The 55,306-nt window shown below is 68.5% G+C and carries 58 protein-coding genes and 2 tRNA genes; 19 read left to right on the top strand and 41 right to left on the bottom strand.

Features of this window, described 5'->3' with window-relative positions; translation table 11 throughout:
* Position 1 precedes the first annotated feature (1 nt).
* The 3 genes from ABTZ43_RS01475 to ABTZ43_RS01465 are packed head-to-tail and all read left to right on the top strand — an operon-like array spanning position 2 to position 3,176.
* Complete coding sequence (locus tag ABTZ43_RS01475) at positions 2–1,075, top strand: mechanosensitive ion channel family protein (protein ID WP_350537602.1); 1,074 nt, start codon at positions 2–4, stop codon at positions 1,073–1,075.
* Positions 1,030–1,521, top strand: a complete 492-nt coding sequence (locus ABTZ43_RS01470; protein WP_502885294.1) for a globin — start codon at positions 1,030–1,032, stop codon at positions 1,519–1,521. Before ABTZ43_RS01475 ends, ABTZ43_RS01470 begins: the two co-directional genes overlap by 46 nt.
* Complete coding sequence (locus tag ABTZ43_RS01465) at positions 1,518–3,176, top strand: FAD-binding dehydrogenase (protein WP_350537600.1); 1,659 nt, start codon at positions 1,518–1,520, stop codon at positions 3,174–3,176. Before ABTZ43_RS01470 ends, ABTZ43_RS01465 begins: the two co-directional genes overlap by 4 nt.
* Before the next feature lie 22 nt (positions 3,177–3,198).
* Here ABTZ43_RS01465 and ABTZ43_RS01460 read toward each other — a convergent pair whose 3' ends face one another.
* A complete protein-coding gene (locus tag ABTZ43_RS01460) occupies positions 3,199–3,867 on the bottom strand; it encodes a DUF8185 domain-containing protein (protein ID WP_350537599.1) in 669 nt (222 codons plus the stop codon).
* 51 nt (positions 3,868–3,918) lie between these two features.
* Here ABTZ43_RS01460 and ABTZ43_RS01455 point away from each other — a divergent pair, with 51 nt between their 5' ends.
* Positions 3,919–4,806, top strand: a complete 888-nt coding sequence (locus tag ABTZ43_RS01455; protein WP_350537598.1) for an acyl-CoA thioesterase — start codon at positions 3,919–3,921, stop codon at positions 4,804–4,806.
* Positions 4,807–4,821: 15 nt separating this feature from the next.
* Here the strand turns inward: ABTZ43_RS01455 and ABTZ43_RS01450 are convergent, their stop codons facing one another.
* From ABTZ43_RS01450 to ABTZ43_RS01435, 4 genes are all read right to left on the bottom strand, one after another.
* Positions 4,822–5,310: an acyl-CoA thioesterase gene (locus tag ABTZ43_RS01450; RefSeq protein ID WP_056417286.1), complete on the bottom strand. Its 489-nt coding sequence runs from the start codon at positions 5,308–5,310 to the stop codon at positions 4,822–4,824.
* A gap of 7 nt (positions 5,311–5,317) precedes the next feature.
* A complete protein-coding gene (gene ettA, locus ABTZ43_RS01445) occupies positions 5,318–6,997 on the bottom strand; it encodes an energy-dependent translational throttle protein EttA (protein WP_056417283.1) in 1,680 nt (559 codons plus the stop codon).
* Positions 6,998–7,092: 95 nt separating this feature from the next.
* The gene (locus ABTZ43_RS01440; RefSeq protein WP_350537597.1) at positions 7,093–7,590 is read right to left on the bottom strand and encodes a DUF6993 domain-containing protein; all 498 of its coding nucleotides are present in this window, start codon (positions 7,588–7,590) and stop codon (positions 7,093–7,095) included.
* Between the two features lie 44 nt (positions 7,591–7,634).
* Positions 7,635–8,168 (bottom strand): single-stranded DNA-binding protein, encoded by a 534-nt coding sequence (locus tag ABTZ43_RS01435; RefSeq protein WP_350537596.1) that lies wholly within the window; start codon positions 8,166–8,168, stop codon positions 7,635–7,637.
* A 204-nt stretch (positions 8,169–8,372) separates the two neighbouring features.
* Between ABTZ43_RS01435 and ABTZ43_RS01430 the strand changes: the two genes are divergently transcribed.
* Complete coding sequence (locus ABTZ43_RS01430; protein WP_350537595.1) at positions 8,373–8,642, top strand: hypothetical protein; 270 nt, start codon at positions 8,373–8,375, stop codon at positions 8,640–8,642.
* Positions 8,643–8,686: 44 nt separating this feature from the next.
* Here ABTZ43_RS01430 and ABTZ43_RS01425 read toward each other — a convergent pair.
* A tRNA-Arg gene (locus ABTZ43_RS01425) sits at positions 8,687–8,762 on the bottom strand.
* 59 nt (positions 8,763–8,821) lie between these two features.
* On the opposite strand from ABTZ43_RS01425, the gene orn reads away from it, so the two are divergent.
* The 6 genes from orn to ABTZ43_RS01395 all read left to right on the top strand — a co-directional run bounded on the left by orn (position 8,822) and on the right by ABTZ43_RS01395 (position 11,464).
* Entirely contained in the window at positions 8,822–9,448 is a 627-nt protein-coding gene (gene orn / locus ABTZ43_RS01420; RefSeq protein WP_056417275.1) for an oligoribonuclease, read from the top strand.
* Between the two features lie 36 nt (positions 9,449–9,484).
* Positions 9,485–9,560, top strand: a tRNA-His gene (locus tag ABTZ43_RS01415).
* A gap of 104 nt (positions 9,561–9,664) precedes the next feature.
* Positions 9,665–10,294, top strand: a complete 630-nt coding sequence (locus ABTZ43_RS01410) for a LysE family transporter (protein WP_350537594.1) — start codon at positions 9,665–9,667, stop codon at positions 10,292–10,294.
* A 44-nt stretch (positions 10,295–10,338) separates the two neighbouring features.
* Positions 10,339–10,686 (top strand): metallopeptidase family protein, encoded by a 348-nt coding sequence (locus ABTZ43_RS01405; RefSeq protein ID WP_253386035.1) that lies wholly within the window; start codon positions 10,339–10,341, stop codon positions 10,684–10,686.
* Entirely contained in the window at positions 10,683–10,976 is a 294-nt protein-coding gene (gene clpS, locus ABTZ43_RS01400) for an ATP-dependent Clp protease adapter ClpS (RefSeq protein WP_056419508.1), read from the top strand. The genes ABTZ43_RS01405 and clpS overlap by 4 nt, the downstream gene beginning before the upstream one ends.
* Positions 10,973–11,464, top strand: coding sequence for a DUF2017 family protein (locus ABTZ43_RS01395; RefSeq protein WP_149423101.1), 492 nt, complete (start codon positions 10,973–10,975; stop codon positions 11,462–11,464). The genes clpS and ABTZ43_RS01395 overlap by 4 nt, the downstream gene beginning before the upstream one ends.
* An 18-nt stretch (positions 11,465–11,482) precedes the next feature.
* Here the strand turns inward: ABTZ43_RS01395 and ABTZ43_RS01390 are convergent, their stop codons facing one another.
* From ABTZ43_RS01390 to gatC, 6 genes are read right to left on the bottom strand one after another with little or no spacing between them, the layout of a single operon-like run.
* A complete protein-coding gene (locus ABTZ43_RS01390) occupies positions 11,483–12,064 on the bottom strand; it encodes a nucleoside/nucleotide kinase family protein (protein WP_350537593.1) in 582 nt (193 codons plus the stop codon).
* Complete coding sequence (locus tag ABTZ43_RS01385) at positions 12,048–12,365, bottom strand: hypothetical protein (RefSeq protein WP_045255191.1); 318 nt, start codon at positions 12,363–12,365, stop codon at positions 12,048–12,050. Before ABTZ43_RS01385 ends, ABTZ43_RS01390 begins: the two co-directional genes overlap by 17 nt.
* 37 nt (positions 12,366–12,402) lie before the next feature.
* The gene (gene dinB, locus ABTZ43_RS01380) at positions 12,403–13,659 is read right to left on the bottom strand and encodes a DNA polymerase IV (RefSeq protein ID WP_350537592.1); all 1,257 of its coding nucleotides are present in this window, start codon (positions 13,657–13,659) and stop codon (positions 12,403–12,405) included.
* A 47-nt stretch (positions 13,660–13,706) separates the two neighbouring features.
* Entirely contained in the window at positions 13,707–15,221 is a 1,515-nt protein-coding gene (gene gatB / locus ABTZ43_RS01375) for an Asp-tRNA(Asn)/Glu-tRNA(Gln) amidotransferase subunit GatB (protein WP_350537591.1), read from the bottom strand.
* Positions 15,221–16,738 (bottom strand): Asp-tRNA(Asn)/Glu-tRNA(Gln) amidotransferase subunit GatA, encoded by a 1,518-nt coding sequence (gene gatA / locus ABTZ43_RS01370; protein ID WP_056417256.1) that lies wholly within the window; start codon positions 16,736–16,738, stop codon positions 15,221–15,223. The genes gatB and gatA overlap by 1 nt, the downstream gene beginning before the upstream one ends.
* On the bottom strand, positions 16,735–17,034 hold the full coding sequence (gene gatC / locus ABTZ43_RS01365) for an Asp-tRNA(Asn)/Glu-tRNA(Gln) amidotransferase subunit GatC (protein WP_056417254.1): 300 nt from the start codon (positions 17,032–17,034) through the stop codon (positions 16,735–16,737). Before gatC ends, gatA begins: the two co-directional genes overlap by 4 nt.
* 68 nt (positions 17,035–17,102) lie before the next feature.
* On the opposite strand from gatC, the gene ABTZ43_RS01360 reads away from it, so the two are divergent.
* Together ABTZ43_RS01360 and ABTZ43_RS01355 are read left to right on the top strand one after the other, a co-directional pair.
* On the top strand, positions 17,103–18,800 hold the full coding sequence (locus tag ABTZ43_RS01360; protein ID WP_350537590.1) for a long-chain-fatty-acid--CoA ligase: 1,698 nt from the start codon (positions 17,103–17,105) through the stop codon (positions 18,798–18,800).
* A gap of 47 nt (positions 18,801–18,847) precedes the next feature.
* Positions 18,848–20,692: a DEAD/DEAH box helicase gene (locus ABTZ43_RS01355; protein ID WP_350537589.1), complete on the top strand. Its 1,845-nt coding sequence runs from the start codon at positions 18,848–18,850 to the stop codon at positions 20,690–20,692.
* Positions 20,693–20,741: 49 nt separating this feature from the next.
* Here the strand turns inward: ABTZ43_RS01355 and ABTZ43_RS01350 are convergent, their stop codons facing one another.
* The 4 genes from ABTZ43_RS01350 to ABTZ43_RS01335 are packed head-to-tail and all read right to left on the bottom strand — an operon-like array spanning position 20,742 to position 25,840.
* A complete protein-coding gene (locus ABTZ43_RS01350) occupies positions 20,742–21,203 on the bottom strand; it encodes a hypothetical protein (protein WP_253386027.1) in 462 nt (153 codons plus the stop codon).
* Positions 21,200–23,515 (bottom strand): NAD-dependent DNA ligase LigA, encoded by a 2,316-nt coding sequence (gene ligA, locus ABTZ43_RS01345; RefSeq protein ID WP_350537588.1) that lies wholly within the window; start codon positions 23,513–23,515, stop codon positions 21,200–21,202. Before ligA ends, ABTZ43_RS01350 begins: the two co-directional genes overlap by 4 nt.
* 42 nt (positions 23,516–23,557) lie before the next feature.
* Positions 23,558–24,655: a tRNA 2-thiouridine(34) synthase MnmA gene (gene mnmA / locus ABTZ43_RS01340; RefSeq protein WP_149423107.1), complete on the bottom strand. Its 1,098-nt coding sequence runs from the start codon at positions 24,653–24,655 to the stop codon at positions 23,558–23,560.
* Between the two features lie 9 nt (positions 24,656–24,664).
* A complete protein-coding gene (locus tag ABTZ43_RS01335; protein ID WP_350537587.1) occupies positions 24,665–25,840 on the bottom strand; it encodes a cysteine desulfurase family protein in 1,176 nt (391 codons plus the stop codon).
* Between the two features lie 94 nt (positions 25,841–25,934).
* Here ABTZ43_RS01335 and glgX point away from each other — a divergent pair, with 94 nt between their 5' ends.
* The 3 genes from glgX to glgB all read left to right on the top strand — a co-directional run bounded on the left by glgX (position 25,935) and on the right by glgB (position 32,348).
* Complete coding sequence (glgX, locus tag ABTZ43_RS01330) at positions 25,935–28,007, top strand: glycogen debranching protein GlgX (RefSeq protein WP_350537586.1); 2,073 nt, start codon at positions 25,935–25,937, stop codon at positions 28,005–28,007.
* Between the two features lie 64 nt (positions 28,008–28,071).
* Complete coding sequence (locus ABTZ43_RS01325; RefSeq protein WP_350537585.1) at positions 28,072–30,147, top strand: alpha-1,4-glucan--maltose-1-phosphate maltosyltransferase; 2,076 nt, start codon at positions 28,072–28,074, stop codon at positions 30,145–30,147.
* Positions 30,144–32,348 carry a 1,4-alpha-glucan branching protein GlgB gene (gene glgB, locus ABTZ43_RS01320; RefSeq protein ID WP_350537584.1) on the top strand — a complete coding sequence of 735 codons (2,205 nt, stop codon included), beginning with the start codon at positions 30,144–30,146 and terminating at the stop codon, positions 32,346–32,348. Before ABTZ43_RS01325 ends, glgB begins: the two co-directional genes overlap by 4 nt.
* Positions 32,349–32,409: 61 nt before the next feature.
* Here the strand turns inward: glgB and ABTZ43_RS01315 are convergent, their stop codons facing one another.
* Both ABTZ43_RS01315 and ABTZ43_RS01310 read right to left on the bottom strand, forming a co-directional pair.
* Positions 32,410–33,333: a tetratricopeptide repeat protein gene (locus ABTZ43_RS01315; protein WP_350537626.1), complete on the bottom strand. Its 924-nt coding sequence runs from the start codon at positions 33,331–33,333 to the stop codon at positions 32,410–32,412.
* A 5-nt stretch (positions 33,334–33,338) separates the two neighbouring features.
* The gene (locus ABTZ43_RS01310) at positions 33,339–35,429 is read right to left on the bottom strand and encodes a DUF8094 domain-containing protein (RefSeq protein ID WP_350537583.1); all 2,091 of its coding nucleotides are present in this window, start codon (positions 35,427–35,429) and stop codon (positions 33,339–33,341) included.
* 181 nt (positions 35,430–35,610) lie between these two features.
* On the opposite strand from ABTZ43_RS01310, the gene ABTZ43_RS01305 reads away from it, so the two are divergent.
* On the top strand, positions 35,611–36,672 hold the full coding sequence (locus ABTZ43_RS01305) for an AI-2E family transporter (RefSeq protein ID WP_149423111.1): 1,062 nt from the start codon (positions 35,611–35,613) through the stop codon (positions 36,670–36,672).
* Here the strand turns inward: ABTZ43_RS01305 and ABTZ43_RS01300 are convergent.
* The 9 genes from ABTZ43_RS01300 to rpsB form a co-directional block, all read right to left on the bottom strand.
* Positions 36,669–37,388, bottom strand: a complete 720-nt coding sequence (locus tag ABTZ43_RS01300; protein ID WP_056417216.1) for an alpha/beta hydrolase — start codon at positions 37,386–37,388, stop codon at positions 36,669–36,671. The two genes, ABTZ43_RS01305 and ABTZ43_RS01300, sit on opposite strands and share 4 nt — an antisense overlap.
* Complete coding sequence (locus ABTZ43_RS01295; RefSeq protein ID WP_149423112.1) at positions 37,385–37,672, bottom strand: Rv1322 family protein; 288 nt, start codon at positions 37,670–37,672, stop codon at positions 37,385–37,387. Before ABTZ43_RS01295 ends, ABTZ43_RS01300 begins: the two co-directional genes overlap by 4 nt.
* 9 nt (positions 37,673–37,681) lie before the next feature.
* Positions 37,682–38,362: an aggregation-promoting factor C-terminal-like domain-containing protein gene (locus ABTZ43_RS01290; protein ID WP_253386018.1), complete on the bottom strand. Its 681-nt coding sequence runs from the start codon at positions 38,360–38,362 to the stop codon at positions 37,682–37,684.
* Positions 38,363–38,410: 48 nt separating this feature from the next.
* Positions 38,411–38,995 carry a DivIVA domain-containing protein gene (locus ABTZ43_RS01285; RefSeq protein ID WP_056417210.1) on the bottom strand — a complete coding sequence of 195 codons (585 nt, stop codon included), beginning with the start codon at positions 38,993–38,995 and terminating at the stop codon, positions 38,411–38,413.
* On the bottom strand, positions 38,995–40,149 hold the full coding sequence (locus ABTZ43_RS01280; protein WP_056417207.1) for a phosphatidate cytidylyltransferase: 1,155 nt from the start codon (positions 40,147–40,149) through the stop codon (positions 38,995–38,997). Before ABTZ43_RS01280 ends, ABTZ43_RS01285 begins: the two co-directional genes overlap by 1 nt.
* A gap of 5 nt (positions 40,150–40,154) precedes the next feature.
* Entirely contained in the window at positions 40,155–40,709 is a 555-nt protein-coding gene (frr, locus tag ABTZ43_RS01275) for a ribosome recycling factor (protein WP_056417204.1), read from the bottom strand.
* A 66-nt stretch (positions 40,710–40,775) separates the two neighbouring features.
* Complete coding sequence (gene pyrH / locus ABTZ43_RS01270) at positions 40,776–41,492, bottom strand: UMP kinase (protein WP_045255213.1); 717 nt, start codon at positions 41,490–41,492, stop codon at positions 40,776–40,778.
* Positions 41,493–41,583: 91 nt separating this feature from the next.
* Complete coding sequence (tsf, locus tag ABTZ43_RS01265) at positions 41,584–42,411, bottom strand: translation elongation factor Ts (RefSeq protein WP_056417202.1); 828 nt, start codon at positions 42,409–42,411, stop codon at positions 41,584–41,586.
* 42 nt (positions 42,412–42,453) lie between these two features.
* Entirely contained in the window at positions 42,454–43,395 is a 942-nt protein-coding gene (gene rpsB, locus ABTZ43_RS01260; protein ID WP_056417199.1) for a 30S ribosomal protein S2, read from the bottom strand.
* Between the two features lie 309 nt (positions 43,396–43,704).
* Here rpsB and ABTZ43_RS01255 point away from each other — a divergent pair, with 309 nt between their 5' ends.
* Positions 43,705–44,277: a murein hydrolase activator EnvC family protein gene (locus ABTZ43_RS01255; protein ID WP_350537582.1), complete on the top strand. Its 573-nt coding sequence runs from the start codon at positions 43,705–43,707 to the stop codon at positions 44,275–44,277.
* 10 nt (positions 44,278–44,287) lie between these two features.
* Here the strand turns inward: ABTZ43_RS01255 and ABTZ43_RS01250 are convergent, their stop codons facing one another.
* The 9 genes from ABTZ43_RS01250 to ABTZ43_RS01210 form a co-directional block, all read right to left on the bottom strand.
* Entirely contained in the window at positions 44,288–45,190 is a 903-nt protein-coding gene (locus ABTZ43_RS01250; RefSeq protein ID WP_350537581.1) for a tyrosine recombinase XerC, read from the bottom strand.
* A 104-nt stretch (positions 45,191–45,294) separates the two neighbouring features.
* Positions 45,295–46,479, bottom strand: a complete 1,185-nt coding sequence (dprA, locus tag ABTZ43_RS01245) for a DNA-processing protein DprA (protein ID WP_350537580.1) — start codon at positions 46,477–46,479, stop codon at positions 45,295–45,297.
* A complete protein-coding gene (locus ABTZ43_RS01240; RefSeq protein ID WP_350537579.1) occupies positions 46,476–48,005 on the bottom strand; it encodes a YifB family Mg chelatase-like AAA ATPase in 1,530 nt (509 codons plus the stop codon). Before ABTZ43_RS01240 ends, dprA begins: the two co-directional genes overlap by 4 nt.
* The gene (locus ABTZ43_RS01235) at positions 48,002–48,361 is read right to left on the bottom strand and encodes a YraN family protein (protein WP_056419491.1); all 360 of its coding nucleotides are present in this window, start codon (positions 48,359–48,361) and stop codon (positions 48,002–48,004) included. Before ABTZ43_RS01235 ends, ABTZ43_RS01240 begins: the two co-directional genes overlap by 4 nt.
* A 102-nt stretch (positions 48,362–48,463) precedes the next feature.
* Positions 48,464–48,790, bottom strand: coding sequence for a DUF2469 family protein (locus ABTZ43_RS01230; RefSeq protein ID WP_056419488.1), 327 nt, complete (start codon positions 48,788–48,790; stop codon positions 48,464–48,466).
* A 47-nt stretch (positions 48,791–48,837) separates the two neighbouring features.
* Positions 48,838–49,497, bottom strand: a complete 660-nt coding sequence (rnhB, locus tag ABTZ43_RS01225) for a ribonuclease HII (protein WP_056417169.1) — start codon at positions 49,495–49,497, stop codon at positions 48,838–48,840.
* Positions 49,494–50,228: a signal peptidase I gene (gene lepB / locus ABTZ43_RS01220; RefSeq protein ID WP_056417166.1), complete on the bottom strand. Its 735-nt coding sequence runs from the start codon at positions 50,226–50,228 to the stop codon at positions 49,494–49,496. The genes rnhB and lepB overlap by 4 nt, the downstream gene beginning before the upstream one ends.
* A 117-nt stretch (positions 50,229–50,345) precedes the next feature.
* Positions 50,346–50,693 (bottom strand): 50S ribosomal protein L19, encoded by a 348-nt coding sequence (gene rplS, locus ABTZ43_RS01215; RefSeq protein WP_056419484.1) that lies wholly within the window; start codon positions 50,691–50,693, stop codon positions 50,346–50,348.
* A 189-nt stretch (positions 50,694–50,882) separates the two neighbouring features.
* Positions 50,883–51,371 carry a hypothetical protein gene (locus ABTZ43_RS01210; RefSeq protein WP_056417164.1) on the bottom strand — a complete coding sequence of 163 codons (489 nt, stop codon included), beginning with the start codon at positions 51,369–51,371 and terminating at the stop codon, positions 50,883–50,885.
* Positions 51,372–51,510: 139 nt separating this feature from the next.
* On the opposite strand from ABTZ43_RS01210, the gene map reads away from it, so the two are divergent.
* Entirely contained in the window at positions 51,511–52,293 is a 783-nt protein-coding gene (gene map, locus ABTZ43_RS01205; protein WP_056419480.1) for a type I methionyl aminopeptidase, read from the top strand.
* Between the two features lie 16 nt (positions 52,294–52,309).
* Here the strand turns inward: map and ABTZ43_RS01200 are convergent, their stop codons facing one another.
* The 5 genes from ABTZ43_RS01200 to rpsP are packed head-to-tail and all read right to left on the bottom strand — an operon-like array spanning position 52,310 to position 55,079.
* Positions 52,310–53,047 (bottom strand): class I SAM-dependent methyltransferase, encoded by a 738-nt coding sequence (locus tag ABTZ43_RS01200; protein WP_350537578.1) that lies wholly within the window; start codon positions 53,045–53,047, stop codon positions 52,310–52,312.
* Between the two features lie 35 nt (positions 53,048–53,082).
* Positions 53,083–53,793: a tRNA (guanosine(37)-N1)-methyltransferase TrmD gene (trmD, locus tag ABTZ43_RS01195; RefSeq protein ID WP_056417158.1), complete on the bottom strand. Its 711-nt coding sequence runs from the start codon at positions 53,791–53,793 to the stop codon at positions 53,083–53,085.
* 19 nt (positions 53,794–53,812) lie between these two features.
* Positions 53,813–54,424 carry a ribosome maturation factor RimM gene (rimM, locus tag ABTZ43_RS01190; protein WP_253386010.1) on the bottom strand — a complete coding sequence of 204 codons (612 nt, stop codon included), beginning with the start codon at positions 54,422–54,424 and terminating at the stop codon, positions 53,813–53,815.
* On the bottom strand, positions 54,408–54,638 hold the full coding sequence (locus ABTZ43_RS01185; protein ID WP_045255226.1) for an RNA-binding protein: 231 nt from the start codon (positions 54,636–54,638) through the stop codon (positions 54,408–54,410). The genes rimM and ABTZ43_RS01185 overlap by 17 nt, the downstream gene beginning before the upstream one ends.
* A gap of 6 nt (positions 54,639–54,644) precedes the next feature.
* Positions 54,645–55,079: a 30S ribosomal protein S16 gene (gene rpsP / locus ABTZ43_RS01180; RefSeq protein WP_056417146.1), complete on the bottom strand. Its 435-nt coding sequence runs from the start codon at positions 55,077–55,079 to the stop codon at positions 54,645–54,647.
* Positions 55,080–55,306: the final 227 nt, after the last annotated feature.

Genomic DNA, 55,306 nt, shown 5'->3' with positions numbered 1-55,306 from the left:
GATGATGCAGCCATTCCAAGTCACCCCCGAACCCGCCCCCGCCGACCTGCCGAAGTGGTGGGTAAACACGCTCGATGTCCTCGGCGTCATCGGCGGCAAGGCCCTCAGCGTCGGCATCATCATCGTGGCGTGCGTGCTCATCGCACTCGTGCTGCGCGTGGTCATCCGCCGGGTGGTGCACCGCATCGTCGACACGGCCAAGACCAAGGCGGACGTCGACGACACGCAAGCACTGGAGCGCTCCCCGCTCGCCGATATGCGTCTCGTGCAGAGGACCCGCACGCTCGGCACCATCCTGCAGAACATCGTCAACGTGATGCTCGTGGTGATCGCACTGGTCCTCATCGTGAATGCGCTCGACAACAGCCTGCTCGGCTCGCTCACGCTGCTGACGGCCGCGGTCGGCGCCGGCCTGGGCTTCGGAGCGCAGAACATCGTCAAGGACGTGCTGAACGGCATCTTCATCGTGGCCGAGGACCAGATCGGCATCGGCGATGTCGTCGACCTCGGGCTCGCCTCGGGCGTCGTCGAGTACGTCAGCGTCCGGATCACCCAGGTGCGTGATGTCAACGGAACGCTCTGGTACGTCCGCAACGGCGAGGTGCTGCGCATCGGCAACATGTCTCAGGGATGGGCGCGGGCGATCATCGACCTCGGCGTCCCCGCAGACTCCGACCTCGACCAGGTCGAGAAGCTCATGCTCGAGACCGCGCAGGGTCTGGCCAAAGACCCGAAGTGGCGTACCCGCATCGTCGAGAAGCCCGAGCTGTGGGGCCTCGAGTCGATCGACGGCGATGCCCTGGTCGTGCGGCTCGTGATCAAGGCGCGCGCGAATGCGAAGGACGACGTCGCGCAGGAGCTGCGCAAGCGTCTGCGTACGACCATGCGCGAGCACGCGATCGACTTCCCCAGCATGACGACGGTCGTGCCGACCGGGCTCGACGGTGCGCGCCGGGTGCGCGGGGCCAATCCCCCCAGGACGCGGCCCAATGCCGTCACGGGCGTGCCCGTCATCCCGGATCGCGGCATCTGGCGGCGCAAGAAGACGAACGACGACGGGAGTCCCCAGAAGTGACCTTCTACGACGAGGTGGGCGGTCGAGAGACCTTCGCGAAGATCGTCGCGGTCTTCTACCGGGAGGTCGCCCAGGATCCGGTCCTCAAGCCGATGTACCCCGAAGACGACCTCGGGCCGGCGGAAGAGCGTCTGCTGATGTTCCTCGAGCAGTACTGGGGAGGGCCGACCACCTATGGCGAGACTCGGGGGCACCCCCGACTGCGGATGCGGCACATGCCGTTCCACGTCGACCCCGACGCCCGGGACCGGTGGCTTCGACACATGCGGACGGCTTTGGACGAGGCACAGTTGTCGCCCCTGCACGAATCGACGCTGTGGGACTATCTCGAGCGCGCGGCATATGCCATGGTGAACACATTCGAGCCGTCAGGCATCGGCGCTCCCGCCGAGGGACGATCCCCGCTCGAGACGAGATCACGTCAGGAATCAACGGAGAGCACATGACGACCACGCCCCAGTCCGCCGACGTCCTGGTCATCGGATGGGGGCTCGCCGGTCTCGTGGCCGCGAGCGAGGCGCTGGATGCCGGCCGTCGCGTGATCCTGGTCGATCAGGAGCCTCGGACGAACCTCGGCGGCCAGGCCTGGTGGTCCTTCGGTGGACTGTTCCTCATCGACTCCCCCGAGCAACGGCGCATGGGCATCCGCGACTCGCTGGCCCTCGCGACGCAGGACTGGCTGGGCACGGCGGCGTTCGACAGGCCCGAGGACGAGTGGCCGCGACGCTGGGCCGAGGCCTACCTCCAGTTCGCCGCCGGCGAGAAGCGGGCCTGGCTGCGCGAGCGGGGCGTGGGCTTCTTCCCGGTGGTCGGCTGGGCGGAGCGCGGCGGCTACGGGGCGCTCGGCCCCGGCAACTCGGTGCCGCGGTTCCACATCACCTGGGGCACCGGGCCCGGGATCGTCGCGCCCTTCGCCGCGGCGGTCGAGCAGGGCGAGCGCGAGGGACACCTCACGATCCTCCCCCGCCACCGCGTGACCGAGCTGGTCGTCACCGACGGAGCGGTCACGGGGGCCAGAGGGCAGATCCTCGAATCGACCCCGACCGCGCGGGGCGTCGAGAGCTCTCGGCGCTCGATCTCCGACTTCGAGATCAGCGCCGGGGCGACGATCGTGGCCTCAGGGGGCATCGGCGGGAACCACGACCTCGTGCGGGCCGCCTGGCCCGAGCGTCTGGGAACGCCTCCGACGCACATGCTGACCGGCGTGCCCGCCTACGTCGACGGTTCGATGCATGCGGTGTCGGAGGCCGCGGGAGCCCGGCTCATCAACGGCGACCGCATGTGGCACTACGTCGAGGGGATCACCAACTGGGATCCGGTGTGGCCGTCGCACGGCATCCGCATCCTTCCCGGTCCGTCGTCTCTGTGGCTCGATGCCACCGGCACCCGCCTGCCGGTGCCGCTGTTCCCCGGATTCGACACGCTGGGAACCCTCGCTCACCTGCGCGCGACCGGCCATGACCACTCCTGGTTCGTGACCTCGCGCCAGATCGTCGAGAAGGAGTTCGCGCTCTCCGGCAGCGAGCAGAATCCCGATCTCACCGGCAAAGACGTGGGACTGCTCCTGAAGTCGCGACTCGCGAAAGGTCCCACCGGCCCCGTGCAGGCGTTCTTGGACGAGGGCGAGGACTTCATCGTCGAGAACGATCTGGAATCGCTCCTCGAGCAGATGGCGACGCATCCAGGGGGCGAGTTCCTCGACATCGATCACGTCCGCCGCGAGGTCGTCGCCCGGGACCTCGAGATCGAGAACGACTTCACGAAGGATGCGCAGATCGGGATGCTGCGCTCGATGCGCGGGTATCGCGGAGATCGCCTCATCCGTACGGCGGCTCCGCATCGGCTGCAGGATCCCTCAGCCGGCCCACTCGTCGCCGTCAAGCTGCACGTGCTCACCCGGAAGTCGCTCGGCGGGATCACGACCGACCTGGACGGACGCGCCCTCGGGCTCGACGGCGAACCGATCGCCGGCCTCTTCGCCGCCGGAGAGGCCAGCGGCTTCGGTGGCGGCGGCGTTCACGGGTACCGGGCGCTCGAGGGGACTTTCCTCGGAGGATGCCTGTTCTCGGGCCGTCAGGCGGGTCGCGCGGCTTCGGCCTGAAGTGGGTGACCGCCTCGGTCGGTCACTCCGCTGCGCCCGTTCCGCGAACGGCCGTGAGTCCGGTCGCCACCGGACCGCGGGCGAGCACGTGGCCGCGGCGGAACGCGAGCCTGGTCCAGCGGCCGGAGCGCATGACGGGCACGTCCTCCTCGCCGGAGATGAACCCGAACGCATCGGCTGCGAACGCGACGCCGCGCGGCAGCCCGCCGAGATCCTCGTCCGGCTCACCCCAGATCGCGGCGCGGAGGGCGCGGACAGCCTCCTCCCCCGACCCCGGAGTCGCCCCGCGGGCGACGGCGCTGATGCCCCACTGAGCACGCTGGGCGATGACGGACGCGGCGAGGTTCGATTCCGCCTTCCACTGGCCGCGCGGCGGGGCGATCCCCGCCCAAGCCGGTGAGAGGCCCGTCTCCGGCAGGATGAGCGCGCGATCGTCCTGCTCGTCTGCCGTGAGCGATGCCACGACCACGTCGCACTCGAGTTCGGGATCCGCCTGCACGATGCGCATGGCGAGAACGGTCGGCGTCTGATCGAAAAGTCCGTGCGGCGACAGCGCTGCGCCGGTCAGGGCGAGAACGCCTCCGGCGGCCTGCAGTCGCACCCCCTCGTCGGAGATGCGCGTGGCTCGCCCGATGAAGGTCAGGACGTCCTTCGACGTCTCGGGATCGGCGAGGAGGAGCTGGTGCGGCACACCCTCTAAACTATCAAGGTCAGCGGCGGCAGCAGTCGCGGGAAGGACGCCATGACCCCGGACGCACACGCGATCAGCACCGTCGCACAGCTCCTGTCGGTGCTGGACCTCGATTCGACGCAGGCCCGCACGACCGAGGACATCTTCACCGGCTCGTCGCACCCGATGCCCTCGGGACGGATCTACGGCGGCCAGGTTCTCGCCCAGAGTCTTCTCGCTGCGGAGCGCACTCTGCCCGAGGACCGCGCGGTGCATTCGATGCACGGGTACTTCCTTCGACCGGGCGATGCGAGTCAGGGCATCACGATCGCCGTCGACCGGATCCACGACGGTCGTTCGTTCTCCACCCGCCGTTCTCAGGCGTACCAGAACGGTGTGCCGATCTTCTCGATGATCGCCTCGTTCCAGGACGCCGACCCCGGGGTCGAGCACGCCGCCCCGATGCCCGATGACGTGCCGGGGCCGGATACCCTGCGCCCCGACGAGGAGCGTGTCGAGGGACTGCCGGCGGGCGTGGCGCGGATGCTCAGCGACCGTGCGGCGGATGTACGACACATCGATTCGCCGCTGTTCCTGCCGAGCGACGACTCCCGTGTGCCGCAGCAGGGTGTCTGGATGCGCATGAAGGCTCCGCTCCCCGACGACCAGAGGATCCATCGCGCTGCACTGGCGTACCTGAGCGACATGACGATCCAGGAGTCCATCCTGCGCGCCCACGGGCTGTTCTGGGGACTTCCGGGGTTGAAGGTGGCGAGCCTCGATCACGCGATGTGGTGGCACCGCCCTGCCCGCGTCGACGAGTGGCTGCTGTATCTGCAGGAGTCCCCGAACTCCCGAGGCGGTCGAGGGCTCGCCCAGGGACGCATCTACACCGAGGCCGGCGAACTCGTCGCCTCCGTGGCGCAGGAGATCATGGTGAGGGTGCCGACGGCGGAGTGACGGCCACCCGCCGCATCAGCGGTGGGCGTACTCGATCGACGGTCCCACGAAGGGCTCCCAGGCCTCGCGCATCTCCGGGGTGAGCCGGGTCGGTCTCCCGGTGCCCGCGTCCACGAGAACGATCACGGCCGTCGAGCGCGCGTAGATGGTGCGCGGCTCGGATGCGGGGTCGTTGTGCACCTCATAGCAGACCTCCACGCTGGATCCGCCGAGCTTGCCGAACCACATCTGCACCTCGAGTGGTCGACGCTGGTATGGAACGGGCGCGAGGTACTCGATCTCCTGCCGGGCGATCAGGGTGAGCACACCCTCGTCGATTCCGGAGTCGAGGACGGCCGTCGACGGCGCCTGCTCACCGGGCCCCGCACGCCAGAACGCGCGCACGCGCGCCTCCTCGAGCAGTTTCAGCATCGAGGTGTTGTTGACGTGGTTGAACGCATCCAGATCCCCCCAGCGGAGATGGATCGGGATGTGCAGGCGGGGTCCCGGTGTCAGGTCGGTCATCGCTGACTCAGTCGCGAGTGAGCTTGCGGTGCGTGGAACGGTGCGGCTTGGCGGCATCCGGACCGAGGCGCTCGATCTTGTTCTCCTCGTAGGCTTCGAAGTTGCCCTCGAACCAGTACCACTTCGCGGGCTTCTCGTCGGTGCCTTCATAGGCGAGGATGTGCGTGGCGATGCGGTCGAGGAACCACCGGTCGTGCGTGATCACCACGGCGCAACCGGGGAATTCGAGAAGGGCGTTCTCGAGCGAACCCAGGGTCTCGACGTCCAGATCGTTGGTCGGCTCGTCGAGGAGCAGCAGGTTGCCACCCTCCTTGAGAGTCAGCGCGAGGTTCAGGCGGTTGCGCTCACCACCCGAGAGCACGCCCGCCTTCTTCTGCTGGTCCGGGCCCTTGAAGCCGAACTTCGACACGTACGCTCGCGAGGGGATCTCGGTCTTGCCGACCGTGATGTAGTCCAGTCCGTCGGAGACGACCTCCCACAGCGTCTTGTCGGGGTCGATGTTGGACCGCGACTGGTCGACGTAGCTGATCTTGACCGTCTCGCCGATCTTGAGGTCACCGGCGTCGAGGGGCTCGAGACCGACGATCGTCTTGAAGAGCGTGGTCTTGCCGACACCGTTCGGGCCGATGACGCCCACGATGCCGTTCGGCGGCAGGTTGAAGCTGAGCCCGTCGATGAGCATCCGGCCGTCGAAGCCCTTCTCGAGCTTCTTCGCGTCGATGACGATGCTGCCGAGACGAGGACCCGCCGGGATCGAGATCTCCTCGAAGTCCAGCTTTCTGGTCCGTTCGGCCTCGTTCGCCATCTCTTCGTAGCGGGCGAGACGAGCCTTCGACTTGGTCTGACGGCCCTTCGCGCTCGACCGGACCCACTCCAGCTCCTCCTTGAGGCGCTTGGCGAGCTTGGCGTCCTTCTTGCCCTGGATCTCGAGGCGCTCGCCCTTCTTCTCCAGGTAGGTCGAGTAGTTGCCCTCGTAGCCGATGAGGCGTCCGCGGTCGACCTCGGCGATCCACTCCGCGACGTGGTCGAGGAAGTACCGGTCGTGGGTGATGGCGATGACGGCGCCCTTGTAGGCCTGCAGGTGCTGTTCGAGCCACAGGACGCTCTCCGCGTCGAGGTGGTTCGTGGGCTCGTCGAGGAGCAGGAGGTCGGGCTTCTGCAGCAGCAGCTTCGCCAGGGCGACACGACGCTTCTCTCCACCGGACAGCGGCGCGATCGCAGCATCGGCCGGGGGCGTACGCAGAGCATCCATCGCCTGCTCGAGCTGAGAATCGAGGTCCCACCCGTCTGCAGAGTCGATCTCCTCCTGCAGCGTGCCCATCTCCGCGAGCAGAGCGTCGAAATCAGCATCGGGATCCGCCATCAGCATGGAGATCTCGTTGAATCGATCGACCTTCGCCTTGATCGCGATCCCGTCCTGGATGTTCTCCAGTACGGTCTTCGACTCGTCGAGCTCCGGCTCCTGCATGAGGATGCCGACGGAAAATCCGGGCGAGAGCTTGGCCTCGCCGTTCGAGGGCGTGTCGAGACCCGCCATGATCTTGAGGATCGTCGACTTGCCGGCGCCGTTGGGCCCCACCATGCCGATCTTGGCGCCGGGGAGGAACGCCATCGTGACGTCGTCGAGGATGAGCTTCTCGCCCACCGCCTTGCGCGCACGAACCATCGAGTAGATGTACTCAGCCACCGAAAACCGCTCCTTCTGTTGGCGTCGAAGATCGACACTCCAGCCTACCGGCGATTACGGCCGGGACCACCGAGAGCGCTGTCAGGCGAAGGTCGTCACCAGTCGATGGCACGGGTGGTGCCGACGAGGCAACGCCCCTCGGCCAGCTGCGGCAGCACGACCGTCACGGGATCGCCGGTGGACGGACCCACCTGACCGACCAGGCACTCCTCCTCGCCCCACCGCACGGAGAACTGCAGACTCTCCGCCGGGTTCCCCACCGTCGTGGAGTCCTGCGTCACCTGCATCGCCGAGCGGTCGAAGCCCGCACCGATCAGCGCGTCGATGTACGCCCGGCCCGAGGCCCGCTGATCGGATGCCCAGACCTGGGCCACGATGGCCGAGAAGAGCGGGAGATTGTCATCGGCCGTCCCGTCGGGCACATAGCTCGGTCCCGCCGGCTCTTCGGTGGCGCCGGGGCTCTCCACCGCGGGCGACCGCACGGGATCCGGGGATGGAGTCGGACCGCAGGAGGTCAGAATGAGCATCAGCATCGTCGTGGCGCCGGCCACGCCGAGGACGCGGCTTACGTGGGAGTCCGATCGTCGAAGCACGAACCGAGTCTAGGGTGCGCGTCCGCAAGCGTGCGCCGAGCGCGTCACCGTTCAGCCGCCACCTCTTCCTCGTGCTGGCCGTTCGGGGTGTAGTCGGCATCGTCCGCCGCCCACGGCGTCTGGATCTCGCGTCCCTCGTGCTCGGCGGATCCCTCCCCCGCGACCTCGTCCGCCTGCCCGGCTCCCGCGGTGCCGCGGGAGGCCTGCTCGGGCGACGTCGACCGCGCGCTGCGCCGATAGGCGGTCGTCCCCCAGCGAAGATCGTGCCCGATGACCTCCGCATCGATGTCGACGCTCGTGCCCTGCTTGCCGTTGTTCTCCCATGTGCGGATCTTCATCCGCCCGGTGACGATCACGCTGTCCCCGGAACGGAGCGAGGTCTTCGCGTTCTCCGCGAGCTGCCGGAACGCGGCGACGGAGTACCAGTTCGTCCCCACGTCGATCCACCTCTGCGTCGCCTCGTCGAAGCGTCGATGCGTGCTCGCGAGCCGGAAGTTCGTGACGGGGATGCCGCCTGCCGTCCGCCCCTGCGTGGGGTCCGTCGCGACGTTTCCGACGATGGTGACCGTGTCGTGCATGATGCCTCCTCTGTGGCCCGGGACTGCCCCGGATCGCTCCAGAGTGCGTCAGGTCGAGGCAGCGTTCCGCGGTCGAACACACGACGACGGGACAAACTCGTGAACGCATGAATCGTGCAGAAGAGGCGGTCTCGTCCGCCGGTCCGCCGGGCGAGTCGCAATGTCGGTGGTCGATCGTATGTTCGAGGAATGAGAGGAGATTCCATGTCCGACACCCTGACCACGTCCCTGCCCGAGGCTCCCTACGCGACCCCCCGGCTGTCCAGTCCCCGAACGCGCCTCGTGCGCGCGTCCGACCACCTCTGGCGTGTGCAGGGCGACGACGGCCGAGTCCTGGGGCATCTGCGCCTCGTGCCGCATCCGCTCGGCATCCGCTATCGCGCGGAGCGTCTGCATCTCGCCACCGCGACGTTCCGTCTGGTGGGCGACTTCTGGAACCCTGATGACGCGGTCGCCGCGCTCCGAGCCGGGTGATGACCGCCGACCGCGCAGCTCACGACCGCGAAACCACGGAGGAATGGTGCCCCCGGCAGGATTCGAACCTGCGACCAAGAGATTAGAAGGCTCCTGCTCTTTCCCCTGAGCTACGGAGGCGCACGCATCCAGCGTACAGTCCCGGGCTGCGATGTCGGAGCCGTCGATAGGATGGCGAAATGGTATCTGCCTCAGAGAACGACCGCCTCGTGTGGATCGACTGCGAGATGACCGGCCTCGATCTCTCCATCGATGAGCTCGTCGAGATCGCGGTGGTCATCACCGATTTCGAACTGCGACCGGTCGACCCGGGTTTCCAGGTGGTGATCCGCCCGAGTGCGGCGTCGCTCGAGAACATGAACGACTTCGTCACGAAGATGCACGAGACCTCGGGACTCATCACCGAGATCCCTGACGGCGTCTCGCTGGCCGAGGCCGAGGAGCAGACCCTCGCCTACATCAAGCGATTCGCGCCCGTGGAGCGCAAGGCACCCCTGGCAGGCAACACGATCGGCACCGACCGCATGTTCCTCGCGAAGTACATGCCGCAGGTCGACAACTGGCTGCATTACCGGAACGTCGACGTCTCGAGCATCAAAGAGCTCTCGCGTCGCTGGTACCCGCGGGTCTTCTTCCAGGCCCCCAGCAAGGACGGCGGGCATCGCGCCCTCGCCGACATCCTCGAGTCCATCCGCGAGCTGCGCTACTACCGCGAGGCGGTGTTCGTCGACGAGCCCGGGCCGTCGAGCGACGACGCCCGCGACATCGCGACACGCACCGTGTCAGAGTTCACTCTCAACATGTAATAGACTCGTCTGGTTGCCAACTCCGGTTGGCGCATGGTGGGTATAGCTCAGCTGGTAGAGCGCTGGCTTGTGGTGCCGGATGTCGCGGGTTCGAGTCCCGTTACTCACCCCACAGCGAGAAGGCCCGGGTCCGAGACCCGGGCCTTCTCTCGTATCACCTCTGATTTCACGTCGCCCGTCGGCGGCACTCCCGAAGCTCGCCCATAGGATTGTCTGATGTCCCTCGCCGTCTGGTTCTCGCTCCTGACAGCGTGCGTGGTGATCAGCTTCACGCCGGGCGCGGGTGCCATAAACACCATGTCCAATGCTCTCAACCAGGGCTGGAGACGTGCGATCTGGGGCATCATCGGGCAGCAGCTCGCCCTCGTCGTGCACGCGGCCATCGTCGCCGCAGGTCTCGGGCTCATCGTGTCGCGGTCTGAGGTGCTGTTCACGGTCATCCGCTATGCCGGCGCCGCGTACCTCGTGTTCCTCGGGGTCCGGCTGATCCTCGCCAAAGCGAGCACACCGGATGCAGTCGACCAAGAGACGGTCGATCTCCGTGAAGGACACTGGCCGATGATCAGACGAGGCTTCTGGGTGAATCTGCTGAACCCGAAGGCAATCGTGTTCTTCCTCGCGTTCATCCCCCAGTTCATCCGTCTCGATCAGCCGCAGCTCCCCCAGTACCTCGCTCTCATCGCCACCGTGATCGTCGTGGACGTCGCGGTGATGTGGGGCTTCTTCGCCGTCGCAGCGCGGCCGTTCCGCAGGCTCACTCGCACGTCCCGCGGACAGCGCATGCTGAACTCGGTCTTCGGTGTGCTGTTCATCGCCGTCGCCGGGCTCCTCGTCTTCCTGCACTGACGCCGGAGACGCGGGCGACATCGGCGGGCAATAGGCTGAAGACGATGGAGATGGATGCTGCCCCCTTCGAACAACTCGTCGTCGACGAGCTCGATCGTCTGCCCGATGAGATGGTCGACGGCCTCGAGAACGTCGTCTTCGTCGTCGAGGACCGACCGGAGGACGGAAGCCTCGACCTTTTCGGGCTCTATGACGGTCTGGCGCTGACAGAACGGACTCAGTACGGGTCAGGCGAGCTTCCCGACCGGATCGTCGTCTACCGCGAGCCGCACCTCGCGGCCTGCGAGAACGAAGACGAACTCCGCGACGAGGTCCACACCACGCTCGTGCACGAGATCGCGCACTTCTACGGAATCGACGACGACCAGCTGCATGGATTGGGGTGGGCATGACACCGCTCGCCACGCCGGACCTCGACGAGACCACGGATCTGTCCGCGGCACCCCTCGAGCCCTGGGAGGTCGTCGTGTGGAACGACCCGGTCAATCTGATGAGCTATGTCGTCAGGGTGTTCCGCACGTACTTCGGATACTCGGTCGAGCGAGCCACGCAACTGATGCGCTCGGTGCACCATGACGGTCACGCGATCGTCGCGACCGGGCCCCGCGAGACCATGGAAGTTCATGCCCAGGCGATGCACGACTACGGACTCTGGGCGACCGTGAGGAGATCGGCCGCATGACGGGCGACATCGTCCACATCGAGATGGCCAGAGTCGAGGGTGCTCAGCTGGCCCGCCTCGTCGACGACCTCCGCGACCTGGTCGGGGCCGACCGCGACCTCACCGATCCCGCCATCGATCGTCTCGTGCCCGATCCGTACCCCGAAGATGTCGACGCCTCACGCTCGTTCCGAGAGACGACGCGAGACGATCTACTGGACCGCCGCGCCCTCGACGCCGATACGGTACGCGCCGCCCTCGATGCTCTCCGAGCCGACCTCGATGCGATCACACAGTCCGAAGCGTTCGAAGAGCACGTCATCGAGATCCCGGAATCGGACGTCGACGCGTGGATGCGCACTCTCACGGCGCTGCGACTCGTGATCGCCGCGCGATTGGGCATCGAGTCCGACGAAGACCACGATCCGGACGATGCGAGGTTCGGAGTCTACGACTGGCTCGGGTACCGCCTGGAGCTCATCATCGAGGCCGCCGACGAACTGCTCTGACGCGGCCTCAGCCGGCTATCACGGCACGTGGACGACGCGCGTCGCGAGGCCCCGTGGGTCGTCGAGAACGATATGCTCCCGCTCCTGCGCCGCCCAGCGATCCCAGTGCGGCCGATAGGTGTCACCGTCACGTCGCAGCGCCCGTGTCTTGCGTCCGCTCTCCCCCGACTCCAGCCAGATGCCCACGTCGGCGATCGCGGCCGTCGCCGGCGTGAGTATCCCGCTGCCCTCCACGATGACACCGAGGGCGGGATCGACCGCGTGAGTCTCGGCCTCCGTGCCCGTACCCCAATCCCAGCGCTGCCAGGACCCGAGGCACCCGCGACCGTGCGGCCGGAGAATCCCGTCGAGAGCGCGCGACACGCCCTCCTCCAGCCCATCCCACCCGGGGTAGAGGGAGTCGAGAGCGATCAGCTGCACGCGTCCCGCGATCGGCCACCGCTCGACGAGCGTGCGGGCGAGCGTGGTCTTGCCCGCCCCGCTTCGTCCATCGATCAGGACGACCGGGTTCGACGCGGCGAGGGCGCGCACGTCGGCGATGATCGACGTCGCGGCCAGCTCGAGAGCGGCCGCGACGGGATCGTCACTTCTTGAGGGCACGGATGATGCGAGAGAGAGCGCGTCCGGCGGTCCAGACGAACGGGATGGCGACGACGATCAGAGTGACGATGTTCGGCTCGAACCTGAGTCCTTCCTCGCGGCGCACGTAGACGCCGACCGGCACGGACACACCGCCACCGCCGCCACCCTCTGCGCCGTCGCCGCTGCCTCCGCCGAAGCCTGAATACGTGAACGCGACCGGAGTGATGCTCACGCCGTCGACATCCAGCGTCTCGCCGTACGCGCTCTTCACGCCGAACGACGCCGTCTGCTTTCCGAGTTCCAGTGCAATGTTGGGCATTCCCCCACGCTAGCCCAGTCGACGCACGGTCGAGGGGTCAATCCACTCCGTGCGCCTTCGGATGCTGAGCAGACCCCCGGCCCTCGCCTCGGCCGATGTGGCGCGCCCGGCCGATCATCGCCGACCCGAAGCGAGCCACGGCGTCATCGACCGCCCCCTCGACCCGACGCCAGTCCTCGTCATCGTCCCAAAGACCGAAACCGCCCCCTCCGGCGGGCCGCAGCTTCTCCGCCCGCACACCGACGAGCCGCACAGGGTCACGCCGGTCGATCTGGTCGAAGAGCGCCTGAGCGGCCTCGCCGATCCGCTGACTCACCGCGGTGGGCTCCGGGAGTGTCAGCGAACGGCTGAGCGTGCGGAAGTCGTCGAAGCGCACTTTGATGGCGACGGTCGACGTCTCCCATTCCGCCCTGCGCAGTCGAGCGCCCACCCGATCGGCGAGACGAAGCAGCTCCGCCCGAAGGTACGAGCGATCGGTGACATCGGTGTCGAACGTCTCCTCATGACCGATGCTCTTCTCGATGCGCTCGGTCTCGACGGAGCGAGCGTCTTCGCCGCGGGCGAGCTGCGTCAATCTGGCGGCCAGAGCGGGTCCGACGGCTCGGTCGAGCATGGGGCGCGATGCGGTGCGGATGTCGCGGATCGTGCGGATGCCGCGCCCCTCCAGTGCCTCAGCGGCCTTCGGCCCCACGCCCCACATCGCGCGGACCGAGCGTGGATCGAGGAACGCCTGTGTGTCGGCTGCGGCGACGACGAGCATGCCGTCCGGCTTCGAGACCGTGGAGGCGATCTTGGCCACGTGCTTGGTCGCGGCGACCCCGACGCTGCAGGTGATGCCGACCTCATCGTGCACGCGCTCGCGCACCAGCTGAGCGATCCGGGCGGGACTCCCCCACAGACGGCGCACGCCGCGGACATCCAGAAAAGCCTCGTCGACCGACAGCGGCTCGACGAGAGGGGTGAAGGACTCGAAGATCGCCATCACCTGGCGCGAGACCTCGTGGTATCGAGTGAAATGCGGGGGCACGATCCTCGCCGAGGGGCACAGGCGCAAGGCCTGAGACACCGGCATGGCGGCGCGAACTCCGTAGCGGCGCGCCTCGTAGGACGCGCTCGAGACCACGGATCGACCATCCGGCGCTCCGATGATCAGCGGCAGCCCACGAAGAGTCGGGTCGTCGAGCACCTCGACCGCGGCGTAGAACGCATCCATGTCGACATGGAGGATGCTCGTACCGGCATCATCGGCGTCTGCGGGCGAGACGATGCGCCCTCTGCCATCACCGTGTCCCATGAGACCATTGTCCCCCGGACCTCCGACATGAGGCCCGGGGGACCCGGTTACTGCGCAGCGCGCTCGAGAACGAGTTCGCGCACTCGCGCGGCGTCGGCCTGGCCCTTCATCGCCTTCATCACGGCGCCGATGACGGCCCCGGCGGCCTGCACCTTGCCGTCCTTGATCTTGGCGAGCACGTCGGGCTGTGCAGCCAGGGCCTCGTCGATGGCGGCGATGAGCGCTCCGTCGTCGGACACCACGGCCAGACCGCGGCTGTCGACGACCTCTTGCGGCGTGCCCTCGCCGGCGATGACGCCCTCGAGCACCTGGCGTGCGAGCTTGTCGGTGAGGGTCCCCGCATCGACGAGCTTCTGCAGGGCGGCGACGTTCTGCGGCGAGATCAGCTGCGCCGCATCCGTCTCCTGCGCGTTCGCGAGGCGGGTGATCTCACCCGTCCACCACTTGCGCGCCGAGGCCGGTGCGGCCCCGGCCGCGATCGTCGCCTCGACGACATCGAGCAGGCCGCCGTTGCGCACATCCTGGAACTCCAGGTCGGTGAACGCCCACTCGGCCATGAGCCGACGGCGACGAGCCACGGGCTGCTCGGGCAGCTGCGCGCGCAGCTCCTCGATCAGCTCGGGCGCCGGCTCCACCGGAACGAGGTCGGGCTCAGGGAAGTAGCGGTAGTCGTCGGCATCCGACTTCGGACGACCGGGCGAGGTGGTGCCGGTGTCCTCGTGCCAGTGACGTGTCTCCTGCGTGATCGTGCCGCCGTCAGCGAGGATCTGCGCCTGGCGCTGGATCTCGTAGCGGACGGCACGCTCGACCGAGCGCATCGAGTTGACGTTCTTCGTCTCGGTGCGGGTGCCGAGCTTCTCCTGTCCGCGCGGGCGCAGCGAGACGTTGGCGTCGCATCGCAGGTTGCCGCGCTCCAGTCGAGCCTCGGAGATCCCCAGGCTGCGCACGATGTCGCGGATCGTCGCGACGTAGGCCTTGGCGACCTCGGGGGCGCGGTGCTCCGCACCGAAGATCACCTTCGTGACGATCTCGACCAGCGGGACACCCGCGCGGTTGTAGTCGACGAGGGAGTACTCGGCGCCCTGGATGCGGCCGGTCGCCCCACCCATGTGCGTGAGCTTGCCGGCGTCCTCCTCCATATGCGCGCGCTCGATCGGGATCTGCACGATCGTGCCGTCTTCGAGCTCGACCTCGACGGATCCCTCGAACGCGATCGGCTCATCGAACTGGGAGATCTGATAGTTCTTGCCGAGATCCGGGTAGAAGTAGTTCTTGCGCGCGAAACGGCTCGACGGAGCGATCGAGCATCCGAGCGCGAGGCCGAGGCTGATCGACGAACGGATCGCCGTCTCGTTCACGACGGGGAGCGCCCCGGGGAGGCCGAGGTCGACGGGAGCGATCAGCGTGTTCGGCTCGGCGGCGTGGTAGAGCTCGTTGGCGGGATTCGGCGCGTCCGAGAACATCTTCGTGTTCGTGTTGAGTTCGACGTGCACCTCGAATCCGAGGACGGGCTCGAACAGTTCGAGGGCCTTGTCGAAGTCCATGAGCTTGGCGGCGGCCATCAGCGGTTCCCTCCTGCGAGCTGGGGTGCACGGGTGAGGAGCGGAGCCCCCCACGAATCGACCAGCAGCGTCTCGACGGCAGCACCGACCCTGTAGAGACGGGCGTCCTGCCGCGCCGGCGCGATGAACTGGATGCCGACGGGCAGACCGTCGTCGGAGGCGAGACCGCTCGGGATCGAGATGCCGGGCACTCCGGCGAGGTTCACCGGGATGGTCGTGATGTCGTTCAGGTACATCTGCAGCGGGTCGTCGATCTTCTCGCCGATCTTGAACGCCGTGGTCGGCGCAGACGGCGTCGCGATCACGTCGACCTCGGCGAATGCGTTGTCGAAGTCCTGCTGGATGAGCGTGCGGACCTTCTGCGCGCTGCCGTAGTACGCGTCGTAGTACCCCGCCGACAGTGCGTACGTGCCCAGGATGATGCGTCGCTTGACCTCGTCACCGAAACCGGCGTCTCGCGTCGCCGACATGACGTCCTCGACGGTGGGGTTGCCGTCAGGAGTGACGCGGAGACCGAAGCGCACGGAGTCGAACTTCGCGAGGTTGCTGGAGGCCTCTGCCGGCAGGATCAGGTAGTACGCGGCCACGCCGTACTCGAAGTGCGGTGCGCCGATCTCGACGATCTCCGCGCCCTGCGCCTCCATGAGGGCGAGTGCGCTGCGGAACGACTCCGCGACGCCGGGCTGGAACCCGCTGTCGGGCAGCTCACGGATCACTCCGACCTTGAGCCCCTTGAGCACGTCTCCACGAGCGCCCTCACGGGCGGCATCCGCGAACGACGGCCACTCCTCGCGCAGCGACGTGGAGTCCTTCGGATCGTGTCCGCCGATCGCGTCGTGCAGCAGGCCCGCGTCGAGCACTGTGCGGGTGACCGGACCGACCTGGTCGAGGCTCGAGGCGAGGGCGATCGCCCCGTAACGGCTGACACCGCCATAGGTGGGCTTCACGCCGACCGTTCCCGTGACGTGTGCAGGCTGACGGATCGAACCGCCCGTGTCGGATCCGAGCGCGAGAGGCGCCTCGAAGGCGGCGACGGCCGCGGCGGACCCGCCGCCGGACCCGCCGGGGATCCGGTCGAGATCCCACGGGTTGCGGGTCGGACCGTACGCCGAGTGCTCCGTCGACGACCCCATGGCGAACTCGTCCATGTTGGTCTTGCCGAGAGGGATGAGTCCGGCCGCACGAGAGCGGGCGACGACGGTGGCGTCGTACGGAGAGCGGTAGCCCTCGAGGATCCGCGACCCGCTGGTGGTCGGCTGGTCGGTCGTGACCAGCACGTCCTTGATGGCGAGGGGGACGCCGGCGATCGGGCCGAGCTGCTCCCCTGCCGCGCGTCGGGCGTCGATGTCGGCCGCCGCGTCGAGTGCGCCCTCGTTGACGTGCAGGAAGGCGTGGACGTCGCCGTCGACGGCCGCGATGCGGTCGAGGTGCGCGCGGGTCGCCTCGACGCTGGAGATCTCGCGGCTCGCGAGCTTGTCGGCGAGTTCGGCCGCGGTCAGACGGATGATGTCGCTCACTGTTCTTCTCCCAGGATCGCGGTGACGCGGAAGCGGCCGTCGGCCTGGTCCGGTGCGTTCTGGAGGACCTGCTCATGCGTCAGGGTCTCGCCGACCACGTCGGGGCGGTAGACGTTGCTCAGCGGGATCGGATGGCTCGTCGCGGCGACCTCGGGGCCTGCCACCTCCGACACCTTCGCGATGTTGTCGACGATGGCGTCGAGCTGGCCCGTGAGCCGGGTCACCTCGTCGTCGTTGAGCTGGATGCGCGCGAGCACGCCGAGATGGCGTACGAGTTCAGGGGTGATTTCAGACACGCTTCCAGTGTAGTCAGCGGTCCTGCCGTCGCCCCGCCGTGAGCACACCCCACCCCTATGCTGAGCTGGTGAGCTCGTTCCAGCCTCCTCGTCCGTGGGTCGACAGCTACGCCGCAGGCGTCCCCGAAGACCTCTCCCCCGTGTCCGGATCGCTGATCGACATCGTCGCCGCGTCGGTCAGGGATTACCCCGACGCCCCGGCGCTGCAGTTCTTCGGGCGGGAGACCACCTACGCGCGGATGCAGGACGCGATCAGCCGCGCCGCCGCGGGACTCCGAGATCTCGGTGTGCGTGCGGGCGATCCTGTGGCGATCGTCCTCCCGAACTGCCCTCAGCACATCATCGCGTTCTACGCCGTGCTGCGGCTCGGCGCGGTCGTGGTGGAGCACAACCCGCTCTACACACCGCGCGAGCTGCGCAAGCAGTTCGAGGACCACGGGGCGAAGCACGCGATCGTGTGGAACAAGGTCGTCGCCAGCGTCCAGGAGTTCCCGGCCGACCTCGCGGTCACGAATCTGATCTCGGTCGATGTGACGCGGGCGATGCCGCTTCTCACCCGCGTCGCACTCCGGCTGCCTGTGGCCAAGGCCCGTGACTCCCGCGCGGCGCTGACCGCGCGCGTCCGCGGCACCGTGGCGTGGGAGACGCTGCTGCGCTCCGCACCGCTCCCCGCCACGCACCCCACTCCCTCGACCGACGACCTGGCGATCATCCAGTACACGTCCGGCACGACGGGCACGCCGAAGGGCGCGGCGCTCACGCATCGCAATCTGCTCGCGAACGCGGCGCAGTCCCGTGCCTGGGTGCCGTCGATCCAGCGCGGCAAGGGCTGCGTCGTGTACGCGGTGCTGCCGATGTTCCATGCGTACGGCCTGACGCTGTGCCTGACCTTCGCGATGTCGATGGGAGCGCGTCTCGTGCTGTTCCCGAAGTTCGACCCCGACCTGGTCCTCGACGTGATGAAGAAGCATCCGGCGACGTTCCTCCCCCTGGTGCCGCCGATCGCCGACCGCCTGCTCGCGGCTGCGACGGACCAGGGGGTCTCCCTCGACGGGATCGAGGTGGCGATCTCCGGGGCGATGGCACTGCCGCACGATCTGGTGGTGCCGTTCGAGGCCGCCACGCACGGCTTCCTCGTCGAAGGGTACGGGCTGAGCGAGTGCTCTCCCGTGCTGATGGCGAATCCGGTCGCGGACAACAGGGTTCCCGGCACCGTCGGCCTTCCGCTCCCCGGCACCGAGTGCCGGGTGGTGGATCCCGAGAACCCGTCCGTCGACGTCGCCGACGGTGCACCCGGCGAGCTGCTCGTGCGCGGACCCCAGGTGTTCTCCGGTTACTACGGCAAGCCCGAGGAGACCGACGCCGTGTTCATCGACGGCTGGTTCCGCACCGGCGACATCGTGACGATCGACCCGGCGGGGTTCATCCGGATCGTCGACCGCATCAAGGAGCTCATCATCACGGGCGGATTCAACGTGGCTCCGACCGAGGTCGAGAACGCTCTTCGACAGCATCCGCTGATCGTGGATGCGGCGGTGGTGGGCCTCCCCAGCGAGCATTCCGGCGAAGAGGTCGTGGCGGCGATCGTGGTCGACGGAGCGGCGGATGTCGATGTCGAGGCCATCCGCGAGTACGCCCGCAGCATCCTCACTCCGTACAAGGTGCCCCGGCGCGTCTTCATCGTCGACGACCTGCCGAAGTCCCTGATCGGCAAGGTGCTCCGACGCCAGGTCAGAGAGAGGCTCCTCGCGCTCAGCGCCCCCTGAGGGCGCCCTCACAGGCGCCGGAACTCGGAAGGCGCTACCCTTGGTCAGTGACTCCTGAAGACGCTGTGCCCACCGACGCCCCCGAGACCCCTGGATTCGAGGAGCTCGGCATCACCGGCCCCGTCCTCAAGGCCATCAAGGACCTCGGCTACGAGACCCCCTCCCCCATCCAGGCCGCGACGATCCCGACTCTCCTATCCGGACGCGATGTCGTCGGCATGGCGCAGACCGGAACGGGAAAGACCGCGGCCTTCGCGCTCCCCGTTCTGGAGCGCCTCGACGTGTCGCAGAAGACCCCGCAGGCCCTCGTGCTCGCACCGACCCGTGAACTCGCCCTGCAGGTCTGCGAGGCCTTCGAGTCGTACGCCTCCAAGATGAAGGGCGTCCACGTTCTCCCGGTCTACGGCGGACAGGGCTATGGCGTGCAGCTCTCGGCGCTCCGCCGCGGCGTGCACGTGATCGTCGGAACCCCCGGCCGCATCATGGACCACCTCGCCAAGGGGACGCTGGATCTGTCCCAGCTGCAGTACCTGGTGCTCGACGAGGCCGACGAGATGCTGAAGATGGGCTTCGCCGAGGACGTCGAGCAGATCCTCGCGCAGACTCCCGAGGAGAAGCAGGTCGCCCTGTTCTCGGCGACCATGCCCCCGCAGATCCGCCGCCTCGCACAGAAGTACCTGCGCGAGCCGGAAGAGATCAGCATCAAGTCGAAGACCGCGACGGGCACGAACATCACCCAGCGCTACCTCGTGGTGTCGTACGCGCAGAAGGTCGACGCGCTCACCCGCATCCTCGAGGTCGAGAACTTCGACGGGATGATCGTGTTCGTCCGCACCAAGAACGAGACCGAGACGCTGGCCGAGAAGCTCCGCGCCCGCGGATACTCCGCTGCCGCGATCAACGGCGATGTGCCGCAGGTGCAGCGCGAGCGCAGCGTCAACCAGCTCAAGGCGAGCAAGCTCGACATCCTCGTCGCGACCGATGTCGCGGCGCGTGGTCTCGACGTGGAGCGGATCAGCCACGTCGTCAACTTCGACATCCCGACGGACACCGAGTCCTACGTGCACCGCATCGGTCGCACGGGACGCGCCGGCCGCAGCGGAGATGCGATCAGCTTCATCACGCCGCGTGAGCGCTACCTGCTGAAGTCCATCGAGAAGGCCACGCGTCAACAGCCCACGCAGATGCAGCTGCCGACTCTGGACGACGTGAACACCACACGTCTCACCAGGTTCGATGACGCGATCACAGCGGCTCTCGGCGATGCCGCGCGAATCGAGAAGTTCCGCGACGTCATCGATCACTACGTGCGCAATCACGACGTGCCGGAGGCCGATGTGGCTGCCGCTCTCGCGGTCGTCGCGCAGGGCGACACTCCGCTGCTCCTCGACCCCGCCGACGACCCCCTGTCGAAGGCGGTCGAGTACGACAATCGTCCGCCGCGTGAGAACAGCGGCCGCAGCGATCGGCGCGAGACCCGCGAGCCGCGCGAGCGTCGCGGGCGCGGTGACTACGCGCCGTACCGCATCGAGGTCGGACGCCGTCACCGGGTTGAGCCGCGTCAGATCGTCGGCGCGCTCGCGAACGAGGGAGGCCTCGGCCGCGATGACTTCGGAGCGATCAACATCCGCCCGGACTTCACCGTCGTCGAGCTGCCCGCGAACATGGACTCGTCGGTGCTGGAAAAGCTGAAGGACACCCGCATCTCGGGACGCCTCATCGAGATCAAGCCCGACCGCGGGCCCGGGGCGCGCCGCAATGACGGCCCTCGTGACGGTGCGCGTGGTGGGTTCGAGCGTCGCGACGAGCGTCCGCGCTACGACCGTGACGAGCGTCCCGCTCGAGGCGACCGCGACGAGAAGCCGTTCCGCAAGCCGCGGCACAAGGCCTGACCGCCTGCCGTAGCCGCTGTGCAGATGACCCTCGGGCTCCGCCCGGGGGTCATCTGCGTGCGAGCTTGGCTGCGACGTCGAGAAGCGATTCCGGGCGCGCGAGCAGCGCGCGCTGCTCGGGATGCGCGATGAGATGCCGAAGCAGTCGGTGCGCCCCGTCGACCGTGGGCGCCCAATAGCCGCCGACATGATGGCGACTGAGTGGCCCTGTGGTCGGCTCGCCCCCTATCGTCACCTCGATCGATCCGTCGTCGGGGTCGAGATCGAGACTGTCGAGAGTCAGGAACGTCAGAGCGCCGATCACGAGGGTGCTGACGAGGCCGGGCAGCCGGAAGCGTGTGGTCGGCACATCGAGCATCACTCGATCGACCTGCGACCAGGCGACCGTCCCGGTGTTCTCCGTACCCCTCCGGAACAGCACCGCATCCGGCGTGAGCCGGAGGTGGTGCCTGCCGGGATCGCCGATGGCCAGCGCGCCGGGAACGACGATCAGCGGTCCGTAGCGCTTCATCCGAGCGCGTCCGGCCCTTCGGTCACGAGGATGTGGAACTGCGCGGCGTCGAGGATGCGGATGCCGAGCTCCTCTGCTTTGCCGAGCTTCGAGCCGGCCCCCGGCCCCGCCGCCACGAAGTCCGTCTTCTTCGAGACGCTAGACGCGGCCTTACCGCCCGCCTTGATGATCGCCTCCTGCGCGCCGTCGCGGGTGTAGCCGTCGAGCGACCCGGTCGCCACGATGGTGAGTCCCTCGAGCACACCGCCCTCGACGACCGCCGCGCCGGGCCCCGGGTGCCCGGGGGTCGACCACTGCACGCCGGCTTCCGCCCATCGCCGCACGATCTCCTGATGCCAGTCCACGTCGAACCAGGCGAGCAGCGAGTCCGCGATGATGCCGCCGACCCCTTCGACCGCCGCGAGCTCTTCACGCGACGCCGCACGGATGGCGTCGAGCGAGCCGAACCACTGCGCGAGCGCACGCGCGGCGACGGGGCCGACGTGACGGATGTTCAAGGAGACGAGAAGACGCCAGAGATCCTTCGTCTTGGCCTTCTCGAGCTCCGCCAGCAGCGTGAGCGCCTGGGACGAGGGCTGAGGCCCTTCGAGGCCGGACTTCTTCTCGGCCGCGGTCGGGTTGCGGCGGAACGGCGCCCTGGTCTTCACCAGTCCGTCGTCGTCTTCCTTGGGGAGCCCGGTCTCGGCATCGCGCACGAACAGCTCGATCGGCACGATCTCGTCCAGGGTCAGTGCGAACAGCCCCGCCTCGGTCTCGAGAGGGGGTGTGACGGGTGACGTGGGCTGCGTCAGCGCGGCCGCCGTGACCTCGCCGAGCGCCTCGATGTCGAGAGCGCCGCGGGATCCGATGTGCTCGACGCGCCCGCGCACCTGGGCGGGACATGAGCGCGCGTTCGGGCAGCGCAGATCGATGTCGCCCTCCTTCATCGCACGCAGCGGCGTGCCGCACTCGGGGCAGTCGACCGGCATCACGAACTCCCGTTCGGTGCCGTCGCGCTTCTCGACGACCGGTCCGAGGACCTCGGGGATCACGTCGCCCGCCTTGCGCAGCACGACCGTGTCGCCGATCAGCACGCCCTTCGCCTTCACGACGTCTTTGTTGTGCAGTGTCGCCTGTCTGACGACGGACCCCGCGACGTGCGCGGGAGCCATCACCGCGAAGGGAGTGGCCCGCCCGGTCCGCCCGACGGACACGACGATGTCGAGGAGCTTCGTCTGCACCTCTTCGGGCGGGTACTTGTACGCGATCGCCCAGCGCGGCGCTCGGCTCGTGGCTCCCAGTTCATCGTGCAGGGAGAGTTCGTCGACCTTCACGACGATGCCGTCGAGCTCGTGCTCGATGTCGTGCCGGTGCTCTCCGAAGTACTCGACGAACTCCGCGACCTCGTCGATGCTCGTGCAGACCCTGGTGTGCGGGCTCGTGGGCAGCCCCCACTCGGACAGGGTGTCGTACATCTGGCTCTGCGCGGCCACCGGGGGGTTCTCCCATGCACCGATGCCGTGCACGTAGAGCGCGAGGGATTCGATCCGCAGCATCCCCGCTTCGAGCTCGAGTCCGTCTTTCTTGTCGATCTGCTGACGCAGACCGCCGCTCGCCGCGTTCCTCGGATTCGCGAACGAGGGGAAGCGCCGGGCCGCCGCGGTGCGAGCCTTCTCTTCATCGAACGGCTTCTTCGCCCCGCCCCTGACCTCCCAGCGGGCCCGTGCCTCGGCATACGCCCTGTCGCGGAAGGAGGCCTGAGCGGCGTTGAGCCGCTCGAAGGCGGCCACGGGGATGAACACCTCGCCGCGGACCTCGACGATCTCGGGATGACCGTCTCCGCGGAGTTCCCGGGGGATCTCGGAAAGACGCAGCGCGTTCTCGGTGACGATCTCGCCGACCCGGCCGTCGCCCCGCGTCGCCGCCGACGTCAGGACTCCGTTCTCATAGCGCAGATTGATCGCGAGTCCGTCGATCTTGAGCTCGGTCAGCCAGTCGACATCTCGTCCTGCCGCGGCGCGCGTCTTCGCGGCCCACTCACGGAGCTCGTCGATCGAGAACACGTTGTCGAGGCTCAGCATGCGCTCGGCGTGCTCGATGGTCGCGAGTCCCGTCACCTCGGCTGCGCCGACCATCTGGGTGGGAGAATCCTGGCCCTGCAGCTCCGGATGCAGCCGCTCGAGCTCTTCGAGCCGGTGCATCCAGCCGTCGTAGGTGGCGTCGTCGACCACGGAGGTGTCGCGCCCGTAGTACGCGTCCTTCGCATCGAGGATGCGAGTGGTCAGCTCCTCGGCTTCGATACGGGCGTCTTCCAGCGAGATGTTCTCCGGCACTACCCCAGTCTACGAGCGGCCACCGACATCCCGAGGGAGGCGCTACGCGTCGACCGGCACCGCCGAGACCGTGCGGTCGATCGTGAACTGACCGAGCACGCGGGTGCCGACATAGAGCACGGCGGTCTGCCCCGGTGCGACGCCGTTGAGCGGCTGCTCCGGCTCGACGCGCACGCCGTCGGACGACACGAAGGCGCGGGCGGGCTCGGGCTCGGCGTGGGCGCGGATCTGCACCTCGCACTCGAACTCCGACTCCACCGGAGCCGCCCCGGCCCAGCTGAATCGCTCACCGGAGATCTCGCGGATCGCGAGCGCCTCCTTCGGACCGACCACGACCGTGTTCGAGACGGGTCGCACCTCGAGCACGAACCGGGGCTTGCCGTCCGCCGCCGGAACTCCGAGCTTGAGTCCTCGACGCTGACCCACGGTGAACGCATGCGCGCCCTCGTGCGACCCCACGATCTCGCCCGTACGGTCGACGATCTCGCCCGTCGCCGTGCCGACCTTCTCGGCGAGCCAGCCACGGGTGTCGCCGTCGGGGATGAAGCAGATGTCGTGACTGTCGGGCTTCTGCGCGACGGTCAACCCGCGCTCCGCGGCCTCCGCCCTCACGACGGCCTTCGAGGGCGTCGTGCCGAGCGGGAAGTAGGTATGGGCGAGCTGCTCGGCCGTCAGCACTCCGAGCACGTACGACTGATCCTTCGCGTTGTCGGCCGCGCGGTGCAGCTCGAGGCCGGCGTCCGTCGGGATCAGGGTGGCGTAGTGCCCGGTGCAGACCGCGTCGAAGCCCAGCTCGATCGCGCGCTCGAGCAGCGCGGCGAACTTGATCTTCTCGTTGCAGCGCATGCAGGGATTCGGAGTGCGACCCGCCTGATACTCCGACACGAAGTCGGCGATCACATCGTCGCGGAAGCGCTCGGAGAAGTCCCACACGTAGAACGGGATGCCGAGCAGATCAGCCGCACGACGGGCGTCCAGCGCATCCTCGATCGTGCAGCAGCCCCTGCTTCCGGTGCGCAGCGTGCCGCCGGCACGCGAGAGAGCAAGATGCACGCCGACGACGTCGTGGCCGGCGTCGACGGCGCGGGCGGCCGCGACGGCCGAGTCGACGCCACCGCTCATGGCCGCAAGAATCCTCATGCTGCCAGTCTACGAGCGCTCGGCTGAGCCGGAGCCGGATGCGCGCGAGTACGCATCGGCGATGGCGTCGAGCACCGCATCGATGTCGTCATCGTTCGACGTGCGCCCGAGGGAGAACCTGAGGACGCTGCGCGCGTCCTGTTCGCTGCGCCCCATCGCCATCACCACGTGCGACGGCTCCGCCACTCCCGCCTGACAGGCGGATCCGGTCGACGCAGCGATGCCGGCCATGTCGAGCAGGAAGAGCAGGCTCTCGCCGACGGCGCCGGGAAAGAGGAAGTGCGCGTTGCCGGGGAGCCTCTCGTGGGGATCGCCCAGGAGCCGCGCCTGCGGCACGCGGTGCAGGATGCCGTCGATCAGACGATCCCGCAACGTCTGCAGTCGCGAATGCTCGGCCTCCCGCTCAGCCTCGGCGAGCTCCAGCGCGACGGCGAACGCAGCGGCACCGGCGACATCCTGGGTCCCCGCACGCAGACCACGCTGCTGCGCGCCTCCGCGCAGGATCGCGGCGAGACGGGCCGTCCGTGCCGCGACGAGCGCGCCCACTCCGACCGGGGCGCCGATCTTGTGGCCGGCGACACTCATCGCGACGAGACCTGCGGCGTCGGGCGCGTCGCCGCGCAGCCCGCGGAACGAGAGCGGGACGTGCCCGAGCGCGGACACCGCATCGAGGTGCAGCGGGACCCGCGCCGCGGCCGCCGCGGCCGCCAGCGCGGCCGCGTCGTTGATCGTCCCCGCCTCGTTGTTGGCGATCAGCGCGGTGGCCAGTGCCGCGCCGGGCAGCCGAGCGGAGAAGACGCCCAGATCGATCGCGGCCGTGCGATCCACCGGAACGGCGCGCAGGGTCGCCCCCGCCGCGAGCAGCGCCTCGACCGTGTCCACGGTCGCATGGTGCTCGGCATCCGGCATCACGATGGCATCGGTGTCCACGGGGCGCGCATGCCAGAGCCCCTGCACCGCGAGGTTGATCGACTCGGTGCCCCCGGAGGTGAAGACGACCTCGATGGGATCGCAGCCGAGCACTGCCGCCGCACGCTCGCGCGACTCCTCGAGAAGTCGCCGCGCGTCCTGGCCCGCGCCGTGGGTGGACGACGCGTTGCCCACCGTCTCGCTCGCGGCCAGCCATGCGCTCCGCGCCTCGGGGCGCAGCGGTGTGGTCGCCGCGTGGTCGAGATAGTGCTGCATCCCTCCACTCTCCCGCATTTCTGGGGCTCCCGGCTCGCAGGCACCCCGGCGCACCCTGTCCTGGCACCATGGCCCGGACCTCTAAGGTGTACTCATGCCCGCGAACCGAGACTTCACCGTGCCCGGCGGTCCTGTACTCGACGACCTCGGCGTCCGCCTCCACGACGGCGTCGGCACGCTCCGCGTCTGGTCGCAGAACGCCTCGTCGATCGAGCTCGTCGTCTTCGACGCCACGGACCTCGACTGGGTGGTCGATCAGGCGACGCTCGAGCGACTCCCCGGCGGTGTGTGGGAGGTCACGACGGAGCTGCTGCAGCCGGGCACACGCTACGCGATCAGGGTCGGCGGCCCCCACGGCCCCGGAAACACGTTCAACCCCGAGACCCTGCTGCTCGACCCCTACGCCCGGGGTCTCGCCCAGGGAGACGGATACGAGGAGTGGCGGTCGGTGGTCATCGTCGACGGATTCGACTGGGGGCAGTCGGCGAAGCCGCGCATCCCCCTCGATCGCACGGTGATCTACGAGGGACATCTCAAGGGACTCACCAAGCGGCAGCCCTATGTCCCGCCGGCTCTGCACGGCACCTACGCGGGTCTCGCCCACCCCGCGATGATCGAGTACTTCCACGAGCTTGGCATCACCTCGATCGAGCTGCTCCCGGTGCACGCCTTCGTGCCCGAGCCCCGTCTGCTCGAACGCGGCCTCACGAACTACTGGGGGTACAACACCCTCAACTTCTTCACCCCGCACAACGCCTATGCCACCGAGGATGCCCGCAAGGGCGGCCCTGAAGCCGTCCTCGCCGAGTTCAAAGGCATGGTCAGGCTGCTGCACGAGGCGGGCCTCGAGGTCATCCTCGACGTCGTCTACAACCACACGTCCGAGGAAGGACTCGGCGGACCCCGTTCGAGCTTCCGCGGCATCGACAACGCGGCGTACTACCGGCAGGACGCCTCGGGCGCCTACATCGACACCACCGGATGCGGCAACACGCTCGACACCTCGACCGACGCGGGCGCCCGACTGGTCCTCGACTCGCTGCGCTACTGGGCCGAGGAGATGCAGATCGACGGGTTCCGGTTCGACCTCGCGGCGGCGATCGCTCGTGACTCCGCGCATACGTACACCCCGGATCATCCGCTGCTCACCGCCATCGCGAACGATCCGATCCTGAAGGACACCAAGCTCATCGCCGAGCCGTGGGACGTGGGCATGGGCGGCTGGCAGACGGGGAACTTCCCCCGCGGCTGGATGGAGTGGAACGACCGCTACCGCGATCGCGTGCGGAACTTCTGGCTGAGCGACATCGACTACGCGCGCCGCGCCTCCGCCCCGGTCGGGGTCGGCGGGTTCGCGACCAGACTGGCCGGATCGTCGAACACCTTCGCAGACGAGCGCGGTCCGCTCGCCAGCATCAACTTCGTCACCGCGCACGACGGCTTCACCCTGCACGACCTCGTGTCCTACGACGTGAAGCACAACGAGGCCAACGGCGAACACAATCGCGACGGCGCCGACATGAACCGCGCGTTCAACCACGGGATCGAGGGTCCGACCGACGATGCGGCCATTCTCGCCGCTCGCCGCAAGGCCCTGCGGAACCTGCTGGGAACGCTGCTGCTGTCGGCGGGCATCCCGATGCTCACGGCCGGCGACGAGGTCGGACGCACACAGCGCGGCAACAACAACGCCTATGCGCAGGACTCCGCGTTGACCTGGCTGAGCTGGGAACCGGAGCCGTGGCAGGACGACCTGCGCGCGCACGTCGCGCGGCTGATCCGACTGCGATCGGAGAATCCCGCCCTCCGGCCCAGCCGGTACGCGCGTCTGGGCGAGCACATCCCCAACGCCTCCGTCATGGACTGGTTCGACCAGAACGGCGAGACGATGGAGAGCGAGCAGTGGACCGACCCCGGCAACCGCACGCTGCAGTACGTCGCGGCGTCGACGCCCGATCGCGAAGAGGCGAACCGGATCCTGCTGATCGTGCACGGCACGGAGTCCCCGATCGACGTGCGACTGCCGGAAGACCTCGAGGATGCGACGCGCTTCGTGTCGTTGTGGTCGAGCGCCGACGAGCGTCCGAGCACCGTCGAGGAGACCTTCGCCCCCGGGCACATCCTGCCCATCCCCGGCACCTCGATGCGACTGTTCCGGGTGGAGTGACGTGCGGCGCGCCGGAGCCGTCGGCGCGCTACCCGCTGTGCGTCCGGGGCGGTACATTCGGGGAGTGGCCGCACGTACAAGCAGCATCCGTCCGAATGCTCTCCGGAGCCCGTCTCAGATCCCGCTGCGCCCCGTCGGCGCCGTATCGGATGGCGAGGGCCTCCGCACGACGAGGATCCCGCTGCTGGATGCCCGCCCCCGCGTCCCCGAGGGATTCCCGCCCAAGGCCGTGGTCGGCGAGGTCGTGCCGTTCAGCGTCGTGTCGTTCCGCGAGGGCCACGACATCATCGGGGTGCACCTGCGTCTGACCGCGCCGGACGGCGACGAGAGTCTGCACCGTCTCACGCCGCTGCTCGACGGCACCGATCGGTGGGCCGCCGACGTCGCCATCGACGTGCAGGGAGACTGGTCCTTCCGCTTCGAGGGATTCGCCGACGACTTCGCGACCTGGGCCCACGCCGCCGAGCTCAAGGTGGCGGCAGGTGTGGATGTGCCGGTGATGGCCGCTCTGGGCGCCCAGTTGCTGTCCCGCGCCGCTGCGGAGAAGGATCGGCCCGCGGCGCAGCGCAAGAGGCTGGCCGGCGTCGCCGCCTCGCTCGCCGACGGCGACGCCGCGACGACCATCGCCGTGTCGACCGACCCGGAGCTCGCGCACATCTTCGCCGACCGGCCGCTGACCTCCCTGCGCTCCGTCTCTGCCCCGCACCGTCTGCTGGTCGAGCGCACCGCGGCGGGCGTGGGTGCCTGGTATGAGTTCTTCCCGCGCTCCGAGGGCGCGCGCCGGCTGAAGGACGGCTCGATCAGGAGCGGCACGTTCCGTACCGCGGCCAAGCGCCTGCCCGCGGTCGCGGCGATGGGCTTCGACGTGATCTACCTCGTTCCGGTGCACCCGATCGGCGTGACCAACCGCAAGGGACGGAACAACACGCTCACCACCGAGCCCGCCGACCCCGGCTCGCCGTATGCGATCGGCGCCGCAGAGGGTGGTCACGACGCGATCCACCCCGACCTGGGCAAGCCCGCCGACTTCCGGGCGTTCGTGCGTGCCGCTCGGGCGGAGGGGCTCGAGGTGGCCCTCGACCTGGCGCTGCAGGCGTCGCCCGACCACCCGTGGGTCGCAGAGCACCCGGAGTGGTTCACGACGCTGCCCGACGGCACGATCGCGTATGCGGAGAACCCTCCGAAGAAGTATCAGGACATCTATCCGCTCAACTTCGACAACGACCCTGAGGGCATCTACCGCGAGATGCTGCGGATCGTCCAGCACTGGGTGCGCGAGGGCGTGAAGATCTTCCGTGTCGACAATCCGCACACCAAGCCGTTGCAGTTCTGGGAGTGGCTGATCGCCACGGTGAACGCCGTGGATCCCGACGTCATCTTCCTCGCCGAGGCGTTCACCCGCCCCGCCGTCATGCGGGCGCTGGCCGCCGTCGGATTCCAGCAGAGCTACAGCTACTTCACGTGGCGGAACACGAAGGCGGAGCTCGAGGAGTTCCTCGCCAGCGTCTCGCACGACACCAGCGACTACATGCGGCCGAACCTGTTCGTCAACACCCACGACATCCTCACCGAGTACCTGCAGTTCGGCGGGAGGGCCGCCTACCGCATCCGCGCGTGCATCGCCGCGACGGCTGCCCCCGTGTACGGCGTGTACGCGGGGTACGAGCTCTTCGAGAACGTCGCCCGCCCGGGCTCCGAGGAGAACATCGACAACGAGAAGTACGAGTACAAGGTCAGGGACTGGGAAGGTGCCGAGGCGGCGGGCGACTCACTGGCGCCCCTGCTGCGCCGGCTCAACGAGATCCGCGATGCCCACCCCGCGGTGCGTCAGCTGCGCAACCTCTCGGTGCACTGGAGCGACGACGATGCCGTGCTCGTCTACAGCAAGCATCTGGACGCCGCGTTCACCGGGACCGGCTCCCCCGACACGATCCTCGTGATCGCCAACGTCGACCCGCACTCGGTGCGTGAGACCACCGTTCACCTCGACACCACCGTCTGGGGTGTCGAGCCTGGCGAGCCCTTCGAGGTCGAGGATCTGCTCACCGGAGCTGTCTGGACCTGGGCCGATCACAACTACGTGCGCCTCGACGCCTTCGCCGAGCCGGTGCACATCCTGAAGGTGAGGAGCCGAGCATGAGCCACGCAGAAGATACGACGACGACGTCGGAATGGACCGCGGTCGCGGCGGGGGGCCACCACGACCCGCACGCCGTCCTCGGCTCGCACCCGGCCACCGATGCGAGCGGACGCACCGTCACCGTCATCCGCGCACGGCGGCCGCTGGCCGAGTCCGTCGCAGCGGTGTTCGAGGACGGCTCGCGCCTGCAGCTCGCACACGTCGCAGAGGGCATCTGGGAGGCTCAGCATGCCGGGGCACCTGTCGCCTACCGTCTCGCCACGGCCTATGCGGGAGGCGAGGAGACACTCGCCGGAGACCCGTACCGGCACGGACCCACGCTCGGAGAGCTCGATCTGCATCTGATCGCGGAGGGACGCCACGAACGGCTGTGGGATGCACTCGGCGCCCACCCGCGCGTGGTCGACGGAGAGTCCGGTGTGGCGTTCGCCGTCTGGGCTCCGAACGCGACCGCGGTGCGCGTCGTCGGCGACGTCAACGGGTGGAGCGGCGAGTCCCACGCGATGCGCTCGATGGGCGGAAGCGGGATCTGGGAGCTGTTCGTCCCCGACCTCGCTGCGGGCACGACCTACAAGTACGAGATCCGCACCAGAGACGGTTCCTGGATCTTCAAGGCGGACCCGATGGCGCAGGCCGCGCAGGTCCCGCCGGAGACCGCCTCGGTCATCACGCAGTCGACGTACGCCTGGTCGGACGGTGCGTGGATGACGCGGCGTGCGGCGACGCACGCGGTCGCTCAGCCGCTCTCGGTCTACGAGGTGCACCTGGGATCCTGGCGGGGTGGTCTCAGCTACCGCGATGCGGCGGATCCGCTGATCGAGCACGTGACGGAGACCGGCTTCACCCACGTCGAGTTCATGCCTCTGGCGGAGCATCCGTTCGGAGGTTCCTGGGGCTACCAGGTGAGCGGGTACTACGCCGCCACGAGCCGTTTCGGCAGCCCCGACGATCTGCGATACCTGATCGACCGCCTGCATCAGGCGGGCATCGGCGTGATCATGGACTGGGTTCCTGGGCACTTCCCCAAGGATGCGTTCGCACTCGCCCGGTTCGACGGACAGCCCCTGTACGAGCACCCGGATCCGCGCCGCGGCGAGCACCAGGACTGGGGCACGCTCATCTTCGACTACGGCCGCGCCGAGGTACGGGGCTTCCTGGTCGCGAACGCACTGTTCTGGCTCAGCGAGTTCCATGTCGACGGGCTCCGTGTCGATGCCGTCGCATCGATGCTGTACCTCGACTACTCGCGCAACGACGGTGAATGGGAACCGAACATCCACGGCGGCAGGGAGAATCTCGAGGCCATCCGGTTCCTCCAGGAGGTCAACGCCACCGCATACCGCGTGCACCCCGGCGTGCTGATGATCGCGGAGGAGTCCACCAGCTTCCCCGGTGTCACCGCCCCGACCGATCACGCGGGCCTGGGGTTCGGTTTCAAGTGGAACATGGGCTGGATGAACGACTCGCTCCAGTACATCGAGCGCGATCCCATGTACCGGGCGCACCACGAGGGCGAGATGACCTTCTCGTTCGTCTACGCCTTCGGCGAGAACTATCTGCTGCCGATCAGCCACGACGAGGTCGTGCACGGCAAGGGCAGCCTCGTCTCGAAGATGCCGGGCGACCACTGGCACAAGCTCGCGAATGTGCGGGCGTACCTCGGGTACATGTGGGGGCACCCCGGCAAGAAGCTCCTCTTCATGGGTCAGGAGTTCGGGCAGCTCGGCGAATGGTCCGAGTCTCGCGAACTCGACTGGTGGCTGCTCGATCAGCCCTCGCACGCGCAGCTGCAGGGCTTCGTCGGCGAACTCAACCGCGCCTACCGCGCGCAGGCGCCGCTGTGGGAGCGCGACAGCGACGGATCCTCGTTCTCGCGCCTCGGGGCACCGAGCTGGGATCCGAACGTGATCGCGTTCGAGCGCCGTGACGCGCACGGCGGTCGGGTGGCCGTGATCAGCAACTTCGCCGGCCTGGAGCGCAGCGGATACCGCCTGACCCTCCCCGGAGCCGGGGTGTGGCAGGAGATCCTCAACACGGATGCTGCCGCCTACGGCGGACGGGGCTCGGGAAATCTCGGGATGGTCGTCGCTCATGACGACGGCGACGGCGTCGCGTCCGCGACCATGACGCTGCCCGCACTGTCGACGATCTGGCTGCGCTACGAGGGAGAGCCGCACGTCCCGACGATCACCCACGGGTGACCGTCTGCGCCGCGCGGACGCTGATCGGCAGATGCCGAGTGCCGCCCGCGCGGCGGACGCCTCAGAAAAGCAGTGACGTGAGCCTGTTGCGCGCCGTGACGACTCGGGGGTCGGTCACGCCGATGAGCCCGAAGAGCTCGACGAGGCGCTCGCGCACCGGCGTGCGCTCGTCCGACGGCAGCTGAGCGAAGAGGTCCAGCAGCCGACCGAAGGCATCGTCGACGTGTCCGCCGGCGAGATCGAGGTCGGCGACGTCGAACTGCGCCGCGATGTCCAGCGGACCCGCTGCCGCCGCGGCCCGTGCGTCCTGGAGGTCCAGCTTCTGGACGCGCTCCAGCAGACGCACCTGCCCCAGTCCCGCGATGGCATCCTCGTCGCGGGGGTTCTCCGCGAGCGCCTTCTCGTAGGCGACGATCGCGGCCGCGTAATCGCCCATCTCGATCGCGGCGAACGCCTCCGCGTGCAGCGGCGGCATCGGCGGCTCTTCGGGCGCGTCAGGCTGCTCGGAGGGCGCTCCCACATCGAGCGAGCCGGTGACGCCGTTCTGGGCCGCGAGCTGCAGGAGCTGCGCGAACACCTCGCGCACCTGCTGCTCCGGCACCGCTCCGGTGAACATGGGGACCGGCTGGCCCGCGATCAGCGCGACCACCATGGGGATCGACTGCGCACGGAACCCCTGAGCGAGCTGCGGGTTGGCATCGACGTCGACCTTCGCGAGCAGCACCTTGCCGCCGAGCTCGCGCGTGACCTTCTCGATGATGGGGCTGAGCTGCTTGCAGGGTCCGCACCACTCCGCCCAGAGGTCGACGACCACCGGAACGGTGCGCGACAGCTCGAGGATCTGGCCGAACGACTCGTCCGTCGCGTCGACGACCACATCGGCCATGGGCGCCCCCGTCTGAGGCTGCGCGCCGGGCGCGGGAGCCGCGGGACGATTGCGGAGGGAGGAGAGGTCGACAGCACCTCGGAGAGCGGCGGGAGACATTTCGGTCACTTGATCACCTCGACGGAGAGAAGGTCCTGGCGCACGGCGAGAAGCCGGATCTGCTCAGAGGACCCCTGGGCGGGGACGGAGAAGAACAACTGGAATTCGTACTTGGTGGTGACGCCCTTGGCGGACTCGGTCACCCCGGTCAGCGCTTTCGCCTGGGCGTTGTCGCCGAAGCGGATCACGGCATCGGCAGAGGTCGGCGTCACCGACTCGGTGTCGATGAGCGAGACCGCGACGATCGCACCGCTGTCGAGCGTGGCCATCGACACCGGCGCGGGATCCGCGGGCACGATGTCGAACGAGGTCTGGCTGGTCTCGGCCGCGCCGTTGTCCGCCAGGTTCTGAACCACAGACTGTCGGCTGTCGCGGATCGACTGCGCGAGGTTCTGCGAGAGCTCGTCGAACTGTCCGTACGACGCACTCTGCTCGCCCTCGTCGACCGCATCCGCGAACATCGTCGCGAGGTCGGCGGGTCGGATGCTCAGGAATGCGGAGTCGTCGGGGATGAGCGACGTGCCGAGCCAGGCTGCGGCGACCTTCGGGAAGGCGGCGTCCGCCGACATCTCGGCCATGTTGTCGACCCTGTAGTTCGACCACGGGTCCTGCTGCGTCATCGTCAGGATGACCGGCGGGATCGTGTCGTCCCCGCTGCTCTTGGACAGCAGCAGCACGGTGCGCGGCCAGCGGTCGGTCGCCTCGGGGAGCACGACCTCGACCTCATCGGTCGGGATCGCCGCGGGAGGGGTGGTGTCGGGCAGAGCGGTGCGCAGCGCGTACTCGGTCGTGCGAGCGGTCAGCGCCGGCCCGTCGAGTCTCGTGGCCGCCAGATCGATGTCCATCGCGGCATCCGCGTCGGACAGCGTGGCCGAGACCTCCTGCAGGATGCGCTTCGCCTGCGCCTCGGTGACGGCCGGCGGCTTCTGGTTCTCCGGCGCGATGATCGTCGCGGTCGGCGACGGCGACGGGGTGCCCTCACCGAACTGCGGCCAGGACTCGGCCGAGCACCCGGTCGCGATGAGCGCGGTCAGAGCGATCGCCGGGATCGCCAGCAGACGTCGCCGGCGTGCCGGCGCGGATGCGCGTCGCTCCGACGTGCGGACATCGCGGCCGGACGTGTCGCTGCCGGGCGTGGCCGACGCGTCCGCGGGCTTCCCATCGGGTGCCGGAGCGTCAGTCGCCGAGGTGTCCGGCGCGGGCGCCGACGGGGTCTCCTCGATCACCGCGCGCTCCGCCGGCGGAAGCTGTGCGATGTCGATGGGCTCCGTGGGGGGAAGAGGGCCAGGGCCCTTGCGGCGCGGACCACGACCGCGGCGCTGATGGCGGATCGCCAGGACGTAGAGGACGAGGCCGACGAGGAGCATCGCGGCTCCGGCCGAGAGCAGCGGCCCCGCGAGCGGCGTCGACGTGTCGAGCGGCCAGGAGACCGCGATGTCCTCGGGTGCGTCTGCGGTGCCGTCGCGCGCGATGATCACGCTCACGCCCTCCGGGAGCTGCATGTCGGCGATGAGCGAGTCCGTGTCGGTGAAGGAGTCGAGCCAGAGGTCCGAGCCCACAGGGCTGCGTCCGGTCGTGGTCTCCGCCGCCGGAGCCTCCTCCACGGGAGCCTCCTCGGTGGCCGGCGTCGCTTCTGCCGCGGGGGTCTCCTCGGTGGCGGGAGTCTCCTCCGTGGCAGCGGACTCCTCGGGTGCGGGAGTCTCCTCCACCGCAGGGGTCTCCTCCGGGGCCGGGGTCTCCCCCGCCGTGTCGCCTCCGTCGTCCCCCGACTCTGCGGCGTCGACGAACGCGACGTCGATGTCGCCGTCCGCGCCGACCGAGGCGTGGTTGTACGACGAACCGGCGAGCCACGCCTCCATGTCGGCGGTCCTGCCATACGCCGCGAAGATGTCGCCGTCACCACGGACGAGGAGGGTCTGAGCGCCCGGGTGCTCACGCAGGACGTCGCCGTCCAGCAGCACATACGGGGCGGGTTCTTCCACGGCGACCGCCGCCTCCTGGGTCGACGGACCCATGAAGATGGTTCGCTGGGCTATGCCTGCAGCGATCAGTCCCGCGGCCAGCACGAAGGCCACGACGGCCCATACGAAACGCACGAATAGTCTCCTCACACGACGCGGGCGCACACCCGAGTCGCAACACTCGACGTTTCAGACTAGCGAAAGCTCCTGAGTGTTGCCCACGAGGGCATGCCTCACCCGGTCGCGCGGCACGTCGTGTCGGCGAGTCCCGGTGCGCTCGATAGCCTTGCAGCACCCGTATTCCCGAGGAGCCGCGATGAAGATCCACAACCCGTTCCGCACCGCCCTGGTGGCGACGCTCGGCGTGGGACTCGGCATCCTGCTTATCGGCAGCGTCGAGAGTCTGTCGACCGTGCTGCTCTACGTCGGCACCGCGCTCTTCCTGAGTCTGGGACTCGATCCGCTCGTCTCGTTCCTCGAGCGCAAGAAGCTGCCTCGCTGGGTCGCGGTGCTGATCACGATCCTCGGCGTCCTCAGCATCTTCGCCGGCATCATCCTGATCGTCATCCCGGTGCTGGTCGACCAGATCTCGCAGCTCATTGCCCAGATCACGGCCATCGTGCAGCGCGGCACCTTCCTCGAGGATCTGCGGCAGTGGATGGTCGACACCTTCCCGAACCTGAAGGTCGATGAGGTGTTCGCCTACGTCACGAACTGGCTCGAGACCAACCTCGCGCAGATCGGCGGATCCATCGGCCAGAGCGTTCTCGCGGCGAGCGGCGCCGTGGTCAGCGGGCTCTTCGGCGCGTTCATCGTCCTCATCCTGACGATCTATCTGACCGCCTCCACGCCGTCGCTGAAGCGCGCTGTCTACCAGCTCGCCCCCGCGTCGAAGCGGGAGCGCTTCATCGACCTGGCCGAGCAGATCACGGACTCCGTCGGCTACTACGTCATGGGGCAGGTCACGCAGGGGGTGATCAACGGCATCCTGAGCATGATCTTCCTCACGATCATCGATGCGCCGTTCCCGGCCGTGCTCGCCGTCGTCGCCTTCTTCTTCTCTCTGATCCCGCTCGTGGGAACACTCACGGGTTCGACGATCATCGTGCTCGTGTGCCTGATCCCGGGCCTCGGCTCACCGGCCACCGCGATCGCCGCGGCGGTCTACTACCTCATCTACATGCAGATCGAGGCGTACGTGATCTCGCCGCGCATCATGAGCCGGGCCGTCTCCGTGCCTGGCGCGGTCGTCGTGGTCGCGGCGCTCGCGGGTGGAAGCCTGCTGGGCCTTCTCGGCGCTCTGATCGCCATCCCGGTGGCAGCGAGCATCCTGATCCTCTACCGCCAGGTGCTGATCCCGCGGATGAACGAGCTCTAGGCCGACGGCCACTCGGTCGGCAGGGGAAGCGCCGTCGGATTCACCGCTGCGACGATCTCCGTCAGCACGCGGCGCGTCTGGCTCTCCCCCACCCACAGGTGCTTGCCGCCCTCGACCGCGATCAGTGTCGCGTGCGGGATGGAGGCGAAGCGCTCCCTGGCCTCGGGCGGGCGGAGGTAGTCGTCGAGCTCAGGCACGAGGACGACCACGTCGACGTCCGAATCCGCCCACGCCGCGACCTCTGCGGCTGTCGCACGGTGCAGCGGAGGCGAGAGGAGGATGATGCCCTCCACGTCGTGCTGGCGCCCGTACTTGAGCGCGAGCTCCGTGCCGAACGACCAACCGAGCAACCAGGGACGAGGCAAGCCGCGTTCGCGCACGAAGTCCATCGCGGCGGCCACGTCGAACTGCTCCGCCGCTCCCCCGTCGAACGCCCCGTCGCTGGTGCCTCGCGGCGAGGTGGTGCCCCGGGTGTTGAAGCGCAGCACGGCGAGGTCCGCCAGTGCCGGGAGACGTGCCGCCGCCTTGCGGATGATGTGGGAGTCCATGAAGCCACCGGCGGTGGGCAGCGGATGCAGCGTGACGAGCGTCGCCACCGGGCCCGACGATTCCGGCATCGCCAGCTCGCCGACGAGGCTCAGCCCGTCGGCCGTCTCCAGGACGATGTCCTCGCGTCGAGCCGGAAGCTCGAGCGGTCCACGAATCTCGATGCTCATGCGATCCTCCAACAGTGTGTGTGCCAGTGTCGCCGGGAGGCGAGATCTGCCGCGTCGCCCAGTACGCCATCGGCGCGCCAGACGACCAGGTGGGCCGTGCCCGGCGCGACGGTGCGTCCGCACCCCGGGCAGATGTACTCCTTGAGCGCCTGTGCCGCCGACACCGGCTGCACCGTCCACTGCGCGCCGCGGCGCACCTCGGAGCGCTTCCAGGAGGCGAGCAGGCGGTCGAGCGAATCCTCAGCGTCCGGGCGCGACGGACGGCGTCTGCGGGAGCGGGCCATGACGGCCGCTCACCACCAGTGGTTGTTCGTCCAGAACGCGTGCGCGCCGGCCCAGCTGCCGTACCGACCGGTCGCGTAGCCCGTCGCCCACCGGAGGTTGTCGACAGGGTCGTAGCCGTTGCCCGGCACCTTGCTGCACGGGAGAGCCTGGACGAGACCGCAGGCACCCGACGACTTGTTCGTCGCGTTCGGGTTCCACCCGCTCTCTCGCGAGACGATGTAGTCGACGTAGCCCCAGTCGGACTCGGCGATTCCGGCCGCAGCCATCCACTCCGCAGGAGCGCCGCCGCCGGTGTAGAAGAGCGGTCCGCCGCCTCCCGAGCCCGAACCGGAGTCACCGGAGGAGGCGGTCGAAGGGGTGGGCGTCGGAGTCGGCTTCGGGGTGACGTACACCGAGAAGGTGCCGCGCTGGATCGGAGCGATCTCGGCGCCCTCGACGGTCACGGTGAGGTTCTGCGTCTCGGTGAGCGCCGCCGCGTATGCGGATTCCGGCCCCTCGGCCAGGGGCTGCTCAGCCAGCGCCACGCCCGTCGGAGCGACCATGGCGGCGGCGAAACCCACGACCGCCAGAGCGCTGAAGAACCCGACCACACCACGTCGACGACTGCCCGAGCGCGCCGAGAGAGTCGCTGATGCAGGCATCGGCGAGACGTCGTCGCGGAGGGGGGTCATGTCGTTTCGGGAGTTCACGATAGAGGGGAGTCTACCCGGTGCGCTCCGAAGAGGCCACGAGAACGCTCAGCGAACGGCCAGGATCACGTCGACGGCCGCGTCCAGCAGGGCATCGACCTGCTCCTCGCGGTACCCGCCCCGCTGCATCCGGAACGCCGCGGACCGCAGCTGCTCGGCGGTCAGCGGCTCTCCGTCGCGGAGATACCGGGCGATCCGTCCGCTGACGTGGTCGACCTCGTCGATCCGGTAGCCGAAGGTGAGCACACCGGTCCGCGCGAAGCGGTGCTTCGCCGGGCGCGCGAGATGATCGAGGATGACCTGAGCCTCGTCTCGGGCCTGCTCCACCCAGGCGCCGGCCCCGGCGGAACGCACTGCGCGTTCGCGGGCGCGTGCCGCCAGAGCGTCCTCCACACGACCGAGAGCGGCGTCGACCTCGGCGACGACGTAGCCGTTCTTGACCAAGGGGAACGAGGCGACGCGCACGTCGGCGGCACTGAGGTCGTCGCCGTCCGCTTCGAACGCCGTCCGCGCTGCGGCGAGGAAGGTGTCGACGGCGGCGCGGTGGTATCCGCGCACTCTGCCGCTCGTCACCGAGAATGCCGGAGGCGCCTGTTCGGCACCGTCAGCGACCCGTTCGACATCGTCAACCATCAGAGCACCGTCCAGGAGGAGAAGAGGAAGTAGAGGCAGAGAGCCGGGATCGTCGACGGCAGGATGCTGTCGAGGCGGTCCAGCAGTCCGCCGTGGCCGGGGAGCCAGGAACTCATGTCCTTGATCCCGAGATCCCGCTTGAGCATGGACTCACCGAGGTCGCCCAACGTCGCGGACAGCAGGATCGCTGCGCCGAAGATCACGCCGATCCACCAGGGAAGGTGCAGCAGGAAGAGGGCGAGGAGCACTCCGGCCGCGACCGACGCGACCACGGCACCGGCGAAGCCCTCCCAGGTCTTCTTGGGGCTGATCTTCGGAGCCATCGGATGCCGTCCGAAAGCGAGGCCGGCCGCATATGCGCCTGTGTCCGCGGCCACGGCGATCGCGATGAAGCTCAGCACCCACCACTGCCCGTCCTCCTGCTTGAGGAGGATCAGCGCGATGGCGGCGAGGAACGGGACGTAGATCTGCACGAAGCCGCCGATGACGACGTCGCCGAGCACGTCGCCGTACGTCCGACCGTCCGCGGCGATCATCTGCCCGACCAGGCGCCAGACGATGACGAAGGCGACGGCGAGGAACAGGACGATCCAGACGAGCCACAGATCGAGGAAGAACGCCGACAGCACGATCATCGTCGCAGCCGCGAACTGCGGCGCCACGTCGATCCGACGTCCTGAACCTCGCAGCGCCAACGACAGCTCGTAGACGCCGAGCAGTGCCGCCGCCAGAGCGAAGGGCACGAAGAGCACCTTGATGAAGAGCAGTGACGCGAGCAGCGCGGCACCGAACGCCAGACCGATCAGGATCGCGAGGATCAGGTCGCGGCCGGTGCGCTCCTTGATGCGCTCGTTGGCCTGATCGAGCTGACCACGGGCATTCGACACGTGCGTGCCCAGCTCATCCCTGGCCGCGCGCCATTGCTCCCTGATCGCATTGTGATCGGCGGTGTCCAGCGAAGACGGGATCGAGGAGGAGGGAGCCGCCGGAGCGGAGACCGCGGGTGCGGGCGGCCGGGGCGGCACCACTGCGGGGTCGAACGCCGGGAACGCCCCGTCCTCGAGGGGTCCGCCGCCACTCGGGGTCGCCGAATCGCGCACCTCGCGGCGCATCGGCGGCGTGTCGGTGTCGTCAGCGGTGGGATCGTCGGACATGCCGCCTACACCTCGAGGAGCTCAGCCTCTTTGCGCTTGAGTGCGTCGTCGATCAGGTCGACGTGCTGGCGCGTGAGGGCATCGAGCTCCTTCTCCCCCCGAGCGATCTCGTCTTCACCGAGTTCGCTCTTGAGAGCATCGAGCTCGTCCTTCGCCTTGCGGCGGATGCCGCGGACGTGGACCTTCGCGTCCTCGCCCTTGGTCTTCACGAGCTTGACGTACTCCTTGCGACGGTCCGCGGTGAGCTCGGGCATGGTCACACGCACGAGGTTGCCGTCGTTCGTCGGGTTCGCACCGAGGTTGGGCATGTCGCGGATCGCCTGCTCGATGCTCTTCAACGCCGACTTGTCGTACGGCGTGATGATGAGCGTGCGCGCCTCCTGGTTCGCCAGAGAGGCGAGCTGCGAGAGCGGAGTCGGCGTCCCGTAGTAGTCGATGAGCACCTTCTGGAAGAGCTGCGGGTTGGCGCGGCCGGTGCGGACCGTGGAGAAGTCCTCCTTGGCGGCCTCGACGGCGCGCGCCATACGGGAGGTTGTTTCAGCGAGGACATCCGCGATCACGGTGACTCCTATCGTCGGGGTGTTCTGAAATTCTATCGGTCGCGGACGCCGGGCATCCGCAGGCACTCAGGACGTGACGAGAGTTCCGATGGGCTCTCCGAGCAGTGCGCGCGTGACGTTGCCCGCGGGCTCCATGCCGAAGACGCGCATGTCCATGTTGTTGTCCATGCACAGGCTGAACGCGGTCGAGTCGACGACCTTCAGACCGCGCTGCAGAGCATCCCGGTAGGTGACCCGTTCGATGCGCTCGGCATCCGCGTGCTTGTTGGGATCCGCCGTGTAGATCGCGTCGACGCCGTTCTTGGCGACGAGGACCTCCTGTGCACCGATCTCGAGGGCACGCTGCGCGGCGACGGTGTCGGTGGAGAAGTACGGAAGCCCCGCTCCTGCGCCGAAGATCACGACGCGTCCCTTCTCCATGTGGCGCTCCGCGCGGAGAGGGATGTAGGGCTCAGCGACCTGCGTCATCGAGATCGCGGACTGCACGCGCGTCGGCGCACCGGCCTGCTCGAGGAAGTCCTGCAGCGCGAGGGCGTTCATCACGGTCCCGAGCATGCCCATGTAGTCCGCGCGACCACGGTCCATGCCACGCTGACTGAGCTCGGCACCGCGGAAGAAGTTGCCGCCGCCGACCACGATGGCGATCTCGACACGATCGACCGCCGCGGCGATGTCGCGCGCGATCTGGCTGACGATGTCGGGGTTGACTCCCAGCTGGCCGGCGCCGAACGCCTCGCCGGAGAGCTTCAGAAGTACGCGACGGCGTCCAGTGCCTTCGGTCATGGGGGTGTTCCTCTCGTCCCGATTCAAGATAGTGCCTTGTGGGCATGAAGAAGGGGTTCGGATCTCGTTGATCCGAACCCCTTCGACTCTGCTACGCGCCGACCTTGAAGCGCGCGAAGTCCGTCACGGTGATACCGGCGTCCTTCGCCACCTGGGCGACAGAGAGCTTGTTGTCCTTCGCGTAGTCCTGCTCGAGCAGTGCGACCTGCTTGATGAACGCGGAGACGCGACCCTCGACGATCTTGGGCAGGGCCGCTTCCGGCTTGCCCTCGTTGCGGGAGATCTCGGTGACGATCACGCGTTCCTTCTCCACGGCGTCAGCCGGGACGTCCTCGCGGGACAGGTACGACGGGTTCGCGAACGAGATGTGCTGGGCGATGCTGCGAGCGGTCTCGGCATCGTCACCCGAGTAGGCGACGACGACACCGATCTGCGGCGGCAGGTCCTTGCTGGTGCGGTGCAGGTAGACCTCGACGTGGTCGCCCGAGATGGTGCGCACGCGGCGCAGCTCGACCTTCTCGCCGATGATCGCGGCCTCTTCCGAGATGACCTGCTCGACGCTCTTGTCGCCGGCGGGTGCGGCCAGAGCCGCCTCGACCGAGTCCGCCTTGACGGCGGCGACGGCATCCGCGACCTTCTCGGCGAGCGTGATGAAGCGCTCGTTCTTCGCGACGAAGTCGGTCTCGCAGGCGAGCTCGATGAGCGTCACGGCGCCGTCCTGCTCGCGAGCGACGACGAGTCCCTCGCTGGTGGAACGGTCGGCACGCTTCGCGTTGCCCTTGGCACCCTTGAGACGCAGGATCTCGGTGGCCTTCTCGACGTCTCCGTCAGCCTCCTCGAGTGCCTTCTTGGTGTCGACCATTCCGGTACCGAGCTGCTCACGCAGCGCCTTGAGGTCAGCGATGGTGAAGTTGGCCATGTGTGGTGGCTCCTTGCTTCGTAATGTGTGGTGGTCGCGGGATTACTTGGCGTCTGCGGCCTCGGCGGCGGCGACCTCGGAGGTCTCCTCACCGGAAGCGGCGGCGATCGCCTCGTCGTGAGCCTCGGCACCGGCCGCGTCAGCGGCGGTCTCGTCGGCGGCCGGCGTCTCGACGACGGCAGCCTCATCGGCGGCGGTCTCGACGGTCGCGGCGTCCGCGGACTCCTGGACGGGAGTCTCGAGAAGCTCCTTCTCCCAGTCGGCGAGCGGCTCGGCGTCACCCGTCTCGGGGTTGTGCTTCTGCTGCAGACCCTCGGCCGCGGCATCCGCGATGATGCGGGTGAGCAGCGAGACGGAGCGGATCGCGTCGTCGTTACCGGGGATCGGGTACTGGAAGTCGTCCGGGTCGGCGTTCGTGTCGAGGATTCCGATCACGGGGATGCCGAGCTTCTTGGCCTCATCGATCGCGAGGTGCTCGCGCTTGGCGTCGACGACCCAGATGGCCGACGGCGTCTTGGTGAGGTTGCGGATTCCGCCGAGCGACTTGTGCAGCTTGTCGAGCTCACGCTTCTTGAGCAGGAGCTCCTTCTTCGTGAAACCGCTGTTCGCAGGGGTCTCGTAGTCGAGCTCCTCGAGCTCCTTCATGCGAGCGAGTCGCTTGGAGATCGTCTGGAAGTTGGTGAGGAGGCCACCGAGCCAGCGCTGGTTCACGAAGGGCTGGCCGACACGGGTCGCCTGCTCTGCGAGGATCTCCTGCGCCTGCTTCTTGGTGCCGACGAAGAGGATCGTGCCGCCGTGGGCGACGGTCTCCTTGACGAAGTCGTAGGCCTTGTCGATGTACCCGAGCGACTGCTGCAGGTCGATGATGTGGATTCCGCTGCGCTCGGTGAGGATGAAGCGCTTCACCTTCGGGTTCCACCGACGGGTCTGGTGTCCGAAGTGCACGCCGCTGTCAAGCAGCTGGCGGATGGTGACCACAGCCATGGTCGTCTCCTTGTTCTGACGCGGTTCTGCGCCGTTGAGGTTGTCAAGTCGATCGGAACGATCGAACTCCCTGGTACCCGGCGCACACCCGCCCGCCGTGAGGCGAGACCTGTGGGAGTGGATGCCACGACCGAAGTCGCTGTGGGCACGCGTAGTCACCTCGAGATCGAGGTGCTCCTCCAGCATACAGGACGCGCGGCCCGCGCACCCGCTCTGCACCGAAGGCGTATCTACCGTATGGCGCACACCTGCCGGGGAGATCACGGGCGACGCGAGGCGCGAGCGGACGGGAGCGCACAGGATGATCCGATGCGAACCCACCCGCCCATGCGCGCGCCGATGATCGTCCTCGCCCTCCTCCTGGTTCTCGTCTCGCTGGGCGGTCGCGCGGATGCGTCCGTGATGACGGCGACGCGGGCGCGCAGCATCGTCGAGGGCGCGGATCCGGCTCCCGACGCCGTCCATCCCCGCTGGGACTGGCCGCTCGAAGGGCCCCGCGACGTGACGTCGCCGTATCGGGCACCCGCCCACGAGTACGGAGCCGGGCACCGTGGCATCGACGCGACGACGTCGGTCGGCGCCGAGGTCAGCGCACCGGCGGAGGGTCGGGTCGCCTTCCGCGGGTCTGTCGTCGACAGGCCGCTGCTCACCATCGAGCATCCCGGAGGGTATGTGTCGACGTTCGAACCGCTGATCTCGACCTGGCAACCCGGCGACGCGGTGGCCGCCGGCGATGTCATCGGGACCGTCGCCGTCGGCGGCCATGCCGTGGCAGGCACGCTGCATCTCGGGGTCAGATCGCACGGGGTGTACATCGACCCCCTGATCCTGTTCGGGCCGGTGCCGAGAGCGGTGCTCCTCCCCTGCTGCGACGGGCCGTGACCCGTGGGTGTCACGCGCGGGGGTGCGCCAGGCGGTACGTGGCGGTGAGGCGCTCCGCCGAGACGTGCGTGTAGATCTGCGTGGTCCCCAGGCTCGCGTGTCCGAGGATCTCCTGCACCGCGCGCAGGTCGGCCCCGCCGTCAAGCAGGTGCGTGGCCGCGGTGTGCCGCAATGCGTGGGGCCCCACCGTGTCGACGCCCACGAAGGGGGCGAGCACCTCGGCGACCAGAGTGTAGACCGCGCGGGGTCCGATGCGGCCCCCACGACTCCCCAGGAACAGCGCGGCGGACGGATGGGCGGCACGGGCGAGGAGCGCCGGGCGACCCCGGGTGAGATAGGCGCCGATGGCATCACGAGCGGGCACCCCGAACGGGACGACCCGCTCCTTGGCGCCTTTTCCCAGCACCCGTGCAGTGCCACGATCGAGGTCGAGGTCGTCGACGTCCATGCCGCACAGCTCCGAGACGCGGATGCCCGCGCCGTAGAGGAGCTCGAGGACACCGTGGTCGCGCAGCGCTGTCGGCTCACCGGACTCCGCCGCCTGCCGCTGGGTCTCGAGGAGTGCTGTCATGGCATCTTTCGAGGCGACGGTCGGCAGCGTCCTCCCCCGCTTGGGCGCGATCAGACGCAGGCTCGGGTCATGCGTGAGCACTTCCTGCTCCACCGCCCAGCTGAAGAAGGACCGAGCGGCGGCGGCGCGACGGGAGAGAGTCGAACGGGCGTCTCCTCGCTGCGTGGCTGCCCACAGCCAGTCCCGCAGCGTGTCCAGCGTGATCTGCTCCAGAGAGAGACCGGACGCGGACGCGCCGAGGTCCCGGAGGTCGGACCGGTAGGCGCGCACGGTCGCCGAGGACAGCCGACGCACCCGCTCGAGATGGTCGGCGAAGGCATCCACTGCCGCCGGGAACTCCATGCGCCCCAGCTTGCCGGACCTCCTGCCGCCAGGACGTCAGCCGCGCCGCCCGCGCTCCCCCGCCGAACACGGCCAGTCGGCCGGCACCGCGGGCACTCGACCACTCATCGCCGATCGCTGTGCCCGCTCAGCCACCCGCCGTCGGTGCGACGGGCATCGCCCTCCAGCTCGAGGAGGCCGAGAAGGGCGCTCACGCGCGTGGGCGCCAGGCCCGAGCGGCGGGCCAACTCGATGACGGTCGACGGCGTGCGAACACTCAGCGCGTCCTGCAGACGCCGTCGCTCGGGGTCGACGCCCTCACCACCCTGCGCGCCACCCTGCGGTTGACCCGCGACGCCCCACAGCTCGCGGATCTCCTCCGATGTCGTCACGCAGCGCGCATCGTATTCACGGAGCAGCCGGTGGCAGCCCGCCGATGCGGCGGATGTCACCGGCCCCGGCACGGCACCCAGCGGACGCCCCAGTGCGGCGGCGTGTCCGGCGGTGTTGAGCGAGCCGCTGCGCCACCCCGCCTCGACGACGACGGTCGCATCAGCCAGCGCAGCGATCAGCCGATTGCGCGCGAGGAACCGCCACTTCGTCGGCGCCGTGCCGCAGGGGACCTCGCTCACCACGGCCCCCGTCTCGACGATGCGCTGCAGCAGCTGTCGATGCCCCTGCGGATAAGCGCGGTCGACTCCGCCGGCGAGGAATGCGATCGTGCGACCCTCGACGCCGAGGGCAGCCCGATGCGCGGCGCCGTCGATCCCGTACGCGCCCCCGGAGACGATGACCGCGCCGGAGCCGGCCAGCTCGCCGGCGAAATCGCCCGCCAGCATCTCTCCGTAACCGCTCGCGGCGCGCGCCCCGACGATCGCCACGCGAGGTTCGGCGGAGAGCAGCGATGCGTCGCCGCGCACCCAGAGCACCATCGGCGCATGCGCGCCGAGATCATCGACGGCCCGCGGCCACTCGGAATCGCCGGGTATCAGCAGTCGGGCCCGCACATCGCCCGCGGCTCCGACGGCATCGGCCACTGCTCGGACCTCTGCGCGCACCCGCCACCGTGCCCGCCCCTCGGCCAGAGCCGAGGCGCCTCGCCCAGAGGTGGGACCCATACCCTCATCGAGAGCGGCCCTCAGCGCCTCCGTGGCCCCCAGCGCCTCCACCAGCGCACCCGCGACCCCGTCGCCCGGCTCTGCGATGACGGACCACGCGACCCTGGCCAGCGCGTCCTCGTCACCGCCCGCGCCGCGGACCGCCGCCATCGCCGAGACGACTCCCCGGTCGCTTCGCAGTTCGTCGATCATGACCCGAAACCTCGCTTCAGATACAGCGCGCGTCCGACCTCGTCGGGCCCCGGCCGCCCCGCCCCCTCCAGATCCGCCATCGTCCACGCCAGTCTCAGCACGCGGTCATAACCGCGGAGCGTCAGCGTGCCCCGCTCCAGTGCGCGGTCGAGCGGAGCCCGCGCGGCCGCCGCGATCCTGATGTCGGGCTGGCGCAGGCGCGTGCCCGGCACATCTCCGTTGCGTCGCCACGGCGTCCCGCGCCACCGCTCGGTCGCACACTCCCGCGCCTCCAGAACCCGACGCCTGGCGACCTCGCTGGTCAGAGCCGCCCGATCGCCGGTCATCGCACGGCTCGCGGACACGCGCGCGACGCGCAGTTCGATGTCGATGCGGTCTCGCAGCGGCCCCGACAGCCTCGTCGCATATCGTCGGATCGCGAGCGAGGGACAGAGACATTCGGCACCGCGCACGCCGTAGTTGCCGCACGGGCACGGATTCAGTGCCATGACGAGTTGGAACCGCGCAGGGAACAACGCGGTCATTCCGGATCGGCTCACTTCGATGGCTCCGGTCTCGAGCGGCTGCCTCAGCGCGTCGAGCGCGACCCTCGAGAACTCCGCCGCCTCGTCGAGGAAGAGCACGCCTCTGTGGGCTCGCGAGATCGCCCCGGGCCTCACCACCCTCGACCCGCCGCCGACGAGGGCTGCCACTGACGCACTGTGGTGCGGGGCCTCGAGGGGTGGCATCACGCTGAGGCTCCGCACGGACTCGCCGGAGAGCGAGCGGATCGACGCGACCTCCAACGACTCCTCCTCGGAGAGCGGGGGCAGGATTCCGGGGAGCCTGCGGGCCAGCATGGTCTTTCCCGCCCCCGGGGGCCCGCTGAGGAGCAGGTGATGTCCTCCGGCGGCGGCAGCGACCAGAGCGTTCACCGCGTCCTCCTGCCCCACGACATCGGCGAGGTCGAGGTCAGGCGCCTCTTCGACCACGGGGGCAGCCACGGGCACGGGGTCGGCGTCCAGAACCTCGATGTCGGCTCCGTGCCAGACGGCGACCTCCGACAGAGTGCTGGCGGAACGCACCTCCACCCCGGGGACGAGACGGGCCTCGGCCTCGTTGGCGCGAGGAACGATCACGGTCTCGAATCCGGCTCGAGCAGCCGCGAAGACCGCGGGCAGGACGCCGGGCACAGGGCGCAGCCGGCCGTCGAGACCGAGTTCACCGAGGTGCACCGTACCCGCGATCGCACGGGTCGACAGCGCTCCCCCTGCAGCGAGAGCGGACACCGCGATGCTCAGGTCGAATGCCGACCCCTGCTTCGGCAGGCTCGCCGGGGACAGATTCACGGTGAGCCGCCGCCGCGGCAGATCCAGAGCGGAGTTCTTGCACGCGTTGTGCACGCGCTGGACGGCTTCGGCCAGCGACTTGTCGGGCAGCCCGATGATCTTGAAGTCGGGTGTCTGATTCGAGAGGTCGGCCTCGACCTCGACGAGATGTCCGTCCACTCCGGTGAGCGCGACAGCCCAGGTGCGAGCCGTCGTCACGACACATCCTCGAGGTGCTCGATCGTGCCGTCAGCGGGGTCGCCGACGATGCCGATCGCCTCGACGCGTATCGTGCGTCCTCGCGCCGTCTCGGGATGCGCGGCGGCCCAGGCGTGCGCGAGCTGCCAGAGCCTGCGCGCCTTGCGGGCATCGATCGCTTCGAGCGGATGCCCGAAACCGATCGTCCGCCGCGTCTTCACCTCGACGATCGCCAGGATCTCGCCGCGCACAGCGACGATGTCGATCTCTCCCTGTGGACACCGCCAGTTGCGATCGACCACCTCGTAGCCGGCTTCCGTCAGATGACGGACCGCGCGCTGTTCACCGTCTCTGCCGAGTTCGTCTTTCGCTGCCATGAGCACAGCGTCTCGTGCGCGAGGGCCCGTCGACGCTCCCGATCGCTCGATCCCCCGGCCGCTGAGGATAACCCGTCAGGATGCTGCATCGGGCAGGAGAGATCACTCTCCGTCGAGCGACAGTTCCTGAGGGATCTCGAACTCGCGCCGCTGGAGCTCCTCGACGTTGACGTCCTTGAAGGTGAGCACACGGACGGCTTTCACGAAGCGGTCTGCCCGATAGATGTCCCACACCCAGACATCGCTCATCGAGATCTCGAAGTAGAAGTCGTGCTCGGTGTCGCGCCGCACCACATTGACCTCATTGGCCAGGTAGAAGCGTCGCTCGGTCTCCACGACGTACTGGAACTGTGCGACAACATCGCGGTACTCGCGGAACAGTGCCAGCTCGAGCTCGCGGTCGTAGTCGTCGAAGGCTTCCTCATCCATGATCACTCCATCCTAGAGTCGGCGGCGGAACCATGACGCACTGCAGCTCAGAACAGGGTCGGCGCATCCGCAATGGCCCAGGACGCCCGGTGGTGCGGAGACAGCCCGAGAGTCCGGATCGCATCCCGGTGCTCCAGGCTCGCATACCCCTTGTTGCGATTCCACTGATAGGCGGGATGCCCGTCGTGGAGCTCCGCCATATACGTGTCGCGCGCCACTTTCGCGATCACCGACGCCGCCGACACCGAAGCGCAGTCGCGGTCCGCCTTGATGACGGGTCGCACGGTCAGCGGCGTGGGATGCACGGCCGAGAGGTAGTCGTGATTGCCGTCGAGCAGCACCAGCGCCCCCTCGGCGGCGATCCCCTGAGCGAGCACGCCCTGCACGGCCCGGGACGCGGCGAGTCCCAGTGCCCGCATGATGCCGACCTGGTCCACCTCCGCGGCGCTGGCCCAGCCCACACTCGACGCCTGCACCCAGGCGGACGCCCGCGCGGCGACATCGGGGCGTCGCTTCTCGGTGACGAGCTTCGAATCCCTCAGTCCCTCGGGAACACGCCGACGGGCACCCGCGGCGTCCATCACCGCCGCCCCCACCGCGACGGGGCCCGCGAGCGCACCGCGTCCGACCTCATCGAGGGAGATCACGATCTCGCACTCGCGGAGCAGACGACGCTCGAGGGCGAGCGTGGGAGCCGCGACGCTCATTCCGGGTCCGGGACGCCGTTGAAGATGTCGTGGTGCCCGTCGATCGGACCGAGTCGGTCGAACGGCCACGTGGTGAGGAATGCCTTGCCGACGACGTTGTCGATCGGCACGAATCCCCCGGACGGCAGATCCTGATGCGCGCGGGCATCGCGCGACCGATCGCGATTGTCGCCGAGGAGCCATAGAGAGCCCTCCGGGACGACGACGTCGAACGGCTCGTTGGACGCGGCGGTGTCGCCGTCAGGCAGGTTGAGATAGCTGAGCTCGTCGATCGGCGCACCGTTGATCGTGATCTGACCGAGCGCGTTGCAGCACACGACATGGTCGCCGGGAAGACCGATCACCCGCTTGACGAGGTGGTCCTGGGAGTCGGTGGCCGAGATGCCGACGAGGGTGAGCACCCAGTCGACGGCCTCGATCAGCGGAGGCTGCGCAGGCGTCTGCGGCTGGCCGTCGAGCCACCCGCCCGGGTCCTTGAACACCACGACGTCGCCCCGTTCGTAGGGCGTCCAGCGCGGGGTGAGCTCGTCGACGAGGATGCGGTCGTCGACGATGAGCGTGCGCTCCATCGACGCCGAGGGGATGTAGAACGACCGCACGACGAACGTCTTCACGACGAACGACACGAGCGCGGCGATCACGACGATCACCAGCACGTCGCGCAGGAAGACGAGGAAACCGCGGCGTCGTCCGGTGGACGGCGTGGATGCGGTCGCGGAGTCGTTCGTCATCAGGTTCCTTCACTGTCTCGCACCGCTCGGAGACGGCAGTATCAAGGGTCGCACACCCCGGGGAGAACACAGCACCCCGGGACATCGTGTCCCGGGGTGCTGTGGAGAACCTGCGCGTCAGTTGAAGCGCTTCTCCTTGATCTTGGCCTTCTTGCCCCGCAGCTGGCGGAGGTAGTACAGCTTCGCGCGACGCACATCACCGCGGGTGACGACCTCGATGTGGTCGATCACCGGGGAGTGCACCGGGAAGGTACGCTCGACGCCCACCTGGAAGCTGATCTTGCGAACGGTGAAGGTCTCGCGCACGCCATCGCCCTGGCGGCCGATGACGACGCCCTTGAAGACCTGGATACGCGAGCGGGTGCCCTCGGTGATGTTCACGTGCACGTTGACCGTGTCACCGGGGTTGAAAACGGGAACGTCGGTACGCAGCGATGCTGCGTCGACGGCGTCGAGGATCTGCATGATCGTCTCTCTCTGCACTCGCCTCAGGTCGGATGCATGATGTAGGAAGGAATAAGAACGATGTGTGCTGAACGGCGCCTAGGCGTCCGCGGGCTCCCCTGGGGCAGAGCCGGTCACGGCACAAACATTCATTCTGCCACGGATGACGCGTGCGACCAAAACGTCGCCGAGCCGTCGCCGAGTCGGGGCTCAGGCCCGCTCGTCGCTCTCGCGCACCACGATGACCTCATGCGCTCGGGTCGCCGGTGCCGGTTCGTCCACACCCGGCACGGTCGACCAGGCGATCGTCTCCCGGAAGCGCGCGCCGTTGCCCTTCGCCTCGCTCCACAGCTGCCAGAGCTGCAGCCAGACCAGCCCGATGCCGACCACGACGGCCGCGGCGAGCAACCACCCGAACGCGCCGTCGATGAAGCATCCGACGGCGATGGTCAGTCCGTGCCAGACGGTGAACCCCGCGACGTCCCACCAGGACACTGCGCGCTCGGCGCGCACCGACGGACGCGATCGCGTGAGGAGGGTGAGGAAGAGCTGTCCGACGAATACCGACGGCACCGCGATGAACAGCACCCAGAGGATCGCCCACCCGCCCTGGAACACTCCCCAGCCGATGAACAGCCACAGGGGCAGCAGGAAGGCCGAGGGGATCAACCACCGGAAGAACGCCTGACGCAACCTCATGCCTCGATGCTACGACCCACGGGGCGGTCGGCACTCGGTGTTCGCTGAGAGCGGGGCGGGATGCTCGTGCGGTCCCGTCTCGGCGAACGCCGGAACCGCACGGATCGACGAGAATGGAGGAGACGAGAGGACACCCCCGATGATCGAACTGCGCACACCTGCCGAGATCGACGAGATGCGCGCCGCGGGCCGCTTCGTGGCCGAGACGCTGGCCACCCTGCGCGAGGAGACGAAGGTCGGCACCAATCTGCTGTCGATCGACCGTCGCGCGCACGATCTGATCCGGAAGGCAGGCGCGGAGTCCTGCTACATCGACTACCACCCGTCCTTCGGAGCGAGCCCCTTCGGCAAGGTGATCTGCACGTCGATCAACGACGCCGTGCTGCACGGACTCCCCCACGACTACGTGCTGCGAGACGGCGATCTGGTCTCCCTCGACTTCGCCGTCTCCGTCGACGGCTGGGTCGCGGATTCGGCCGTGTCCTTCGTGGTCGGGACCCCGCGAGACGAGGATCTGCGGATCATCGAGACGACGGAGCGTGCGCTGGACGCCGCCATCGCCGCCGCCGTGGTGGGCAACCGGATCGGTGACATCTCGGCCGCCATCGCCGCGATCTCGCACGGCGAGGGCTATTCCATCAACACCGACTTCGGCGGCCACGGCGTCGGGCGCATCATGCACGGCGATCCGCACGTGCCGAACGACGGCCGCGCCGGCCGGGGATTCCCGCTTCGAGAGGGTCTCGTGTTCGCACTCGAGCCCTGGCTGCTCGAGACGACGGACGAACTCGTCACCGACCCCGACGGCTGGACGCTGCGCAGTGTCGACGGCTCACGCGGAGCGCACTCCGAGCACACGGTCGCCGTGACAGCCGACGGGCCGATCGTCCTCACCGACCGTTCCTTCCTCGGCGTCGACTGAGACGTGCCCGACCCTCTCAGAGGCTCCGGTACAGATAGACGTCGGTGACGACCGGAAGGTCGAACTCCGTGCGGCCGTGCGTCCGCGGGTCGGCATCGAGCACGGCCTCGATCTGCGCGGACATCTCCGCCCTGGTCGCGTCGTCCGCCACCAGGAACGTGCTGACCGTCGACCAGCGCTTCAGGTAGGCGTCACGGCGGATCCTCTCCACCCACCGGATCTGCTCTCGCCGGACGAACTCGAATCCCGGCAGCTCCTCGCCGGCGCTGCTGGTGGTGTCATCCGACGCGGCCACGGCGGGGTGCGCGATCCGGTGCGCCGCTCGATCCCAGGGGCACTCCGGATCCGAGTGGTTCCAGATCAGCCCGAGCGCTCCCCCGCTGACGAGGACCCTGGCGATCTCCGCGCAGGCCGGTTCCCGGTCGAACCAGTGGAAGGCCTGCGCGACGGTGACGAGGTCGATCGATCCCGACTCCACCGGGATCTGCTCGGCGCTGCCGAGCATGGCATCGACGTCCGGGAGCTTGGAACGCAGCACGGAGATCATCGCCGGGGAGGGTTCGACCGCACAGACACGCTCCGCCCTGTCGGCGAGCAGCTCCGTGAACTTGCCGGTGCCGGCACCGAGATCGAGAGCGGCGCGCACGGGGTGGGGACAGAGCACATCGACCGCCGCCGCGGGAAACCCGGGGCGGTACCGGTCGTACTCGGTCCCGATCAGCTCGAAAGACTTCGCCAGCACCTCATCAGCCATGGTGCGACGCTATCAGCGCGAAGGAGCGGACCTCTCTAAGAGGGGTCGTCGGGCAGCAGGTCGGGCCGCCGCCGACGGGTCCGCTCGATCTGCTGGTCTCGGCGCCAGGAGGCGATCACGCCGTGGTTGCCGCTGAGCAGGACATCGGGAACCGCTCGCTCCCGCCAGACCGCGGGCTTCGTGTAGGAGGGGTACTCGAGCAGACCGTCCTCGTGGGACTCCTCCACCAGGCTCTCGGGATTGCCCACCACGCCGGGTATGAGCCGACCGATCGCCTCGATCATCGCCATGGTGGCGACCTCGCCCCCGTTGAGCACGTAGTCGCCGAGGCTGATCAGGCGCACCTCGCCTCGCGACGCTGCGTACTCGAAGACCCGCTCGTCGATGCCCTCGTAGCGGCCGCAGCCGAAGATGAGGTGATCGCGGGTGCTCAGATCGCGGGCCGTCGCCTGGGTGAACACCTCGCCGGCGGGCGAGGGGAAGATGATCGTCGGCGCGGTCGTCTCGACGGACTCCGGCGGCGTCGTCAGCTCGTCGATCGCGAGTCCCCACGGCTCGGGCTTCATGACCATGCCCGCCCCGCCGCCGTACGGAGTGTCGTCGACGGTGCGATGGCGGTCCGAGGTCCAGTCGCGCAGATCGCGCACGCGCAGGTCGAGGATGCCGGAGCTCTGCGCCCTGCCCAGCAGCGAGAGTGTCAGACCGTCGAAGTACGACGGGAAGATCGAGAGGACGTCGATGCGCACGGAGGAACCGTACCCGCGGTCACTCGGATGCGTCGGAGCCCTCGGGCTCCCCCGCATCCGCGGTGTCGGGAAGCTCTTCGAAGAGCCCGGGAGGGGGCGTCACGATGACCCGCCCTGCCGCGACGTCGACGGTGGGGACGATCGCCTTGACGAACGGGACGAGGATCTCGGCCTCGCCGGCGCGGACGATCAGCAGATCCTGTGCCGGGAAGTGCTCGACGCGGGCGACCTTGCCGATCACGACGTCGTCACGGACCACGTCGAGCCCGACGAGCTGGTGGTCGAACCATGCGTCGTCCTCGACCTCGTCGACGTCCTGGTCGATCCAGAGGATGGCCCGGACGAGCGTCTCGGCACCCTCTCGGTCGTCGACGTCGTTCAGGAAGACGACAGGATTGCCGTTCATCACGCGGTACTCGCGGACGGTGACGGTCTTGCCGTGCCACGGAGATGCCTCGGGCACCTGCAACGTGAACTCCGCACCCGGCGTGAAGCGTCGCTCCGGGTTGTCGGTGTACAACTCCAGCTTGAGAGCGCCCTTGAGGCCATGGGCCTTGACGAGACGCCCGACGCGCAGCTGGTTCTTGCCCTGGTTGCGATCCTTCGCAACCACGTCAGTCGTCCGCGACATCGACGCGGACGCGACGCCCATCGGCCAGCGCCGAGATGAGCGTACGCAGTGCCTTCGCGGTGCGGCCGCCGCGCCCGATCACGCGTCCACGGTCATCGGGGTGCACACGCACCTCGAGGATGTCGCCTCGCGGCGATGTGGAGGCGTTGATACGGACATCCTCAGGGTGATCGACGATCCCCTTGACGATGTGTTCGAGCGCGGCGGCGAGCACGACGGATTACTCTGCGTCGGCGGCGGGAGCCTCAGCGGCCTCCGCGTCGGCCTTGGCGGGAGCCTCCTCAGCGGGGGCCTCCACCTTCTTCTCGGCCTTGGGCTTGACGACGGACTTCTTCGACGAGTCGATCTCGAACGGAACCTTGGGCTCCTTGACCTTCAGCGTCGACTTGGCGTTCTTGTCGCCCTTGAACTTGCCCCAGTCGCCCGTGATCTTGAGCAGAGCGGCGACCTGCTCGGTCGGCTGTGCGCCGACGGAGAGCCAGTACTGCGCACGCTCGGAGTCGATCTCGATGAACGAGGGCTCCTCGGTGGGGTGGTACTTGCCGATCTCCTCGATCACGCGACCATCGCGCTTGGTCTTCGAGTCGGCGACGACGATGCGGTAGTAAGGCGCGCGGATCTTGCCCAGGCGCTTGAGACGAATCTTGACAGCCACGATTCTCCTGAATTGTGTGGAAGGTGACGAACCGATCGCCTGGAGCGTGGGGTGCACACCCGGCGGAAGCTCAAATAGGAGGACGAGCGCTGGATAGAGGGTCGAGCACGTCGTCCGACCTTCTATTCTGCCAGATCCCCGGGATCCGAATCACCAGGCGATGCTCGATCGCAGCATCCACGACCCGCTGAACAACTCGTTCCGCAAGCCGACCTGGCAGGAGGGCA

The sequence above is a fragment of the Microbacterium sp. NPDC097977 genome, from assembly GCF_040302605.1.
Taxonomy (GTDB): Bacteria; Actinomycetota; Actinomycetes; order Actinomycetales; family Microbacteriaceae; genus Microbacterium.
Note: the sequence above shows the minus strand (reverse complement) of the source record. Positions and strands in the feature narration are given on the sequence as shown.

What these genes read in the sequence shown, in the direction of transcription:
- ABTZ43_RS01475 (WP_350537602.1), top strand. Translation starts at nt 2, where the DNA reads ATGATGCAGCCATTCCAAGTCACCCCCGAACCCGCCCCCGCCGACCTG.
- ABTZ43_RS01465 (WP_350537600.1), top strand. Translation starts at nt 1,518, where the DNA reads ATGACGACCACGCCCCAGTCCGCCGACGTCCTGGTCATCGGATGGGGG.
- ABTZ43_RS01455 (WP_350537598.1), top strand. Translation starts at nt 3,919, where the DNA reads ATGACCCCGGACGCACACGCGATCAGCACCGTCGCACAGCTCCTGTCG.
- ABTZ43_RS01450 (WP_056417286.1), bottom strand. Translation starts at nt 5,310, where the DNA reads ATGACCGACCTGACACCGGGACCCCGCCTGCACATCCCGATCCATCTC.
- ABTZ43_RS01435 (WP_350537596.1), bottom strand. Translation starts at nt 8,168, where the DNA reads ATGCACGACACGGTCACCATCGTCGGAAACGTCGCGACGGACCCCACG.
- ABTZ43_RS01430 (WP_350537595.1), top strand. Translation starts at nt 8,373, where the DNA reads ATGTCCGACACCCTGACCACGTCCCTGCCCGAGGCTCCCTACGCGACC.
- orn (WP_056417275.1), top strand. Translation starts at nt 8,822, where the DNA reads ATGGTATCTGCCTCAGAGAACGACCGCCTCGTGTGGATCGACTGCGAG.
- ABTZ43_RS01410 (WP_350537594.1), top strand. Translation starts at nt 9,665, where the DNA reads ATGTCCCTCGCCGTCTGGTTCTCGCTCCTGACAGCGTGCGTGGTGATC.
- ABTZ43_RS01405 (WP_253386035.1), top strand. Translation starts at nt 10,339, where the DNA reads ATGGAGATGGATGCTGCCCCCTTCGAACAACTCGTCGTCGACGAGCTC.
- clpS (WP_056419508.1), top strand. Translation starts at nt 10,683, where the DNA reads ATGACACCGCTCGCCACGCCGGACCTCGACGAGACCACGGATCTGTCC.
- ABTZ43_RS01395 (WP_149423101.1), top strand. Translation starts at nt 10,973, where the DNA reads ATGACGGGCGACATCGTCCACATCGAGATGGCCAGAGTCGAGGGTGCT.
- ABTZ43_RS01385 (WP_045255191.1), bottom strand. Translation starts at nt 12,365, where the DNA reads ATGCCCAACATTGCACTGGAACTCGGAAAGCAGACGGCGTCGTTCGGC.
- dinB (WP_350537592.1), bottom strand. Translation starts at nt 13,659, where the DNA reads ATGGGACACGGTGATGGCAGAGGGCGCATCGTCTCGCCCGCAGACGCC.
- gatB (WP_350537591.1), bottom strand. Translation starts at nt 15,221, where the DNA reads ATGGCCGCCGCCAAGCTCATGGACTTCGACAAGGCCCTCGAACTGTTC.
- ABTZ43_RS01350 (WP_253386027.1), bottom strand. Translation starts at nt 21,203, where the DNA reads ATGAAGCGCTACGGACCGCTGATCGTCGTTCCCGGCGCGCTGGCCATC.
- mnmA (WP_149423107.1), bottom strand. Translation starts at nt 24,655, where the DNA reads ATGAGGATTCTTGCGGCCATGAGCGGTGGCGTCGACTCGGCCGTCGCG.
- ABTZ43_RS01335 (WP_350537587.1), bottom strand. Translation starts at nt 25,840, where the DNA reads ATGCAGCACTATCTCGACCACGCGGCGACCACACCGCTGCGCCCCGAG.
- glgX (WP_350537586.1), top strand. Translation starts at nt 25,935, where the DNA reads ATGCCCGCGAACCGAGACTTCACCGTGCCCGGCGGTCCTGTACTCGAC.
- glgB (WP_350537584.1), top strand. Translation starts at nt 30,144, where the DNA reads ATGAGCCACGCAGAAGATACGACGACGACGTCGGAATGGACCGCGGTC.
- ABTZ43_RS01315 (WP_350537626.1), bottom strand. Translation starts at nt 33,333, where the DNA reads ATGTCTCCCGCCGCTCTCCGAGGTGCTGTCGACCTCTCCTCCCTCCGC.
- ABTZ43_RS01305 (WP_149423111.1), top strand. Translation starts at nt 35,611, where the DNA reads ATGAAGATCCACAACCCGTTCCGCACCGCCCTGGTGGCGACGCTCGGC.
- ABTZ43_RS01300 (WP_056417216.1), bottom strand. Translation starts at nt 37,388, where the DNA reads ATGAGCATCGAGATTCGTGGACCGCTCGAGCTTCCGGCTCGACGCGAG.
- ABTZ43_RS01295 (WP_149423112.1), bottom strand. Translation starts at nt 37,672, where the DNA reads ATGGCCCGCTCCCGCAGACGCCGTCCGTCGCGCCCGGACGCTGAGGAT.
- ABTZ43_RS01285 (WP_056417210.1), bottom strand. Translation starts at nt 38,995, where the DNA reads ATGGTTGACGATGTCGAACGGGTCGCTGACGGTGCCGAACAGGCGCCT.
- ABTZ43_RS01280 (WP_056417207.1), bottom strand. Translation starts at nt 40,149, where the DNA reads ATGTCCGACGATCCCACCGCTGACGACACCGACACGCCGCCGATGCGC.
- pyrH (WP_045255213.1), bottom strand. Translation starts at nt 41,492, where the DNA reads ATGACCGAAGGCACTGGACGCCGTCGCGTACTTCTGAAGCTCTCCGGC.
- tsf (WP_056417202.1), bottom strand. Translation starts at nt 42,411, where the DNA reads ATGGCCAACTTCACCATCGCTGACCTCAAGGCGCTGCGTGAGCAGCTC.
- rpsB (WP_056417199.1), bottom strand. Translation starts at nt 43,395, where the DNA reads ATGGCTGTGGTCACCATCCGCCAGCTGCTTGACAGCGGCGTGCACTTC.
- ABTZ43_RS01255 (WP_350537582.1), top strand. Translation starts at nt 43,705, where the DNA reads ATGCGAACCCACCCGCCCATGCGCGCGCCGATGATCGTCCTCGCCCTC.
- ABTZ43_RS01250 (WP_350537581.1), bottom strand. Translation starts at nt 45,190, where the DNA reads ATGGAGTTCCCGGCGGCAGTGGATGCCTTCGCCGACCATCTCGAGCGG.
- dprA (WP_350537580.1), bottom strand. Translation starts at nt 46,479, where the DNA reads ATGATCGACGAACTGCGAAGCGACCGGGGAGTCGTCTCGGCGATGGCG.
- ABTZ43_RS01235 (WP_056419491.1), bottom strand. Translation starts at nt 48,361, where the DNA reads ATGGCAGCGAAAGACGAACTCGGCAGAGACGGTGAACAGCGCGCGGTC.
- ABTZ43_RS01230 (WP_056419488.1), bottom strand. Translation starts at nt 48,790, where the DNA reads ATGGATGAGGAAGCCTTCGACGACTACGACCGCGAGCTCGAGCTGGCA.
- rnhB (WP_056417169.1), bottom strand. Translation starts at nt 49,497, where the DNA reads ATGAGCGTCGCGGCTCCCACGCTCGCCCTCGAGCGTCGTCTGCTCCGC.
- lepB (WP_056417166.1), bottom strand. Translation starts at nt 50,228, where the DNA reads ATGACGAACGACTCCGCGACCGCATCCACGCCGTCCACCGGACGACGC.
- rplS (WP_056419484.1), bottom strand. Translation starts at nt 50,693, where the DNA reads ATGCAGATCCTCGACGCCGTCGACGCAGCATCGCTGCGTACCGACGTT.
- ABTZ43_RS01210 (WP_056417164.1), bottom strand. Translation starts at nt 51,371, where the DNA reads ATGAGGTTGCGTCAGGCGTTCTTCCGGTGGTTGATCCCCTCGGCCTTC.
- map (WP_056419480.1), top strand. Translation starts at nt 51,511, where the DNA reads ATGATCGAACTGCGCACACCTGCCGAGATCGACGAGATGCGCGCCGCG.
- ABTZ43_RS01200 (WP_350537578.1), bottom strand. Translation starts at nt 53,047, where the DNA reads ATGGCTGATGAGGTGCTGGCGAAGTCTTTCGAGCTGATCGGGACCGAG.
- rimM (WP_253386010.1), bottom strand. Translation starts at nt 54,424, where the DNA reads ATGTCGCGGACGACTGACGTGGTTGCGAAGGATCGCAACCAGGGCAAG.